The sequence below is a fragment of the Mycobacterium rhizamassiliense genome, assembly GCF_900157375.1.
Classification (GTDB): Bacteria; Actinomycetota; Actinomycetes; order Mycobacteriales; family Mycobacteriaceae; genus Mycobacterium; species Mycobacterium rhizamassiliense.
The window spans coordinates 4349374-4405735 of the sequence record NZ_LT721901.1 but is presented as its reverse complement, the minus strand read 5'-3'; the positions used below and the strand labels follow the sequence as shown (position 1 = coordinate 4405735).

Here is a 56362-nt window from a genome sequence, read left to right as displayed (position 1 = left end):
GCAGTAGAACTGGACCGAATCCTGGAGGAACAGAGCGGCATGCGCCCGGTCGAGGCCCGCGCGCTGATTGAGGTATGTGTAGGCCTGCTCTTGGTAGTCGAGCATGGCGCAGACTTCCTGTGCGTCCTCGATCAGAGCGGCATCCGGTCGGCCGATACCGATCCCCTGCCCGCGCGCCTGGGCGAGGAAGTCACCCGTCGGATCTGCATGCGCGGCCGGCGTCGGGCCACCGAAAGAAAGCACAATAGCCGCCAAAGCTCCCATGGCCATCGGCGTCTTCGCGGCCAGTGCAGCAACGTTCATTCGTTTACTTCCTTCCGAGTCACGCATTGAGGATCTGCTTTCACCGCCGGTCTTGCAACCGATCGCGTCACGACTGCTTTTAATCAGTTGCGCACAATTGGTAGCACGAATGTTCAGACGCGAAATCCCGAAGCCTCAGACCCTCCGGCAAACATTGCCTAAATGGCGCCCGAACGAGAGGTCAACGACCGAAGGTCGCAGCGATCCGGGCGGCGACGTCACCCGCCACCCGCAGCGGTAGGCCACCTGTTGCCGCCGAATAGCGATCCGCGACCGGGTCGTAATCGGCGCCGGCGATCGACCCGTGGTCGGCCGCCAGTTCCACCAATTCCGTCGGCCACCCGATCCCTTTGAGACGCGCAGCGAAGCCTCGGCTGGCCGTCACCGGAACGACGTCGTCGGCCAGGCCGTGCAGCAAGGTGAACGGTGCGCCGACTCGGCCACGGGTCAGTTCGTCGGCCAGGATGCGACCCGAGATCGGGTCCGGCGCCATGAAGGCGCCGGCCAGGCAAACCGTGTGTGCCAGTGGGACTTCGAGGCGGGCCGCGTCTACCGTCAGACCCGCCGCGGCGAGGCCGCCCATGGACCATCCGACAAGGACGATGTCGTCGGCGTGCTCGCGGGTGAAGTCGACCGAGCCCAACAGGTCCGCGCGACCGCCGTCGGCGGCGTGCGAGTTCCAGTCGGGCGCGACGACGGTGACGCCGTAGCCGGCGAGCAGCCCGGCCAACGGCCGCAGCACGGTCCGGGCGTCGGCCTGCATGCCGTGCCAGAGCAGGACGGCCAGGCCCCCCGGGTCGCCGTAGACATCGACCAACCGTCCCGGCGCATACTCCGTCGTCCGCACCGCTCAAGGGTGCCCCGCCGGCCCAAATCCAATCTGCCGCAGGCCGCGGGTCGTAACGTGGACGCGTGGCCCGAGCTCGCGACACCGACGCCTGTCCGGGTGCGCTGCAGGTGCACCAGGCCGCCGACGGCGCGCTGGTACGCGTCCGGCTGCCCGGCGGCATGATCGATGCCGCCCAGCTTTCGGCCCTGGCGAGCGTGTCGGAGCGCCTGGGCTCGGGAACGCTGGAGCTCACCGCGCGCGGCAATGTCCAATTGCGCGCGATCAGCGACGTGACGGCCGCCGCCGAGGCCATCGCCGACGCCGGACTGTTGCCGTCGGCGACCCACGAGCGGGTGCGCAACATCGTCGCGTCGCCGTTGTCCGGACGGATCGATGGGCGCGCCGACGTGAGGGTGTGGGTGCGCGAGTTGGACGGGGTGATTCGCGCCGACCCCGGGCTCGCGGAGCTCGGCGGCCGGTTCTGGTTCAGCCTCGACGACGGCCGCGCTGACGTCTCCGGCCTGGGTGCCGACGCCGGCGTGCACGTCTTCGAGGACGGCTGCGGGCTGCTGCTGGCCGGCCGGGACACCGGCGTCCGGGTGCCGCCCGAGGACGCGGTCGCCGCGCTGACCGCGATCGCCATGCGGTTCGTCGATTTGCGCGGAAAGGCTTGGCGCGTCAGCGAATTGGACGATGCCACCGCGCTGTGGCCCGGCGCGAAGCTCGGCGCCGGATTCCCGGTCGTCACCCGCCCGCAGCTGGGCTGGATAACGCAGAACGACGGACGCATCGCGCTGGGCGCCGCCGTGCCGTTGGGCGTGCTGCCCGCCCGCGTCGCGGAGTACCTCGCCGCGATCGAGGCGCCGCTGGTAGTCACGCCGTGGCGCTCGGTGCTGGTCTGTGACCTCGAAGTAGAGGTGGCGGACGTCGCGCTTAGGGTGCTGGCGCCGCTGGGATTGGTGTTCGACGAGCACTCGCCGTGGCTGAGCGTGAGCGCCTGCACCGGCAGCCCGGGCTGCGGGCAGTCGGCCGCCGACGTGCGGGCGGACGCGGCGGGCCTGCTCGACGCGGATTCGGCCGTCCATCGTCACTTCGTCGGCTGCGAACGCGCCTGCGGCAGCCCGGCGACTGGTGAGGTGCTGGTCGCCACCGGCGACGGATATCGCCCGCTCCGAAAATAGGGGGCCTTAAGGTGGGCAGGTGCTCGACTACATCCGCGATGCGGCGGAGATCTATCGCCAGTCGTTTGCGGCCATCCGCGCCGAAGCCGACCTGACGCGATTTCCCGCCGACGTGGCCCGGGTCGTGGTCCGGTTGATCCATACGTGCGGTCAGGTCGACGTGACCGAGCATGTCGCCTACACCGACGACGTCGTGACGCGGACCCGCGCCGCCCTGCTCGACGGCGCTCCCATCCTCTGCGACTCGTCGATGGTCGCCGCCGGCATCACCGCCGCGCGGCTGCCCGCCGGCAACGAGGTCGTGTCGCTGGTGGCCGACCCGCGGGCCCCGGAGCTGGCCGCGCGCCGGCAGACCACCCGCTCGGCGGCCGGCGTCGAGCTGTGGTCGGATCGGCTACCCGGCGCGGTGCTGGCGATCGGCAACGCGCCCACCGCCCTGTTCCGGTTGCTCGAACTGATCGACGAGGGCGTGTCGCCGCCGGCGGCGGTGCTCGGCGGGCCGGTCGGCTTCGTCGGGTCGGCGCAGTCCAAAGAGGAACTCGTCGAGCGGCCGCGCGGCATGTCCTATCTCGTAGTGCGGGGTCGCCGCGGCGGCAGCGCGATGGCGGCGGCCGCCGTCAATGCGATTGCGAGCGACGCCGAATGACCGCGCGCGGCACGCTGTGGGGCGTCGGGCTGGGGCCCGGCGACCCGGAGTTGGTGACGGTCAAGGCCGCCCGGGTGATCGGCGAGGCGGACGTGGTGGCCTACCACAGCGCGCGGCACGGCCGCAGCATCGCGCGCGGCATCGCCGAACCGTACCTGCGGCCCGGGCAGATCGAGGAGCATCTCGTCTACCCGGTGACCACCGAGACGACCGATCATCCCGGCGGCTACGCCGGTGCGATCGAGGACTTCTACGTCGAGGCGTCCGCGCGCATCGCCGCGCACCTGGACGCCGGGCGCACCGTGGCGCTGCTCGCCGAGGGCGACCCGCTGTTCTACAGCTCGTACATGCACTTGCACACCCGGCTGACGCAGCGGTTCGACGCCGTCATCGTGCCGGGCGTGACGTCGGTGAGCGCGGCCTCGGCCGCCGTCGCCACCCCGCTGGTGGCCGGCGACGAGGTGCTGTCGGTGCTGCCGGGGACCCTGCCCGTCGCCGAGCTGACGCGTCGGCTCGCCGACGCCGACGCCGCCGTGGTGCTCAAGCTGGGGCGCTCGTATCATGCTGTGCGCGAAGCGCTTTCGTCCTCCGGCCGGCTGGACGACGCGTTCTACGTGGAGCGGGCCAGCACTCCCGCGCAACGCATATTGCCCGCCGCGGAGGTCGACGAGACCAGCGTGCCGTACTTCTCGCTGGCCATGCTGCCGGGCGGGCGGCGCCTGCGGCAGCAGTCGACCGTCAAGGCCGGCGCCGTCGTGGTGGTGGGCCTGGGGCCCGGTGACACCGACTGGACGACGCCGCAGAGCCGGCGCGAGCTGGCCGCCGCCACCGACCTGATCGGCTACGCCGGCTATCTCGATCGAGTTCCGGATCGCGAGGGCCAGCGGCGTCATGCCAGTGACAACACTGACGAGGCCGCCCGCGCGCAGTTAGCCTGCTCGCTGGCCGAGCAGGGCCGCGCGGTGGCGGTGGTGTCGTCGGGCGATCCCGGGGTGTTCGCGATGGCGACCGCCGTGCTCGAAGAGGCCAAACAGTGGCCGGGAGTACAGGTTCGGGTGATTCCCGGCATGACGGCGGCCCAGGCCGTCGCCAGCAGAGTCGGCGCTCCCCTGGGCCACGACTACGCGGTGATCTCGCTGTCCGACCGGCTCAAGCCCTGGGACGTCATCGCTTCGCGCCTGGACGCCGCGGCCGCGGCCGACTTGGTGCTGGCCATCTACAACCCGGCCTCGAAGTCGCGGACCTGGCAGGTCGGTGCGATGCGCGACGTCCTGCTCGCCCACCGCGAACCCGGCACGCCCGTGGTGATCGGGCGTGACGTGGCCGGGCCCGCCGAAGACGTGCGCGTGGTGCGGCTGGACGAACTGGATCCCGCCGAGATCGACATGCGCTGCCTGCTGATCGTCGGGTCTTCCCAAACGCAGTGGCACTCAAGCGATTTCGGCGACCGGGTGTTCACCCCCCGGCGCTATCCCGCCTAGTCCCGATTCCAGCTGCTGGGCAGCATCGGCACCGCCGGTCGATCGCTCCAGCCGTCCCCGTCCAGCGTCGCCAGCCCCGCGGCCTGGGCCGCCTCGGATCTGGTTGCGGCACCGGCGAATCCGAGCGCCCCCGCGGCCCGGCCATCGGCCGTCGCAGCCGGCTCGTCCGACGGCGCGGGGTCGTCCTCGAGGTCCATGAACTCGTAGCGGTAGGCCTTGTCCTTGGCCGTCGCACCCCGGCGCCGGCGGGCCTTGAGCCGCCCCTTGGCCGAGGCCGCCGCGGCCGCCGCCGGGGCGTCGGCGTCGTCGTCCGCCGGCTCCTCCGACTTGCGGCGGGCACGGCTGCTCGCGCTGCCGCGCGCCGACAACCCCGACAGGCCAACGGCATACAACGCATCGGACAGGCCCGCACCGATTCCCGTCGTGCTGGTCGGCCCGAAGCCCACCCCGGGTCCGCCGCCGACCGGCCCGCCGCCGCTCGAAGCCGGAGCCGACGTTGCGGTGCTGGGCGCCGCCGCGCTGCTGCTCGCGCTGGTGGGAACGCTCGCCGACGCCGCCGGAGCCGGCGCGGGCACCGGGGCCGGCGCGACCGCAGGGGCGGGCACCGGCTGGATCGACAACGGGACGGCGGTGCCGACGGCGATCGCCGTCGCCCCGCCCGCAGCGGCGGCGCCGACCGCAGCCGCGGCAACCATCATGACCGGGACCGCGACAACGGCCAGCTGAATCAGCGGCGTGATGAACGGCCAGAAGATCATCAGCGTGTGGAAGATGGCCCAGCCGAGCGCCTGCGACAGGGCCGGCGACAAGCCAAGTTGGCCGAAGAACGAGGCGAGGCTGTTGACCCACGGCACCGGCGGGAAGGGCCACCCACCGGGGTTGAGCTCCTTGGACACCGGCCACGCGAACGTGCTGGTGTACTTCTGCAGCCATGCGGTGAGCTGGTCCATCCAGGACGGGTAGGTCTTGGTCGCCGTCGCGGCCTGCGCCTGCGTCGTCACGGTGTCGCTCGCGGTGGTCGCGGCGTCCCCGCCGGTGCTGACGATCTGCGGTGCGGGCGTCGTCTCCGGAACCGCCAGCAGCGCGGATTCGCTGACCGCCTGATACGTGGTCATCGTCGCGGCGGCCTGCACCCACATGCGCGCGTAGTCGGCCTCGTTCACCGCGATGGGGATGGTGTTGATGCCGAAGAAGTTGGTGGCCAGCAGCGTGGCGTGAATGGTGTGGTTGGCGGCCAGTTCCGGCATCGTCGGCATGACGGCCAGCGCGGTCGTGTAGGCCGCGGCCGCCGTCTCGTGCAGGGAGGCCGCGGTGGTGCTCTTGGCGGCACTGTCGAGCAGCCAGCTCAAGTAGGGGGCGTGCGCCGCGACGTACTGCGCCGCGCTGGGGCCCTGCCAGGCGCCCGCCTGCACGCCGCCCAGCAGCGCGGTGAGTTCGTCTGCCGCCTCGCCGTATTCGGTGCTCATCGACGACCACACGCCCGCGGCGGCCAGCAGCGGCCCAGGTCCCGGGCCGCTGCTGAGCAATGTCGAGTGGACCTCCGGCGGAAAGGCCATCCAGATCGGGGCGGTCATCGTCGGCGACCTTGCAAGACGAGCTCGGAGACGAGCGAGGACACGAATACCCCTTCGATTGGCTGCGGGCTGGCGGCGCTTGTCTTCAGTGGTCGGTTCGCGACCCGGTTTGGTTCCACGCGATTGTTTTTCGGGGCTCTTTGCGCGCAGCGCGGGCATGCGCAACGATGCAGGGATGCGGTGTGAGGTGGCTCGTGAGGCGCTGTCTGCGCGTTTGGATGGCGAGCGTCCCGAGGTGCTCCCCCAACAGGTCGACGCGCACCTGGACTCCTGCCGTGCCTGCCGCGGCTGGCTGATCAACGCCGCGGTGCAGACGCGGCGCCTGGCCTCGATGCCGGCCGGCGAGGGACCGGATCTGGTCGACCGGATCCTGGCGAGCCTCAACGAGGAGTCGACGACGAGGCAGCGCTGGATGCGGGCGCTGCGCTCGCACTACCGGCGCTGGGGACTCATCGCGGTCGGCCTGTTCCAGGTGGCGATCGCGGCCGCGCAAATCAGCGGGATCAGCTTCGGCATGGTGTCCGCACATCACATGCACGGGGCGATGTCCGGCGAACACCTGATGCACGAGTCCACCGCCTGGCTGCTGGCGCTGGGATCGGCCATGATCGCCGCCGGTGTCTGGCCCGCGATCGCGGTCGGCGTCTCGGCGATCGCCGGTGCCTATTCGCTGGCGTTGCTGGCCTACGTGGCCGCCGACGCCCTGGACGGTCAGGTGACGGCCACGCGGGTGGCCAGCCACGTTCCGATCCTGCTGGGCCTGGTGTTCGCGGTGCTGGTGTCCCGCGAACACGCGGGCGGACGTGGGCGGCGACGCGTCGACTTCGATGCCGGCGCTTCGGGCCGGCCCCCCGCGACTCCCGCCGCCCGGCGCCCCGGTCACCTGCGGCCGATCAACCGGAAAATGTCTTTGCCGGCCCCGGCCGCAAACTCTACGACGGGCAGTCGTAGACTGATCCGACCCGCGCAACTAAGGTGGTTGGCCATGACCGCGTCAAGCGACGACGAGGCCGTTACCGCACTCGCCCTGTCGGCCGCGCGCGGCAATGCCAGAGCGCTCGAGGCGTTCATCAAGGCCACCCAGCAAGATGTCTGGCGTTTCGTCACCTACCTCTCCGATGCGGGCAGCGCCGACGATCTGACCCAGGAAACCTTCCTGCGGGCCATCGGTGCGATCGAACGGTTCTCCGGCCGATCCTCCGCTCGCACTTGGCTATTGGCGATCGCGCGCCGGGTCGTCGCCGATCACGTCCGGCACATCCAGTCGCGGCCGCGGAGCGCGCCGGGCGCCAATCCCGAGCACGTGATCGTCGGCGACCGCAATGCCCGCGGCTTCGAAGACCTGGTCGAGGTGACCACGATGATCGCCGGCCTCAACCCCGAACAGCGCGAGGCGCTGCTGCTCACCCAACTGCTCGGGCTGCCCTACGCCGACGCCGCCGCGGTCTGCGGCTGCCCCGTGGGCACCATCCGGTCGCGTGTCGCGCGGGCCCGCGATGCGTTGCTGGCCGATGCCGACCGCGACGACCTGACCGGTTAGTCCAGCCCGGCAATCCAGTCGACGGCCTCCTCGACGGTGCCCACCGTCGTCACCCCCGTCGGCAGCGGCGGGCGCGCCACCATCACCACCGGGATATCCAGCGCGGCAGCGGCGTCCAGCTTGCCCCGGGTCATGTCGCCGCCGCTGTTCTTGGTGACGAGCGCGTCGATGCGATGCTCCTTGAGCAGGACGAGTTCGTCGTCGTAGTGATACGGTCCGCGGGACAACAGCAGCTGATAACTGGGCGGCAATGCTTCCGTGTCCGGTTCGGTGACCGCGCGGATCAGAAACCAGGCGTCGCTGTATTGGAAAGCGTTGAGGCCGGATCGACCGGTGGTGAGGAACACCCGCGAATAGCCCTGGCGCTGCACGGTTTCCGCGGCTTTTTTGTCCGATGCGACGACGGTGGCGGCACCGGGGTCCCAGGCCGGGCGGGCCAGCACCAGCAGCGGCAGCTTTGCCTCGCCGCATGCCTGCGCCGCGTGCGCGGTCATGGTTGCCGCGAAGGGATGGGTGGCGTCGACGACCGCGTCGATGCCGTTGTCTTGTAACCATTGCGTGAGCCCTTTGACGCCGCCGAATCCGCCGATGCGGGTTGGGCCCACGGGCAGCGCCGGGTCGGGCACCCGGCCGGCCAACGAGCTGATGATGTCGACCCGCGGGTGCAGGGCTTTCGCCAGGGCGCGGGCCTCGCCGGTGCCGCCCAGCAGCAACACCCGCATCAGTGCGGGCCCCGGGCGCGGCGCGCGGTCGAGTACAGGTAGCTGTCGGTGAATCCCTCGGCCGCCAGGACGTCACCGACGATGATGACCGCGGTTTTGGTGACGTTGGCGTCGTGCATCTGCGCGGCGATGGTGTCCAGCGTGCCGCGCAGGATGGTCTCCTGCGGCCAGCTCGCGAAAGCCACCGTCGCCGCCGGTGTTTCGGGTGCGTAGCCGTTGTCGAGCAGCTGCGGCACGATCGTGTCGATCTGGGCGGCGGCCAGGTGCAGCACCAGCGTGCCGCCGGACCGGGCCAGGGTCTGCAGGTCTTCGCCGGGCGGCATCGGCGTCGACAGCGTCGATACCCGGGTCAGCGTCAGGGTCTGCGCCACGCCGGGCACGGTGAGTTCGCGTTTGAGCGCGGCCGCGGCCGCGGCGAAAGCCGGTACGCCGGGCACGATTTCGTAGTCGATGTTCAGAGCGTCGAGCTGGCGGCACTGCTCGGCCAGCGCGCTGTACAGTGATGGGTCGCCGGAATGCAGCCGCGCCACGTCGTGGCCATTGGTGCTCGCGTCGACGAGCTCGGCCACGATCTGCTCGAGCGTCAGCGGCCCGGTGTCAACGACTTTCGCGTCCGGCGGGCACCAAGCCAGCAGGTCGTCGGGCATGATCGAACCCGCGTACAGGCATACGGTGCACCGCTGCAGCAGCCGTTGGCCGCGAACGGTGATCAGGTCGGTGGCCCCGGGGCCTGCGCCGATGAAGTAGACCGTCACGTGGCCACCGACCATTGGGTGATCGGATAGTGCGGCCGCCAGCCGGTGAACCCACCCAGCGGTTCGCCCTGATAGTGCTGGAAGCGTCGCAGCCGGCCGCCGAGGCGCGAATATGCCTGCATCAGAAGCGCTTCCGATTCGGTGGTGACGGCGTTGGCGACGAGGCGTCCCCCATTTGGCAGGTGCTCGAGGCAGGCGTCGAGCAGTCCCGGCTGGGTCAGGCCGCCGCCGACGAAGATCGCCGATGGTGACGGGGCGTCGTCGAATGCGTGGGGCGCTGCTTCGCGTACCTCGATGCTGACGCCGTGGGCAGCGGCGTTGAATGCGATGTTTCGGCGGCGCTGGTCGTCCTGCTCGAATGCGATTGCGGTGCAACCGTGCCAGCTGCGACACCATTCGACCGCGATGCTGCCCGAGCCCGCGCCGACGTCCCACAGCCGCTCCCCCGGCCGCGGCTGCAGGGCCGCGAGGGTGACCGCGCGGATGCCGTGTTTGGTGATCTGGCCGTCGTGGAGGAACGCGTCGTCGGGCAGCGGCGAGAGGCGCTCGTCGGGCAGGTAGCGGATGGCGATGACGTTGAGGTCGTCGACGTCTTTGTCGTTAATCCAGTCGCGTGCGATGCCGTCGCGGCGGCGCTCGGCCGGGCCGCCGAGCTGTTCGAGCACGCTGAACTCGGAATCGCCCCGGCCGGTGGTGGCGAGCAGCTGCGCAAGCGTGTGGGGGGTGGATCCGTTTTGCGACAACACGATTGCCCGCCCACCGCGGCGCACCGCCGTCGCGGGTTGGGCGGTCACCAGGCTGATCACCTCGGTGTCGTGCACGTTCCAGCCCATCCGCGCGCATGCCAGCGTCACCGAGGACACGTGCGGCAGCACTCTGACTCTGTCCGGGCCGTGGAGGCGGATCAGCGTGCCGCCGATGCCATGCAGCAGCGGGTCGCCGCTGGCGACGATGTGGATTTCGCCGTCGACCGGAAGCGCTTGCAGGGCAGGCAACATCGGCGACGGCCACTCGTTACGCTGGGCCGTCACCGTGTCGTCGAGCAGGGCGAGCTGACGCGGTGAGCCGTATATGACGGTGGCCCTGCGTAATTCGCCTCGGGATGCGTCCGAGAGGCCCGTCATGCCGTCGGCGCCGATGCCCACCACGATGATCATGGGCGCCGCTTCTCCTCATCGCTTCGCTCTGCATCGTCGCCGGCGCGGATCATCGCGGCATCCTCCGCCACACGAATTGCGGCAGCAACCGGAACACGAAGGCCACCGGTCCCAGCGCCCACGGGACCCACACGGTCCGCTTTTTCTTTGCGAGGGCCCGGGCGGTAGCGGTGGCCACCCGCTCGGGCGTGATCGACAGCGGTGCCGGCGCCATGCCCTGCGTCATGCGCCCGATGACGAAGCCGGGGCGGGCTAGCAACAGGTGCACCCCGGTGCCGTGCAGCGCGTCGGCCAGGCCGTTGGCGAAGCCGTCCAGCCCGGCCTTGGCGGAGCCGTAGACGTAGTTGGCGCGACGCACGCGTGCGCCGGCGATCGAGGAGAACACCACCAGTTGGCCGTGTCCGGCCGCGCGCATGGCGGTAGCCAGGTGGGTCAGCATGCTGACTTGGGCGACGAAGTCGGTGTGCACGATGGCGACCGCGTGTTCGGCGTCGACTTCGGCGCGGGCCTGATCGCCGAGAATGCCGAAGGCCAGCACCGCGGTGCCGATGGGGCCGTGGTCGGCGACGATCTGGGCGATCAGCGGGCCATGTGAGGCCAGGTCGTCGGCGTCGAACTCCGCGGTGTGCACCGCCGTCGCGCCGGCGGCTTTGACCGCGGCGACCTCGTCGTCGAGCTGGTCGGCCCTGCGTGCGGCCAGCACCACCGTCGCCCCGGGCGCCAGGAGTCGCGCGAGCTCGATGCCGATCTCACTGCGTCCGCCCAGGATTAGAACTGGACCCGCGCCCGTGTCGTCCACGGCTGCGATTATTACCTGCGCTAGCGTGGGCGGTGATGGCGAACACCACTACACGGCTCACTGATGACGCTTTGGCGTTCCTGTCCGAGCGTCACCTGGCGATGCTGACCACGCTTCGAGCGGACAATTCGCCGCATGTGGTGGCCGTCGGATTCACCTTCGACCCCAGGACGCACATCGCGCGGGTCATCACCAGCGGGGGCACCCAGAAGGCCGTCAACGCCGACCGCGCCGGGGTGGCCGTGCTGAGTCAGGTCGACGGAGCCCGCTGGATTTCACTCGAAGGCCGGTCCAAGGTCAACAACGACGCCGATGCCGTGCGCGACGCCGAGCTGCGCTACGCCCAGCGCTATCGGACCCCCCGCCCGAATCCGCGCCGGGTGGTCATCGAGGTGCAGATCGAGCGCGTGCTCGGCTCGTCGGATCTGCTCGACCGCAGCGAGTAAGTCAGCGGGCGGTTACTGTTCCCGCCGGGGATCAAACTCCGTCCCTGAAATGTCATCCCAGAATTTAGGTAGACTTCTTTAACTCGGTCCTCCGGGGGTACGGCATCTATCTGGCGCCTGAACTCATCAAGTATCTGGCGAGCACGCGCGCCAACTCCTGTTCTGTCGGTGGGGTGCGGCCCAGCTCTTCGGGTGTGGTGAAAGTCTTTCCACCAATTTTCTTACTCATTCGAATCACTGCAACCCAGCGATTCACGGTCGAAGATAACCCAGTCGTCAGAATCGTTTATGAGCTGTACTCCCTGGATTTGAGCCTCGTTATTTACCATTTCCTTCAAGGCTTCCCAGGTAATACCGCCATACGCGATTCCGGGTCGGCTCCGGGTGAGGTATGCGCGAATGACATTAGCCATGTGCTCGACCGAAATTGTCTTCATAACCGGTTGGCCCGCATCGCCAACCTTCTCCGCGTTCAACTCTAGGTAGAGCTCGCGCCCCTGAAGCAGAGACGGTATAGCGGGTGATAGTTGTTCCGGCTCACTGTGTACGGCGCGCGTGATGAGCGCCTCAAGACTCTGGTCTGCCGGGCGACTTTCAGACGAGCTGAAAGAACTGCTCGCCGCGTGCTCGCCCGACCGAAGATCGTCTAGAACGGCTGGGATCTGACTCTTTCCGACAGCAACCCACTGCGAAGCCCGGTTAGACACAATTACCCAATCGAGCACCGGCATTTTCAGTGCTGCTGCGAGCGCGTCGCGGAAACTTCCCCCACCGAACCGACCCGGCAGATCCGGATGAGACTTTGACGTGTACAGCATCATGGCACGCGTACCGTCGGGCAGGCGGAGCAACGGAGTAGCTTTTTTCCCTCCGCTTGCGTGCTGTCCGGTTTCCATGGGGAAGAATACTTCAACGCTACGAAGAGCTCGGAACAAGCGTTTGTTCGCAGCAGGATCCGCCTCTTCGGCTGCGATACGCACGAGTTCCTCGATTTCAGCGCTATTCGGCGTCAAAATAGCTACCTTTCATAGGCCTTAAAGATTCCCGTCCATTCGTCAAATATACCGTCAACATCATATACCTTACCCGTCGGGCAGGTCGGGTCGTACGTACATACGGCGAGATCAACGGGTCCCATATCCTCTGCTAAAAGATCACTCAAATGTGTTGGCGAAAGAACTGTTTGCGGTCCACCCATAATATTAAGACCATCTGGCGGATAGATCGTGTAGTTCGGCATCGATTCACCCGACGCGAACGTCTTCGAATACACCCCCGACGTATCGCCACCGGTTTCGATCAAATTGCCGAGTGCATCACTAATGCTCGATCCGTGCTCCGCATAGACCGTGATGGTTGTGCCCGGTGGCACGCTTATGTCGCCGCGGGCTGGGTCGTACGCGCCATGCCCACTTATGGCATGCCTCGACCTGTCAGGGCCGCCTAGATCATCGACAGCAGCTTCGTCCGCCTGCTCTCCTTCACGATGCGGAGGTTCATGTGGGCCCACGTCCGACGGATTGCGTCCGGGAGCCCCATTTAGATCGTCCGAACCGGACAATCCGGGTTCGTGTTGATAAGCGCTCGAAGGGCCACCGTCACCGGGTCCGTGCCAGCCATCACCACCTGGGTGCGAAAACTCTGGCGGAGACGCGCTGGGCGACGTGAAATGTGGAGTCGACGATTGGGGTGCCGAAGATGCGAGTGCGGGTGCCTGTGTGGGGGCCGGCACTACTTCAGCCGGAGAGTCGTTGGTCGACCCTGGGACGCGAGCGGGTGCTGGCTCCGCGAGCTGTGGAGTGTGGGATAGCAATTGCTCACTGGGGCTAGCGGGCACTGACATTGGCTCACGCGGACCACCACCCGCCCCGGGTGTAGGCGCATCGTGCGGAGCACCTGGCGCCCCAGGTCGTCCCGGGCCGGCTCCGCCCGGCGCGGTCGGCGAGTGAGGCGAAGGCGTCCCGGGCGGTGCGGACTCGACGGGTCGCGGCGCTGGCGCTCCCGGAACCTCGGTCGGCGGGGCGGGCATCGGTCGACCTGCGGCAGGAATGTCCGCCTTGGACGCATCCAGTTTGAGGTTGTCGAGGTCTTTGGTGAGGTTGGTGCCGACGTTGCTGATATCACCCAAGGCGCGGCTACTCGTCGCAATCTTTCCAACACGGCCCGCCGCGCCCGCGGCTTCGCCCGCTTCTTCAGCACCACGCGCGGCCGCCGACCCGGCCTCAGCGCCGGCTCCCACTTCACCGACGCCAGGAAGCATAAGCATCAGACCATCGGCGATGTTTTCTCCAAGCCCCAGCCCCGGCCGATCCCCGCTCCAATCATCCAGGTGCAAAAGCGATTTCCACATTTGCGCGTTGGCCTGCACACCCTCCTTGGGATGCAGAATTTGGTTAACCGCGCTCGCTTTGAACTGGCTCTCCAAAGTGGACTTCCAGGTGGTCTCAGCACCCTTGGGATCGAGAAAGATCCACCCCGGACCGAGGTCCACCATGCCCAGGGTCGCCTGGACGACTCCCTTGCCAAGTCCCTCGATCACGTTGGCCGCAAAGTCGAAATCGTTTGCGACCTTGTTGCCTACGACGTCGCCCAGAAAATTCTTGAACTGGCCGCGCATGAACTTCTCCAGGTCAACGACTAAGCCGTCGGCGACATGCATCAGCAGCTTGATGCCCTGCTCGAAAGCCCTTGCCTGCCGACCCAATTCGTGTAACACAGCATTGACGTCCTGCGCGATCTTCCTGATCTCGTCGAGAGCATCACCGTCCAAGATCAACTCCACGTCGTGCCAGAGGTCGGTCAGTGAGCCCAAGCGTTGCAACAGATCTCGGATGTCGTGTTGAGCCTGGCCCACCTCCTTGGCGAAACTGTCCAGGAGGGCGGCCATCTTGTCGCATTGCCCGCTCAATGTGGCTACGGCAACTTCCATCTGAGTCAAAACCTGGATTATCAGGAAGCGTTCGGGCATCTGCTGAGTGCCGATCAGCGTCCCCGGACCGCTCAGGGCGCCGCTCATCCCACCTACCGCCGACGCGAACGTCCGCCAACACCCCGCGGCCGCATGTAGTCCCGCTACGTCGCCGTCGGGCCAGAGGCTGTCCACCAAGGGCTGCACCACAGCCCAAAGCGGCGGCGGCGGCTCTCCCGGGCCGAGCGTGCCCGGAGGCCGGGGAGCCGCGACTTTTGTCGGCGCGGCCGGCGGCTGCAGCACGCCAGCACCGCCGCCCAGATTCGAGGCCGCTTCGGCGATCGAATAGTTCGAGGCGCCTTGTTGGATCAGGGCGCCGATCTGTTGGCATGCGTTGACCGCCGCCGTCGCCGACTTGAGTAAGGACTCCGCCGCGGATTGATAACCCAACCCGAACAGCTCGCCGGCGATGTCTGATCCCGTGTTGGCGCCGAATCCGGCCGTCAACACGGCCATCGCCGCGCCCAGCCCCTCGCCCACCGCAACCACGGCGCTGCCAGCGGCGTAAAGCGCCTCCGGGTCGACGGCGAGGACGGTCACGGGCGGAATTTTCGTCCACACCGCACGCTGGCGCTATTCACCCCCGGATCGCGGCACAACGCCAGGCGTAGTGGGCTCTCGCGACAACTCGCTGGTACAACTCCGCGGTGAATTGACCGGAATTCATACCGTGATTAGCCTCGCCATCAAGGCGCACGGGGGTGCATTGTGTGGTTCAGACCTGCAGCATTAGGGAATACGAGTCGCATTGGCGCCCGCGCTCATATCGGGGTCTCGATGGCACGGAAGGATGAGATGTTGGTCGGCACCTGCTTGCTGAGTTGGGAAGCCAACCAGGTCCAGGCACCGGTCCGCGGGAGAACGCCATGACCAGCCAGCTACAGATACTTCTCGACGAGCTCGCGCAACTCACCAAGCAGCCGCCGCCTCCCGGCATCACGCCCGATCAGCTGGCAACTGGTCAGTCCCTCATGAGCCAGCTGCTGAGGATCTTTGGGCTAGCCGCCAACACGGGCGATCCGGCCGATATGACGGCCGCCGAGGGCGGATACGCCCAACGTGACGCCAAGACTGGCGACGCCCTCACCAAATTCCCTGCCAACGAGGCGGAATCGGCGCAGAAGGCGGCTCAACCGGACCAGATGGCCCAAATGGTGCAGCAGATCCCGCAGATGCTGTCGGGAATGTTGGGCGGACTCTCAGGCGCCATGAGCGGTTTGATGCAACCGCTGAGCCAGCTTCCCCAGCAGGCAATGCAAGCGATGCAGGCAGGCATGGGCGCTATGCAGCACGGCGCGGGCGGAGCTGCGGCTGGCGCTATTCCGGCCGAATTAGCCGGGTCCACAAAGGGTGCGGGCGGGCTCGGAGGCGGCGGTGGCGGCCTCGGCGGTGGATTGGGCGCGACCACACCCACCGCGATGCTGGGTCCGCTTCCCGCCCCGTCGGCGGGTACCGAGCCCGCTGCCGCCCACGGCGCCGCGGGAGGAACGCCCAGTGCCGCAACGCCTTCCGCGGGCCCCAGGGGTGGGATGGGCGGAATGCCGATGATGCCGCCTGGCGGCATGCACGGTGGCGCTGGGTCCAACAAAGATGACAAGCCGGGAACCAAGCGGATTGTCGCCCCGACCGTCAAGAATGGCGCTCCGGTGCAGGGACGTATCACCAAACCGCCGCCCTCGCCTGAAGTTGTCAAACGTGTTGAGGGCAAACCGATTGCGAGTCGTCGCATCCTCTTGCCCGAGCAAAAGCGAGACGACGATGAGCCAGACTCAACGCGGTAAAAGGCAGGACTTCGTAGATGACCTTCTCAAGACCAGACTGCTTGCGCAAGAATGTCTTTCATCGTATTTGCATCAATAGGCGATAGGATCAGACAGTGTCGGAATTTCCTCCACCTTCAGCTGCTCCGCATATGCCGCCCCCGTGGCCCCCAGCGGGTCCGCCTCCCCGAAGGCGACAATGGCCTATGTTTGTCGTCTTGCTCATCGGCCTTCTGATCACGCTCGCCGTCGCGATCCCCAAACCCCCTACCGCACCTGCCTACTCCGCCCAGCAGATTGCGGACGCGAAGAAAAAGGTCTGTGCCGAATACCAGAAAGTGCATACCGCGATTAAGGCGAGCACAGGTCGGGACATGGGCGCTGACCCGACCGCCCAACAGGTATATGGACTCACCGGCCGACAAGCGCTCTTAGCGGGCAGCGAGCATCTCCGGACCGTGCTTTCCTCAGAGCCCGCTACTCCGGAAGAAATCGCAACAGCGATCCGTAAACTGACAGGCCTTTTTCAAGAGTTAACCATCGATTACCTGAATAGCATGCCCGATTCCGATATGGAACCAACCGTACATGCCGCCGATGAAACAACCCTGGCCATCGAAGGTTTGTGTAAATGATGGAGTCATGGGTATGTGTATATATTCGAATTCGGATTAAGCGCTGTACGACGGGCTGTGTAAATGGAATTCCCTGAAGGTAAGTGGTCATTCGTACTTGTTGGCGCGCTATGGCCGTCCGACGGGGATCTGGCAGCGCTATCGCAGGGCAAGCTGAATCGGGGCCAAATCAAGTCGGCGTACCAGCACTTTTCGGATATATTGCACAGTGCTCTGACCGGGCCGCTCGCCCCGCAACAAGGACACACGGCCGACGACTTGCGCAATGCCTTTCAGGACGGCGAGAAACAGGCAAGGGAAATATCCGACAAGAGCGGGACCAAAGAAACTGCATACGGCACCGCTTACGACAGCATGGTGAACCTCCAGCACTCGTTGGCGAATATAGCAAAGGAAGGCAATCAGCAGATCAAAGAAATCGAAGAATCTAAACAGCCGGTCGAAGCGAAAGTGCCGCAGATCGTAACTGCGATTCAACAGTTCAGAGCACAGGCGAATATTCTTGCCGCAAAGTATGCCGGAAACGTGTCCGATGCAATGCAGACGGTCCTCAATGCGGACAAACCCGGACAATCAGCGCGCCAATTTACTCAGACTCACGGTCTCGACATGGGGCACATGTTTAGACAGCCCGATGACCAGAAGAACCTAGAGGACCGAGTTCGAACCGACCTCGAGAAGAACAGTTCACCAGCAGGGCTCACCGGGGGCCTTAAGTCCTCGTTGGGCTCGCCAGAGGGAGGGTCTTTCTCGCCAGACGGCCAACTCTCTCCGACAGGAGCCGGCGGTCCCGCGGGCGTCACATCTGGCCTCGCGGCATCGACTCCTGCCCCAGGAACCCAGATCCACGCTGCTGGCTACCACTCACGTACGGGTGTCACACCAGGTCTTGGTCTCAACCCGCCCCCTCAGGCGCCGCCGGCACCGAAAGCACCAGCGCCGACCGCGAGCGCGCTGCCGTCGGCACCATCGCTGCCACACGCAGGCGGTGGCTCGATGGGGTCGCCAATGAGCGGCGGGCCCAGCTCGGGCCTATCCAGCACGTCTCCCGCGGGCCTAACGGGTGCGCCAGTCGCGCCGACGGGCGCGCCCCAGCCCGCAACCCCGGGCGAACTGATGCACAGCTTCGACAAGGGCCTGCAAGCCGGATCGGCGGGAGCCGGCGCTCTCCCGCCTGCACAGATGGCACCCACAGACCCACAAGTTCCGCCGTCGCCAGCGACGACACCAATGGCGGGCGCGGGTGTCCCCGCAGTCGCCCAGGCATACGAAGCGCCGGCGCCGGTCTCGCACGTGTCCGCTTCGGAGGCAGCGCCGGCCCCCCAAATGATGTCAGGACCGGCCACCTCAGGCGGCTCTGCGGCCGCACCGTCCGCTCCGTCGGGCGGGCTGCCCGCTTACGCTTCCGATATCCGACCCGCGGCGCCGACGCCCACGATCTCGGCCGCGCCTCCGAGTGTGCCGTCCTCGATGGCACCGGCTTCGGCCCCGGTCCATCCCTCAGCGGGGCAAGGCAGTTCGGGGACGCCGACGGTTGTGCGCCAAGTCCCGACGCCTCCGCCACCGTCGTCGCCCTCAAGCCTAGGAACCGAGTCGGTCATGGCCACCGCCACCGGTGCCGTAGCCGGAGCGGCATCGGCTGATGCCACTGCACGGAATAGATTGCAGCGCTTGGTATCCGCCGTCGCCCGCCAGCAACCCCGCCTGGCCTGGGCCGCCGGAGACCGCCCCGACAACACCACTGTGCTGGCAACCGATCTGGCCAGCGGCTGGATCCCTCCGGGAATCGAACTTCCCGCTGCGGTCACACTTTTGCCGCCGGAACGGCGACGCGGCGACCTGGAGACGCTGCTCGGCGAAGTCGGCGTGGCGGCCAGCTACACCCCGATCCACCATGTCCCCGAGCCGGATGACGAACCAATCCCGACGTCGCCTCGCCCTCGACACGTACCCGAGATCGACGAACTCGGTTGGGAGCTAAGCCAAGCCACTCAGTGGCGCGACGGTCTCCCCCGCCTCGCCCACACGCTGGCCAAGGCGGCTTCCGGCGGTACGGGCGTCCTGGACAAGGAAGTCGAACTGCTACGCCAACACCTCGACGCTATCAGCTCCCGCGTCCTGGATAGCTATCCGGATAACGTAGATGCCCATGACGTCGGCAACTGGCAGCTGCTGGCCGCCATCGACGCGCTGATTGCCGGTGATAAGTCAACTGCCACTTATCATCTCGCGTGGTTCGAAGCCTGCAACAGCACGGCTACACAGAACCCCTAACGCGACGGGTGAATCATGGTGCCGCAACTCGAGAACCTAGACATCGGTCAAGTTATCGCCGCGGCAGGCGGTGACCCGTGGGCGGTCGACACAAGCCTGCAACGCGGCCGTCCCAACCAGATTTCCGACTTGGCGCTGGCGTTTCACAATGCCGGCCGCTGTACCACAGAGTCCAGTAAGGCATTCGAAGAAGCGCGCAATCGCTTTGAGGCGTCATGGAATCGGGAAAACGGCAATCATCCGATCAACGACTCAGCCGAGGTACAGCGCGCCACGCAGTCACTCGGTGTGCAGGCCGACAAGCTGCCCAAGATCGGCACCGACCTAGAAAACATCGCCGCCAAATTAGCCGAAACGCAACGCATCTCGGCGACACAGATCTCGTCTTTGGACGCCCAACTCAAGGATATCGATGGAGCGCTGGGCCACCTTCTGCATGACCCGCACAATCCTGAGGACACAGCCGCGATTCAGCAGCGCATCAATGACCTGATAAACCTCGCAGACGCCGACACCAAATCGACTTTGGGCACGCTGGAGTCACTGCGCGACGGCTACACCGATAACCTCGAGAAGGCGGTGACCAGCCTGCGGGTCGACGACGGGTACGACCCGTCGCCCATCCAGGGAATTGATGACGACGGCAAATCCAGCCACGACGAGCACGACCAAAATGCGGTTAAGAATTACGACGCGAAGCAGCGCCAACTTGATCAGGCGCTAGTCGATAGCCCGGGTGGTATGACACCTGAAAAGGCTGATGCTGCAGCACGTTTACGCGACTATGCGATCGCTACCAACCCGGCTGCCAGCCTAGATGCCCGTCGACTAGCCAGCGAACGCCTCGATGATTTCGCCCTGGCACACTTCACCGGCCCACTGCCGACCGATCGAGTACTCGGCGGCGATGCGCGCACCCGGGCACAGATGCGGCTCGAATTGCAGAAAAAACTCGAGCAAGGGATCTTGGGAGGGCCGCAGATGAGTCCCGATCAGGCGACGCAACTGCTCGACGACAGCGAACAACACGCTCGCGCCTTCGTCATGCAGCAGGCAGTCAAAGGACTAGAGTGGCAAGGGATGTCACCCAGCGCTGCAAAGGCAGTCGCTCGCGGCGTTGAGCAGGGGATCCCATGGGCTGAGATGGTTAAGCAAGACGGCCAGATTGTTACTCTCACGGGCGCGGGCGTCGATGGTGCGGTAGCTGCACGTGGTGGCCGACACGCCGTTGACGCGTTTACCCCACAAGATGTAAAGGTCTTCGAACGGATCGGCAAGTCGTTAGACGCAGGCGGCACAGTCATCGAAGTCGGCTTAGCCACTAACGATTTGATGAATGGGGCGCCTGTAGGCCAAACTCTGGGCAAACTCGGCGGAAGCATCGGAGGCGGCTGGGCGGGCTCGGCGGCCGGCGGAGCTCTAGCCGGAACCTTCATCGGGCCAGAAGGCGCCATCTTCGGCGCGATAATTGGGGCTGCGTTCGGCGCGTGGACCGGCGAGAATTTAGGTGGGACTCTTGGTGGGCAGTTGGATAAATGATGGCGTGAACCTGTTAGCCAGGTCAGGCGAGGGACACTTAGTCCGGTCCGCCTGGACCAACGCGCTGTTCATTGCGGGTGTCTGTGCTGGGCTGATTGGTGCGGTTGCCAGCGCATTCGTAGATGACCGCAAACGCGCCCGCGGGCTTTACTGGCTGAGCTGGCTAATCTCCACGTCCTGCCTCTCTCTGGCCGTTTTGCAACGAGGCTGGCGGGTAACTTTGGCATTCGGACTGCTGTGCGTGTTCGTCGCGGTTTTCTACGCCTACATGCGCACGCCATACTTGAAAATCGGCGGGCGAATCTACGCCTTATCGCTCAACAACATCCAGCCGGATCCGTCTGCAGGCAAAACGATCGGTCCGCCGCCATCGGCACCGCCCGATAGCTACTCGTCGCATATCGGGCAAGTGTCCGCGCCCAAGATATGGTGGATCTTGGTTGCGTTTACCTGCATTGTGGCCGGCAACGTGTACGCCTTCGGATGGCCCACGCAAGCAATTTTCGGGACGGCGTTTTTGACACTCCTCTGCGCGGGTGCTGGCATCGACGATGCCACGCGCAAACTCCCGATCGCGCGCGGCCAGTATGTCCAGGCCGGCATCGCAACAGTTGTGTCCCTACTGCTGTGGCTCGCCCCCAGCATCGCCTACCTGCTCGGCTATGCAATCGGGCAGCGGTGGCCGATGGGACGGGGCAAGCAGGCGGCGCCCCCGGACTCGTGAGGTGAATTGCCAAGCGGCCAAGCGTGAGTAGCCTTGGGGCAGGTCAGAAGGGGGTTGAGATGTTCGTTGATCCTAAATTGCTGCATTCGGGGGGCAACCAGACCTACCGCGCGGGTGACCATGCGCAAGACGCGGCCAATCACCTAACACGGGCGGCGTTGCCGTCAGGGATGTTCGGCGACTTCCCCGCAGCCGACGATTTTCACGGCGTTGTCAGCGCGGCCCACGCACACCACGCGAAAACCCTGCAGGCCCATCAGGAAACGCTGACCGGCATTGGTCGCAAGGCGCACCGGGCCGCCACCGAGTTCGTCGACATGGACGAGCGCAGCGCCGAGAAACTACGGGCAGTGCAGCCGCGCTCGTCAACCTAGCCGGCGCGATAACGGGTCGGAAACCGAGAGCTTATTTGGCTGTCAGCATGAGGTACTGCGCGGCCACTTTCTCGCGAACAGCGGGATCGTCATCAGTCGCCTCAACCACATACTTGTCGGCCTGTGCGATGCAGTAGAAGGTTTGAGATGCTACGTCATTGGGCTTGAAGCACTTTGCGGCAGCGAGCCCCCGCACCCCGGCAGCCGCAATGCCGTTGGCACCCGCGTCCGCTACGAGATCCTGAATAAGGCGCGACGCCGCCGCGGCGTCGCGCGTCTGGTAGACAGTGTCTTTGCTGATCGAAACATATTGCAAGCCTGCGGAATCATACATTTTCTTCGAGCGGGCCCCATTGGACTTGAAGTGTAAGATCGCCCGTGAATCGTAGACGCCTTCGTCGACGGAAGGCGTATCCTCGGCCGGCAAGGTGCGCGCCCAGAGCCCAGTGGGATCGATGGGCAAGTCGGGAATCTGTTCGGCCGGCGTCGGCGTGAATTGGTCAATCAGCGGCACTTGCAGATCAATCGTCGTAGCCACCATGTTGGTGAACACATCGACTCCTTCACCGCCATCCGCGTACTGACAGAGCACGTACGGGCCATGCGGGGTGTACGCGAATACGTTTACGCGACCATTGTCCTCATACATAGCTGCAGCGGTTTGCGGATGACGCGGGATCGGAATGGGGTGGGTCGGCTTCGGCCCGTTGTACCTCGTTTGGACACTCGCGCTCTTCGTGGCCATGTCCGCAGCGGCTGCAACTGCGTCTTCTGGTGCTGCGAAGCGCAGCACAATATTTGTGAGTTCTCTGTTCATCTTCATGCGCTCGGCAGAAAACCCTATAATGAAATTGTGTTTCGACACACCGTCCGGAATCGGTTCGGGTAGAGCAAAACTCAGCGCTTCAGCACTCTGCAGTGGTGTTGCTCTGGTCATCTCCGAGTCAGAAAGGCTCGCATCCACCTCGAAAGGCGGCACTACGTTGCTGGCCAGCCGGCGCGCTTCAAGTAAGGAGCCGTCATGAACGTTACCGGCATGGCCGAACGGCGGCTGCACAACCGTCGGGAAGTTACCGGTATCGAGCGCCCCTGAGTCGACACCACCGACGACTTGGTGTGTCTTTCCCGCCGCACCGGCAACGGTGTTGGTGCAGCCGCACATTGTCAGACAAACGGCGGCCGCGCAAAACAGGATGTGTGCTCGCATCAAGTGGCCGTCACCAATCGCCGGGCGGTCAACGTCGCTTCGAGCATCACCGCGCCGTATCGATCTTGGCCGCAATAGGTTTGATCAAAGCCGGTGACACAGAGTCGGGCACGCTATACCCGCATACAGAAATGTCGATCGCAATGTTGTTATGCGCTGATACACCGCGCTGACAGTTCCTGCCATCGCCGCCCTCCCATAGCAGCGAGGCGGAAACGATTCCATCTTTCTCCGAGACTGGGCCGACCATCTCGAACGCTTGCCCCTGATCCGTCACGTTGACGTCGCGGACGTTAAGGGTCCGATTTGCGCACTTATGGAAGATGTCAGACGCCCGCTGGTAAAACTTGGCAGCGGTGCCGGCATCCTGAAATGCCACCACCGCTTCGATCACGGAGTACTTTATTGCGGCAGCGTCCTGTGCATCCGCCAACTCTTGCTTTCGCATCGACACCCAGCCGGTGCCCTCGTAGAACGATTGCTCCGCCGCGAATACCACGCCGGCACAGTTATTGTCGACGATCGAGCCGGTGTAGAAAGCGTGGGATTCCGCAGGTTTAGTCAAAGAAAGCAACGGTGGTGCCGAAACCGCAGAAGCTACGTCACCCGGGCTCGGCAATATGCCGTCAAGCGCAGACATGGGGACTGACGGCATGGACGACGTCGCCGGAGCGCTGGTACTGGTGGTCGCCTGTCGCCCATCAGAGTTGCCTGCAGATCTAACGAAAAGCAAGCCAGCTACCACGGCCACGACAACGAATAACCCTAGCCCGCCGAGCAACCACCATCGGCGGGTGCGACGAGGCTGGCCAGCCGGCACCTCACCCCCGTAGCCCGGCGGCACCCCCATGCCCATTGCGGGCGGCACCTGATACGGGCCACCTCCGCGCAGACCCTCATCCGTCGGCGGTAGATACGCTCCGGGCGGAGGCGGCCGACCGAAATACGACGGCGGTGGCCCGTAGGCCCTCGGTGGCACTTCGTGGTTGCGCGGTCGCCCGCCACCCGCTGCATCTTCGTTCACAACCGCCCCATCTCGAACTGCAAAATGCGTTAATGCTTGTTTACACCGCAAATGCGGATCGCGGTAGCCACTCTGAAATTGATCGGCGCTTCCAAGTGCGGGCGGTCCGGCCCCATTAGGGGCATCTACGCCACGGGCACCACAATCAATTCGCGCGGGCGGTTGTTGACGGCAAGCGCGCCATCGTCGGTCACCACGACGATGTCCTCGATTCGGGCGCCCCAGTTGCCCGGGAAGTAGATGCCCGGCTCGATCGAAAAGGCCATGCCCGCAGTCAAAGGCACGTCATTGCCGGCGACGATGTACGGCTCCTCGTGTACCGACAGGCCGATGCCATGGCCGGTGCGATGCACGAAATACTCCGCCAGCCCGGCCTCGGCCAGCACGTCGCGCGCGGCGGCATCGACCTCCGATGCTGTCACACCCGGCCGCACGAAGTCTAACGCCGCACGCTGGGCCCGCTGCAGTATCGAATACTGTTCAGCCACTTCAGCTTCCGGCTCGCCGATGCTGTACGTGCGCGTCGAGTCGGAATTGTATCCGGGCTCATACGAACCCCCGATATCCACGACGACGATGTCGCCGACCTGCAACTCGCGATCGGAATACCGGTGATGCGGATCGGCGCCATGCGGGCCCGACCCGACGATGATGAACGCCACCTCCGAATGCCCTTCGGCGACAATCGCTTCGGCGATGTCGGCAGCAACATCAGCCTCGGTGCGGCCCGGAACCAGAAACTCCGGCACCCGCGCATGCACTCGATCGATGGCCGAACCCGCCTTGCGCAGCGCGTCGATCTCGCACTCCTCCTTGACCATCCGCAGCTCGCGCAGCACGTCGGTGGCCAGCACCGGCAGCACGCCGAGCACCCCGGCCAACGGCAACACGTGCAGCGCCGGCATCGAATCCGTGACCGCCACAGCGGCAGGCCCCCCGCCGAGAGCATCGCGAACCAACGCATACGGGTCGTCGCCGTCCACCCAATCGCACACCGCTACGCCCAGTTCGGAAAGAAACGATCCCCGAAACGAGGCGAGCTCTAGGCGCGGCACCACCACCGTCGGATTCCCGACCGCCGGCAGCACCAGCGCGGTGAGCCGCTCGAAGGTGTCGGCACGCGACCCGATGAGATAACGCAGGTCATAACCCGGGCTGATCACCAGGCCGTCGAGCCCAGCGTCCAAAGTCGCGGCGGCGGCGGCCGCCAGGCGCCGGGCGTACACGGCGGAGTCGAATCGATGAGATTCCATGGCAGCCAGGCTAACCGCACGGGCGGCGCGGCGAGCCTCGAGTTATTGCGCGGATTCGACCAAAAAGTCGACAACAACTCGACGTTCGGCGCCGAAAGAAGACGACGTGAGACCATAGCCCGCATGCCCGCGCCCGTGTTACTGCTCGACGGGGCCAGCATGTGGTTCCGCTCGTACTTCGGCGTGCCGTCGTCGATCACCACGCCCGACGGGCGGCCCGTCAACGCCGTCCGCGGATTCGTCGACTCGATGGCCGTCGTCATCGCCCAGCAGCGGCCGAAAAGGCTGGCCGTCTGCCTCGACCTGGATTGGCGGCCGCAGTTCCGGGTCGACCTGATCCCGTCGTATAAGGCGCATCGCGTCGCCGAACCCGAACCGCAGGGCACTCCCGACATCGAGGAAGTCCCCGACGAGCTGTCGCCGCAGGTCGACATGATCATGGAGCTGCTCGACGCGTTCGGCATCGCGACGGCGGGCGCGGAGGGGTTCGAGGCCGACGACGTGCTGGGCACGCTGGCCGCGCAGGAACGCGACGACCCGGTCGTGGTGGTCAGCGGGGACCGCGACCTGCTGCAGGTGGTCACCGACGACCCCGTCGCCGTCCGGGTGCTCTACCTGGGCCGCGGGCTGGCCAAAGCCACGCTGTTCGGCCCCAAGGAAGTGGCCGAGCAATACGGCGTGCCGATCAAAAGGGCCGGGGCCGCCTACGCCGAACTCGCGCTGCTGCGTGGTGACCCGTCCGACGGCCTACCGGGTGTGCCCGGCGTCGGGGAAAAAACCGCGGCCACCCTGCTGGCCCAGCACGGGTCGCTGGAGCAGATCATGGCCGCCGCGCAGGACCCAAAGTCCAAGTTGGCCAAGGGTGTGCGGGGCAAACTGCTGGGCGCGACCGACTACATCGAGGCCGCCGGTCAGGTGGTGCGGGTCGCCACCGACGCGCCGGTCACGCTGTCGACGCGGACCGACGAGCTACCGCTGGTGGCCAAGGACGCGAAACGCACCGCCGAACTCGCGACCCAACTGGGGGTCGGATCCTCGATCGCCCGATTGCAGAAGGCGCTCGACTCGCTGCCAGCGTGACCGGGTGACGGCTACCCCAATGGCTACTGGGGCCGGCCGACCTCGTAGGTGCCCTTGTCGTCCTGGAAGGTCACCGTCACCTTCTTCTGCGCGCCGTCGATGCTGACGCTGCAGTCGAAGCTGCCGCCCTTCTTCACGACGGGGTCGGTTCCGTTGTTGCACTTGACGTTCTGCACGTTCTTGGCACCGTAGCCGTTGGTCTCGTCGGACAGGATCTGCTGCACCCCGGCCTGCGCCTTGGTGATGTCCAGCTTGGTCGTGACGAAGAACCCGGGCTCCCAGAAGCCGAGCACCAGCACGGCCGCGATGATTAGGAACGCCACCACGCCGCCGATGCCGCCGATCAGCGCCATCGAGCGCTTTTTCCCCGGCTGCTCGTAGGGCGGATATTGCTGCGGGTACCCAGGCTGGCCGTATTGCCCCGGCTGACCGTACTGGCCGTATTGGTCGGGCTGGCCGTACTGGCCCGGCTGCGCATATTGCCCCGGCTGCGCGTATTGCCCCGGCTGGCTGTACTGCCCGGGCGCGGCGTACTGCGTCGGCTGCTGGGAAGCGCCGTACTGCTGCTCAGGCTGCTGCGGGTAGCCGGGCTGCTGCTGGCCGTACTGCTGCTGCGGGTATGCCTGCTCACCCGGCTGTTGGTAGGGCGGGTAGCCCGACTGCGGCGTGTAGGCCGGGGCCTGCCAGGTCTGCTCCCCTCCGGACGGCCCTTGCTGCCAGGGCGAGGCCGCGGCCTGAGTGGGTTCCGAGGACCGATCGCCACCCTCGCCGGGCGGTTGCCATTGCTGGCCCGGGTCCGATCCGTGCGGTCCGCTCATCGTTTCTCCTCAGCTCCCTCGTGTTTCGGCACCGACCTAACGGTAGCCGCGGCCCAGCCTACCCGGCGTCAACAGCGACGACGCCGCGCCGAACCTCATTGATAGCGCGTTTGGCCGTGGCCCGCAGTTCAGCGTCGGGGGCGGCATTGCGCACCTGGTCGAGCAGATCCAGCACCTGGCGGCACCACCGCACGAAATCCCCCGCCAGCAACGGGGAGCCGCTGCCGGTGGCATCCGCGGCGGCCAGCGCCGCGGTCAGATCACCGCTGCGGGCCCACCGGTACATCACGACGACGAAGCCGTCGTCGGGTTCGCGGCCGGGGGTGATCCGGTGCGTCTGCTCGTCGGCGCGCAGCGCCATGGACAGCCGCGACGTCTGGTGCAGCGCCTGGCGCAATGCCGGCGTGGGCGCGTCCGCGGCGAACGGTCCGCCGGGCCCATCGCCGCCGCGAGTCTCGTAGATCACCGACGACACCACCGCCGCCAACTCCGCCGACTTCAACCCCGCCCACGCACCGCTGCGCAGGCATTCGGCGACCAGCAGGTCGCTTTCGCTATAGATACGCGCCAACAAGCGCCCGTCGCTGGTGACGCGCGGATCGTCGGCGGGCCCCTGGATGAACTCGCGCTCCGTGAGCAGCCCGACGATCCGGTCGAACGTGCGGGCCAGCGAGTTGGTGGCGGCGGCCACCTTCTTTTCCAGCTGCGCGTTGTCGCGTTCGATGCGCAGATAGCGCTCCGCCTCGCGGACCCGCTCCTCGATGCCCGGGCTGTTGTGCGCGGGATGCTGGCGCAGCTGGTTGCGCAGCGACGCCAGCTCCGGGTCGTGAAACCCTTCGTCGTCGCCGCCCCCGCCACGCCGGCGCGTCGACTGGATCGCCAACCCCTCGGTGGCGGATCGCAGCGCCGACGCCAGGTCGCGGCGCACCCGCGGCTGCCGGTGCTCGACCCGCTTGGGCAGCGGCATCGACCCGACGGGCGATGTCGCGCCCGAGTAGTCGGCTGACGAGATCCGGCCCGCCCACCGATGCTCGGTCAGCACCAACGGCCGCGGATCGTCGCCGTCGCGGGCCGTCTCCAGCACCACCGCCAGCCCGCTGTGCCGCCCCTGCGTGATGGTGATGATGTCGCCGCGGCGCAGCCCGGCCAGCGCCTCGCCGGCCGCCTGCCGCCGATGCAGCCGCGACGCCCGCGACTGCGCCTTTTCCATCTCGGAGATCCGCGCGCGCATCCGGGCGTATTCGAGGATCGGCGCCTCGGGGCCGCCCAACTCGGCCGCGATCTCGCCGAGCATCTGGGTGCCCCGGTCGATGCCTTTCACCAGCCCGACGACGGACCGGTCGGACTGATACTGAGCGAACGACTGCTCGAGCAGCTGATGGGCCTGCTCCGGGCCCATGTGCTGCACCAGGTTGATCGTCATGTTGTAGGACGGCGCGAACGAGCTGCGCAGCGGGAAGGTCCGGGTGGACGCCAGCCCCGCCACCGCCGACGGCTCGCTGGTCTCCTCGCCGGGATGCCACAGCACCACCGCGTGGCCCTCGACGTCGATGCCGCGCCGCCCGGCGCGCCCGGTGAGCTGCGTGTACTCCCCCGGCGTCAGCGGCACGTGCTGCTCGCCGTTGAACTTCACCAGCCGCTCGAGCACCACGGTGCGGGCGGGCATGTTGATGCCCAGCGCCAAGGTCTCCGTCGCGAACACCGCCCTGACCAGCCCGGCGGTGAACAGCTCCTCGACCGTATGCCGGAACGCCGGCAACATCCCGGCGTGATGCGCCGCCAGCCCGCGCAGCAGCCCCTCGCGCCACTCGTAGTAGCCCAGCACCCCCAGATCGGCCTCGTCCAGATCGCCGCAGCGGTGCTCGATCACCTCGGCGATCTGCGCGCGCTCCTCGTCGTTGGTCAGTCGCAGCGGCGAGCGCAGGCACTGCTGGACCGCGGCGTCACAGCCGGCCCGGGAGAAGACGAACGTGATCGCCGGCAGCAGCCCGGCGGAATCCAGCGTCGCGATGACGTCCGGTCGCGGCGGCGGGCGATAGAACCGCGGCCGGCTCGGGCGCCCGCGCCCGCCACCCCGCCGGGGCTGCCAGTCCGACATGCGGTCGGCCTCGCGGCGATGGGCGATGTGGCGCAACAGGTCTGGGTCCACGCGCGGCTTATGCTTGTCGCCGGATTCGTCGTTGCGATAGTCGAACAGGTCGAACAGCCGCTTGCCCGCCAGGACGTGTTGCCACAGCGGCACCGGCCGGTGCTCGTCGACCACCACCGTCGTGTCGCCGCGCACGGTCTGGATCCAGCCGCCGAACTCCTCGGCGTTGCTCACCGTCGCCGACAGGCTCACCAGCCGCACCTCGTCGGGCAGATGCAGGATGACCTCTTCCCACACCGGGCCCCGCATCCGGTCGGCGAGGAAATGCACCTCGTCCATCACTACGTGCGAAAGGCCTTGCAGCGCAGGCGAATCCGCGTAGAGCATGTTGCGCAGCACTTCGGTGGTCATCACCACCACCGGCGCGTCCGAGTTCACCGACATGTCGCCGGTCAGCAGGCCGATGCGGTCGCGGCCGTAGCGCGCGATCAGGTCGTTGTGTTTCTGATTGCTCAGCGCCTTGAGCGGCGTGGTGTAGAAGCACTTGCCGCCGGCCGCCAGCGCCAGGTGCACGGCGAACTCGCCGACGACTGTCTTGCCGGCACCCGTTGGGGCGCAAACCAACACGCCGTGGCCGCGTTCGAGGGCCTCGCATGCCCGCCGCTGGAAGCCGTCGAGCGCGAACGGCATCTCCGCGGCGAACCGGTCGAGTTCGAGCAGCCCGGTCACGCCGCCGCCGGGTGACGCGCGCGTCTAGGTGACGTCGTCATGTTGCCCGGCGGACAGCGACGGCTCGGGTATCGACTCGGACAGCGGCGACGGCGCCTCGATCTCCGACGCCTCGTCGTCGGAAAGGGCAACCCGGGCTTCACGTTTGGCCTTGCGCCTGTCGTGCAGCCGCGAAATCTGAATGGCGAACTCGAGCAGCACTGACAGCGCGACGCCGAGCGCCGTCATCGAAAACGGGTCGGAGCCCGGCGTGAACACCGCCGCGAACACGAACATCGCGAAGATCAGCCCGCGCCGCCACGACTTCAGCTTCTCGTAGGTCAGCATGCCGGCCATGTTCAGCATCACGATCAGCAGCGGGAATTCGAAGCTGACGCCGAACACCACCAGCAGGTTGATCAGGAAGCCGAAGTAGCGGTCGCCGGACAGCGCCGTCACCTGCACGTCGCTGCCGACGGTCAGCAAGAAACCCAGCGCCTTGGCCAGCACGAAGTACGCGAGGATGGCGCCGCCGACGAACAGTGCGGCGGCCGGGATGACGAACCCGATCGCGAAGCGGCGCTCCTTCTTGTAGAGCCCGGGGGTGATGAACGCCCACAGCTCGTAGAACCACACCGGGCAGGCCAGGACGATGCCGGCCGTCATGCCGACCTTGAGCCGCAACATGAATTGGTCGAACGGCGCCGTGGCCAGCAGCCGGCATTGGCCGTCGGGCGTCAGCGACGCGCGCGCCGACTGTGGCAGGGCGCAGTAAGGATGGCGCAGCCACTCGCCCAGGCTTTCCAGGCCGAACATCGGATGCGAGTACCACAGGAAGCCGAAGATCGTCGTGACCAGGATCGCGGCCAGCGAGATCAGCAGCCGGGTGCGCAGCTCGGTCAGGTGATCCACCAGCGACATGGTCGCGTCGGGATTGCTGCGGCTACGCCGGTTGCGGGGGTTGAGGCGCTTCAGCAGGGCGCCGGTGCGCGCTGACGTTTTGAATATGTTCACGACGCTCGGTCAGGGGCGCTCGGGCACCGCGACAGCGATGCCCGACTAAGCCGGGCGCGCCTCGGTGTGACCGTGCTCGGTGGCCGCGGGCGGGTCGACCCGCTCGGACTGCACGGGCTGCGGTGTGGCCGCAGGCGTTGCGATGGAAGGCGCTTCCGGCTTGCCCTCGGTCTGCATCTCACGCATCTCGGACTTGAAGATGCGCATCGACTTGCCCAGCGAACGCGCCGCATCGGGGAGCTTCTTGGCACCGAAGAGCAAAATCACTACGACAGCGAGAATCGCCCAGTGCCACGGACTAAGACTGCCCACTTTGATTACCTCCAGACGTCCACCCGATGCTACCGCAGCGCAGCCTTCGGCCGGTGGCTCCGCGCCGGGGCTCAGGCGTTAACAGCCTGGTAGGACTCCAGCGCGGCCGTCGCCGCATCGCGTACCCGCTGCGCAAGCGACTGCGGCTCGAGCACCTGCACCGCCGAGCCGAAGCCCAGCACCAGGCGCGTCATCCAATCCTCCGAGGCGTAGGTCATGACCGCCTCGCACGAGCCGTCGGGCAGCTCGAGCACGTCGCGCATCGGGTAGTACTCGAACATCCACGACGCGGACGGCCCCACCCGCAGCTTGGCCGACGGCAGCGCGGGATCACCGTCGAACAGCGAGGTGTCCGGCGGTGCCTGCAGCGCGGGCGCGGGCGGAGCGGCGGGCTCGCCCAGCTCGGTCGCGTCCACGATCCGGTCGAAACGGAACAGCCGCACCCCCTCGGCCTCGCGCGACCAGGCCTCCAGGTAGCTCTGGCCGCCGATCAGCAGGACCCGGATGGGGTCGACGATTCGGCTGGTCAGCGTGTCGTGCGACGCGGAGTAGTAGTCGATGGACAGCGCGTGTTTGTACTGCACGGCCGTGCGCACCGCGGCCGCGGCCCGGTTCTCGATGGGCGCGGGTTCGTCGACCGCCGTGGCGTCATGTCCTACGGTCCCGGCCGCCGCAGCGATCTTGGCGATCGCGCTGCGCGCCGCCTCCGGATCGACGACGCCGGGGATGTCGGCCAGCGCCCGCAGCGCCACCAGCAGCCCGGTCGCCTCGGGCGAGGTGAGCTTGAGCGGCCGGTCGATGCCGGCCGAGAACGTCACCTCGATGGTGTCGCCGGAGAACTCGAAGTCGATCAGGTCGCCCGGGAAGTAGCCGGGCAGCCCGCACATCCACAGCTGGTTGAGGTCCTCTTCCAGCTGCTTGGGCGACACGCCGAGCTCGGCGGCGGCCTCAGTGCGGGTGATCCGCGGGTTGGCCTGGAAATACGGCACCATGTTGAGCAGCCGGACCAGCCGGGTGGAAACCGGAGTCATGACACTCCCGCCTGCGCGCGCAGCCGGTCCAGGACGTCGTCGCGCAGCGACTGCGGTTCCAGCACGACGGCGTCGGGCCCGTAGCCGGCGATGTCGCGTGCCAGCCGATCGGTGGAGCCGATCTCGATCTCGATCACTTCCCCGCCGCGGTCGGCCAGCTGCTGGGCTCCCGCCGACGTTCCGGCGCGGCGCAGGGCCGTGGCGCGCCCGTCGGCGACCCACACCCGGGCGTGGACGCCGGTCGGTGCCTCGGCGACCGTCTGGGCGACGATCTTGCGCAGGTCGATGCCGTCGGGGACGGTGACGGCGCCGGCCGGGCCGATCGCGGTGACCTCGTCGCCGATGCGCGAGAGCCGGAAGGTGCGGGTGTCGTCGCGGTCGCGGTCGTGGCCGACCAGATACCAGCGGCCCTTCTCGGTGACCACGCCCCACGGCTCGACCGTGCGCGTGGTGTACGGCTCGGCGCGCGACGGCCGGTGCGGGAACTGCACCGCTCGGCGAGAGTCGATGGCCGACAACAGGATTCCCAGCACGTCCTCGGACCCCCGCAGGCCCGGCACCCCGGCCGGCGACGCGATGGCGACCTGGGCCCCTTCATCCAAGGGATCGACGTCCACCCCGGCCGCGCGCAGCTTGAGTAGCGCGCCTTGGGTGGCGGTGATCAGTTCGGGCGATTCCCACAGCTGGGTGGCGACGGCAACCGCGGCGGCCTCGTCCGGGGTCAGCTCGACCGGCGGCAGGGAGTACGCGTCGCGGTTGATCCGGTAGCCCTCGGTGGGGTCCAGGGCCGACACCCGCCCGACCTCCAGCGGGACGCCGAGGTCGCGCAGTTCGTTCTTGTCCCGCTCGAACATCCGGGAGAAGGCTTCGACGCTGGGGCTTTCGGAATACCCGGCCACGCTGGTCCTGATCTTCTCCGCGGTGATGTAGCCGCGGGTCGACAGCAATGCGATGACCAGGTTTACCAGTCGTTCGACTTTCGAGGTCGCCACGCATAGCAGCTTAGGGGTGCAGGCGGGCTTCATTGACTCGAGCGCAGGAAACCCACCTGTCATTCCATGGCGCAGACCGTGCTGTGGTCCAGCACTAAGCCGGCCCTATGAGCATCTAAGGAGTGGCGCGTTGGCTGAATACGACGGCAGCGTGGTCGCGTTCCCCCACATGCGTCCGAACCCACGCAGGCGCAACACGACGCCGACGAGGACGATTTGCAGGCTGGATTGAGCCGATTGGCCGCGATGCGCTGACGGTGGACGAGTCACTGACCCACGTGGCTGAATTCGCCGCCCATGCGATCCCGGGCGCTGACGAGGTCGGTGTTAGCCTGGCCCACCCATCCGCGGTGACATTGCACGTTCAGAGGCGGGCAGTGACTGCCGAGCTTGTCCGGGAGATCGACGGGCTTCAGTACGAGGTGCACAAGGAGGGGCCGTCCATTACTTCTATGCGCACCGGCCGCAGCTCCAAGCTGTAGCTCATCGAAATAACAGGCTTATCCGGCGTCGAGAACGGCCACCACGTATGCCGCGCAGGCGCGAAGGTGATTGACTGACTGGCTGGCGTGTCAACCGAATACAAAGGTGTACCCGGTTTTACAGGTCCCAATCGGTGAAGCCGTATCCAATTGCCGGAGTGGCCAAATGGCCTCGCGACGCGTAGCGTTGCTCTTGTTGGTTCTCTCTCAGTCCGGGGCGGTTAAATCTCAGCCGCTAGTATCTGCTCAAAGCCGGATTTAACAAAACCAGTCAATTCCAGAGGCGCCACTTGCGTGCCTCCGACGTGACTGCGCGCCTTCATCGCAGCGCTTCCGAACTAACAGCGTTATTTGATCGCAGCACGAAACAGTGCTGTTACCAATGACTTTCACGAAACTCTGTCGAGGTTTGGGTCCGACACTCGGTCGGACGTTTCGACAGGCTTACACAAATTTAGGAATGAAAATGGCTATCGCCAACCCCGCAGACGCACAGCACCGCACCGCCGCGCCGACCGCCTACAGCGCCGAGGGCGCCGAGGGCGCCGATGTCAGTCGAGTCCGCTCACGGGCCGGAAACGAGACAAAGGCATCGTTCAAGACGTCGGAGTTCGCCGTGTTCGTTGCCGCTGTTGTCGGTGTGCTGCTCGCGTCGTACTTGGTCAAGGCCACCGACGGGCATGCCGACTACTTCATGGCGGATCGAGCTTGGTTCTACGTCGTGCTGCTGAGCATCGGCTACATGGTCAGCCGCGGGCTGGCGAAGTCGGGCATCCGTCACCGCAACGACGTCTAACCCTTGCAGCGCAGGGAATTACATAATCTCTCGCGTCCGGGCTGACCCCGGGTAGCGAGTCCAGAATGGCCTCGTTCGGGGTCGTTACGGTTGGCCGCTTCGCGGCTGATCGCCACAGAAGGGAAACACCCATGGGAATGACCGACAAAATCAAGAACGCGGCCGAGGACGTTGCGGGTAAGGCCAAGGAACAGGCCGGCAAGGTCACTGGCGACAAGGACACCGAGGGCGAAGGCAAGAAGGACCAAACCAAGTCCAGCTTCAAGAAGGCCGGCGAGAACGTCAAGGACGCATTCAAGTAAGCGATCTTGGTGTGGCCTGCCGCCGAATACGGCGGCAGGCCACACCGCTTCCGTCACCGCGAATTCCCTTAATACTACGGCGCAACAGCATGATTCGCGCTAGCCACATCCGACCTCTTCAGGAGAAAGCATGACTGACACCAAGACCACCAAGCTCGTCGGCCAACTTCGCATACTGCATCAGCTGACCAACACCGAGATTCAGATCGCCCAAACTCGGTTGGCGCAGGCCCGCAACGACGCTGTGCGCCAACAATTCACAACGAACGCGGCGAATGCGCAAGAGCGCGCGGGACTGATCGCTGCGACGCTGCGTGAACTCGGCGGCGTTCCTGACGTCGTCACCCCCGCGCTGGGCCGCGTTACCGCACTGGTCAAAGCCGTGGTCGAACAGGGGCAACCACTCACGGCGGCACTATTCGGCGACCTGGCCCTGGAACATCAATTGCTCGACCGAGCAACCTACCTCGAGGCTCTCGCCGACACTGCCGAAGAAATCGATACCCAAATGCTTGCACGACGCCTACAGGCCGCGCATCAAGAAACCATTGAGTGGATCAACTCGGTGCTTGCCCAAGAGGCCGCGGGGCAGAGCACCGCAGTGCGACCCACCCCGGTGCAGAAGGCACTGGGCCGACTCACCAGGGCCGCCAATTACCCGAGCCGCTGGACAGCTGCGCGGATCAACGCAACCGCCGAGGCCGTTGCCCGCACGCGCTCACGCGTGGCCACCGTCACCGACGCCGCCATGGATTCCTTGACCACGGGCCGGGACGCCGGACTGCAGCAAGCAGAGCAAATTGCCACCCGGCGGGGCGCACGCAGCATCGCGTCCACCCTGCACCGAGCCCGCGTGCTCGCCGGCGGGCTCAGCGAAGACGAGCTGCCCGTCGACAACTATGACGACCTCACGGTCGGCGAGGTCGAGTCCGAGGTTCAAGGACTCACCGACTCCGGCGCGTTGGCCAGCCTGCTGCGCTACGAGCAGAACCACAAGGACCGTGCCGGCGCGTCGGGCGCGATCAAGAACCAGCTGGCCACAGTTCAGGCGCAGCAGAGCACCAGTAACTGACTCCGCTACATACTGGCGATCAGCCGTTTGACCCGCTCGTCGACCGCGCGGAACGGGTCCTTGCACAACACGGTGCGCTGGGCCTGGTCGTTGAGCTTTAGGTGCACCCAGTCGACGGTGAAGTCGCGGCCCGCCGCCTGAGCAGCGCTGATGAATTCACCGCGCAGCCGGGCGCGAGTGGTCTGCGGCGGGTTCTCGACCGCCTCGGCGATGTCCTCGTCGGTGGTGACGCGGGTGGCCAGACCCTTGCGCTGCAACAGATCGAATACGCCACGGCCGCGCTTGATGTCGTGGTAGGCCAGGTCCAGCTGGGCGATCTTCGGGTCGGACAGCTCCATGTTGTACCGGTCCTGGTAGCGCTGGAACAGCTTGCGCTTGATCACCCAGTCGATCTCGGTGTCGACCTTCGCGAAGTCCTGGCTCTCGACGGCGTCGAGCTGGCGGCCCCACAGGTCGACGATCTGCTCGATCTGCGGGTCGGGCTCGCGGGTCTGCAGGTGCTCGACCGCGCGGGTGTAGTACTCGCGCTGGATGTCCAGGGCGCTGGCCTGACGCCCGCCCGCCAGCCGCACCGGCCGGCGGCCGGTGACATCGTGGCTGACCTCGCGGATCGCGCGGATCGGGTTGTCCAGCGAGAAGTCGCGGAACGGCACGCCAGCCTCGATCATCTCGAGCACCAGCGCCGCGGTCCCCACCTTGAGCATCGTGGTGGTCTCGCACATGTTCGAGTCGCCGACGATGACGTGCAGCCGGCGGTACTTCTCGGCGTCGGCGTGCGGCTCGTCGCGGGTGTTGATGATCGGCCGGCTCCGGGTGGTCGCCGAGGAGACGCCCTCCCAGATGTGCTCGGCGCGCTGCGACAGGCAGAACGTCGCGGCCTTGGGCGTCTGCAGCACCTTGCCGGCCCCGCAGATCAGCTGGCGGGTGACCAGGAACGGCAGCAGCACATCGGAGATCCGGGAGAACTCGCCGGCCCGCACGATCAAGTAGTTCTCGTGGCAGCCGTAGGAGTTGCCCGCCGAGTCGGTGTTGTTCTTGAACAGGTAGATGTCGCCGCCGATGCCCTCGTCGGCAAGGCGTTGTTCGGCGTCCACCAGGAGGTCTTCCAGCACCCATTCCCCGGCCCGGTCGTGAGTGACCAGCTGCACCAGGCTGTCGCATTCGGCGGTGGCGTACTCGGGGTGGCTGCCCACGTCCAGGTACAGGCGGGCGCCGTTCCGCAAGAAAACATTGGAGCTGCGGCCCCAGGACACCACGCGGCGGAAAAGGTAGCGCGCCACCTCGTCCGGGCTCAGTCGGCGATGACCGTGGAACGTGCAGGTGACACCGAACTCAGTCTCGATGCCCATAATTCGTCGCTGCACACATTTGAGGGTACTGGTTGTCTCAGCGCGGAGGTCAGCAGCCGCGCCCAGGGATGCAATTGGCGACGATCGGGCGCCCTTCCGCGGTGTGGCGGGCGGGGCCAGTGGTGCTGCAGGAGACTCAGTCGGACGATTCGCCGTCGGGGCTCGGCGCCTCGCCGTTGGACTGCGATCCGTTCGAATCCACTTCCCGCAGGAGCGTTTCCAGCGCCGCGCCGCTGATTCGGCGGAACGCGCGCCGCGGCCGGCCGGCGTCGAGGATGGCCACCTCCAGGCTGGCCACGTCGAGCGTGGGCTGGTCGCCGCTCGAGCTTTCGGCAGTCCCCGCGCGCAGCGCCGCCACCGCGACGCCCAGCGCGTCGTGCAGGTTGGCGTTCTCGGCGTAGGAGTCCTTGAGCGCGGTCGTGATCGGCTCGGTGGTACCGCCCATCACGACGAAGTGCGGCTCGTCGGCGATCGACCCGTCGTAGGTGATCCGGTACATCTCAGGGGCTTTCGTCTCGCCGTAGTGCGCCACCTCGGCGACACACAGCTCGACCTCGTACGGCTTGGCCTGCTCGGTGAAAATCGTGCCCAGCGTCTGCGCGTAGACGTTGGCCAGCTGGCGGCCGGTGACGTCGCGGCGGTCGTAGGCGTAGCCGCGGGTGTCGGCGAACTGGATGCCGCCGCGCCGCAGGTTGTCGAACTCGTTGAACCGGCCGACGGCGGCGAAGCCCACCCGGTCGTAGAGCTCGCTGATCTTCTGCAGCGATCGCGACGGGTTCTCCGCGACGAACAGCACGCCGGCCGAGTAGGCCAGCGCCACGACACTGCGGCCCCGCGCGATGCCCTTGCGCGCGAGCTCGCTGCGCTCGCGCATCGCCTGCTCGGGCGAGATGAAATACGGGAAGCTCACTTCTCACCGCCATCCGGGCCGAAAGTGTCGGCGCGTGAACGGCTTTCGATGACGCCTCGGGCCAGCTCGGCGATGCGGCCCTCGGACACGTCAGCGGCCCCCTCGGCGCCGATCGTGACGGCCGTCGGGTAGATGCCGCGGACCAGATCCGGTCCGCCGGTGGCCGAGTCGTCGTCGGCGGCGTCGTAGAGCGCCTCGACGGCCACCCGCAGCGCCGAATCGGCGTCGGTGACCTGTGGGTACAGCTTCTTGATCGAGGACTTGGCGAAGATCGATCCTGACCCCACCGACTGGTAGCCCTCTTCCTCGATGTTCCATCCGCCGGCGGCGTCGAACGAGACGATGCGCCCGGCGCCCTGCGGGTCGGCAGCCTGGATGTCGTAGCCCGCCAGCAGCGGTATGGCCACCAGGCCCTGCATCGCGGCGGCTAGGTTGCCGCGCACCATGATCGCGAGCCGGTTGACCTTGCCCGCGAACGTCAGCGGCACGCCTTCCAGCTTCTCGTAGTGCTCAAGTTCCACGGCGTAGAGCCGGGCGAATTCAACGGCGATGGCGGCGGTACCGGCGATGCCGGTCGCGGTGTAGTCGTCGGTGATGTAAACCTTGCGCACGTCGCGCCCGGCGATCATGTTGCCCTGCGTCGAGCGCCGGTCGCCCGCGATCAGGACGCCGCCCGGGTATTTCAGCGCCACGATGGTCGTCCCGTGCGGCAGCTGGTTTCCGGGAGTCACTGGCGGCGTGTTGCCGCTGAGGATCGCTGGTAGCAATTCCGGGTTCTGGCGGCGCAGGTGGTCAGCGAACGAAGTCGGGTTTACAGCGGGGATTCCGGAAAGTGCGGAGTTGTAGGGCAGGCGATCAGACGACGGCCAGGTCACTGTCCGCCCTTCTGGACGTACGCGCGGACGAAGTCCTCGGCGTTCTCCTCAAGGACATCGTCGATCTCGTCGAGTAGGTCGTCGGTCTCTTCGGTCAGCTTCTCGCGACGCTCCTGACCCGCGGCCGTAGTGCCGACGACTTCGTCGTCGTCACCGCCACCACCGCCACGCTTGGTCTGCTCCTGCGCCATCGCCGCCTCCTGCTTCGTCTGGGCTCGTTAAAAGCCACGCAACGCGCCCGCTGGTATTTCTCTACCCTACCGGTCCACCCCGACGTTTCCCGGCCTAACAACACTTAGCTCGTCAGTTGTTCCACCAGCTCGACGGCGCTATCCACCGAGTCCAGCAGCGCCCCTACGTGCGCCTTGCTGCCCCGCAACGGCTCCAGCGTCGGGATGCGCACCAGCGAGTCACCACCGAGATCGAAAATCACCGAGTCCCAGCTGGCAGCGGCGATATCGGCGCCGAACCGGCGCAGGCACTCGCCGCGGAAGTAGGCCCGGGTGTCGGTAGGCGGGTTGTCCACGGCCTCGAGCACCTGATGCTCGCTCACCAGCCGCTTCATCGAGCCGCGTGCGACCAGCCGGTTGTACAGGCCCTTGTCCAGCCGGACGTCGGAATACTGCAGGTCAACGAGGTGCAGCCGGGGTGCCGACCAGCTCAGGTTCTCGCGCTGCCGGAAGCCCTCGAGCAGCCGCAGCTTGGCCGGCCAGTCCAACAACTCGGCGCAATCCATCGGATCGCGTTCCAGCTGGTCAAGCACGTTCGCCCAGGTCTCGACGACGTGGGACGCGCGCGGATCCGGATCGCGGCCGTCGACCAGCTTCGCCACCCGGTCCAGGTAGATCCGTTGCAGCGCAAGGGCGGTCAGTTCGCGCCCGTCGACCAGGGCCACGGCGGTCCGCAGCGACGGGTCGCGGCTGATCGCGTGGACGGCGTGCACCGGCCGGGCCAGCGCCAGATCGCTCAGATCGATGCCGTGCTGCGGGCCCTCCTCGATCACGTCGAGCACCAGCGCCGTGGTGCCCAGCTTCAGATACGTCGAGGTCTCGGCCAGGTTGGCATCGCCGATGATGACGTGCAGCCGCCGGTAGCGGTCGGCGTCGGCGTGCGGCTCGTCGCGGGTGTTGATGATGCCGCGCTTGAGCGTGGTTTCCAGCCCGACCTCGACCTCGATGTAGTCAGAACGCTGGGACAGCTGGAAGCCCGGTTCGTCGCCCGAGGGGCCAATGCCGACCCGCCCGGAGCCGGTCACGACCTGCCTGGACACAAAAAATGGGGTCAGACCAGCGATAATGGACGAAAAAGGGGTCTGCCGGCTCATCAGGTAGTTCTCGTGCGATCCGTACGAGGCGCCCTTGCCGTCGACGTTGTTCTTGTAGAGCTGCAGCTTGGCCGCTCCTGGCACGCTGGCGACGTGGCGCGCGGCGGCCTCCATCACCCGTTCGCCGGCCTTGTCCCAGATCACCGCGTCCAGCGGGTCGGTGCACTCGGGCGCGGAGTATTCGGGGTGGGCGTGGTCGACGTAGAGCCGCGCCCCGTTGGTCAGGATCATGTTGGCCGCGCCGACCTCGTCGGCGTCGACCACCGGCGGCGGCCCGGCCGAGCGGCTCAGGTCGAAACCGCGGGCGTCGCGCAACGGCGACTCCACCTCATAGTCCCAGCGGGTGCGCTTGGCGCGTTGAATACCGGCGGCGGCCGCATAGGCCAACACCGCCTGGGTCGAGGTGAGGATCGGGTTGGCGGTCGGGTCGGACGGCGACGAAATGCCGTATTCGACCTCCGTCCCGATAATCCGTTGCATCCGTTCAGCCTAGGCCGGGCGACTCCAAGCTTCCGGGCGGCCCGCGCTTGGGAACCGCCGCGGAGAGAAGCGGCGCCGGGAACGGCGCGCAGTCCACATCGGCAATCAGCCGTCAGCGCACGCGGATTCGTGGCGTGCGGCACCCGGGCGGTCGAAATGGGTTCTGCATCAACGACTGCGGGGGCGATGTCCGAACGGCCAGCGTAGGACGGGTTGCCGCATTAGGGTGACCCGTTGTGGAGCTGTCTGTTCGCCGCACGGCGGGCCGCCCGAAATCGGCGACCGTCGCGGCCGAAAGCTGGTTCTTGGAGCGCGGCTTGCCCTCGGTGCTGACCCCGCGGGGCCGGTGGCGACGGCTGTGGCCGCGGTCGTCGCCCATGCTGGCCGCGTGGGCGGCCGTCGAGGCCTGCCTGCTGGGCGTCTTCTTCGTCAGCGACGGCAACGAGGTCTTCATCGACGGGACGCCCACGACGCGCCAGTGGGTGCTCCTGGCGTTGCTCGCGGCCGCCCTGCCGCTGGCCGTCCTGTTCGGCTGGCTGGTTTCACGCGTCTCCAGCGGGCGCACCCGCGCGGCGATCGCCTCGGCGGCGCTGGCCTTCGCGGTCGCGTGTGGGGTCATCGAGAGCGGCCCGATCCAACTGACGCGCGACGCCGTGATCTTGGGCCTGGTGCTGCTGCTGACCGGTTCCGGTGTCGGCGCGGTGCTGGCGTGGGCGGTGCGCATGACGTTCGAGCACCTGGCGACGGTCGGCACACTCGCGATCCGGGCGCTGCCGATCGTGTTGCTGACCGCGTTGGTGTTCTTCAACACCTACGTGTGGCTGATGGCCGCCACCATCAACGGGCAGCGGCTCTCGCTGGCGATCGTTTTCCTGGCGGGTATCGCCGCGGCGTTCGTCGTGTCCAAGACCGCGGAACGGGTTCGGCCGCTGCTGCGCTCGACGGCGTCGCTGCCCGAAGGCGGCGAGGGCCTGGCCGGGACCCCCTTCGCCACGATGGCCGACCCGTCGCCCGGCTCGGTGCTGAAGAAGGCCGAACGCCTGAACGTGATCTTCCTGCTGGCCGCCTCGCAGCTGGTCGAGATCCTGGTGGTGGCCCTCGTCGGCGCCACGATGTATCTCGTTCTGGGCCTGATCATCCTGACGCCGTCGCTACTCAAAGAATGGACACACACGTCGGTCAGCACCGCGACGGTGCTGGGATGGACGCTGCCCGTACCGGATTCGCTGATCCACATATGCCTCTTCCTGGGCGCGCTGACGTTCATGTACATCAGCGCCCGGGCGGTCGACGACGCCGAGTACCGGGGCATGTTCCTCGACCCGCTGATCGCCGACCTGCACGTCGCCCTGGCTGCGCGCAACCGCTACCGCGGCGCCATCACACCAACGGAAAGCGAGTGACCCAGTGGCCGACCTGTCCGGAATGCGTTACGGCGAAGTCCTTCTCGTGGAGATCACCGAATCCGGCCCGCGGGCCACGGTTTACAACAGCTTTCCGCTCAACGACTGTCCCGCCGAGCTGTGGTCGGCGCTGGACGCGCAGGCCATCGCCGCCGAAAACGGCGCCGCCGCAGCGTTACTCAACGGCCCGCGGTACTGGCTGATGAACACCATCGAGAAGGAAGCCCCCCTGCAGCAGGAGACCAGGACGTTCGGCGGGATCGAGATGCTCAAGCAGGCCACCGTCGAGCTGACGTCGATGAACCCTGCGCCTTATCTTGCCAACGAGGTCAGCCGCAACACGGTGTTCGTCTTCAACGCCGGCGAGGAGATCTACGAACTCGTCGACCCGCAAGGGCGGCGCTGGGTCATGCAGACCTTCAGCCAGGTCGCCGACCCCACGCTGTCGCGATCGGAGCTGCCCGGCCTCGCCGGTCGCCTCGAGCTACCCGAGGGCTGGACGTATGCGCCGCGGGTGCTCACCGAGACCCTGCGTCTGGACACGACGACCCGGCCCGCGCAAGTGCTACAGGACAACCTGACCAACAGCTACTCACTCGAATTCGACTGAGCGCCAAGGGCATTCAGCCCTACAGGTACTGGCCCAGGTTCGATTCGGTGTCGATGGCCCGCGACGCGCTCGACGACTTGCCGGTGACCAGGGTGCGGATGTAGACGATCCGCTCGCCCTTCTTGCCCGAGATCCGCGCCCAGTCATCGGGGTTGGTGGTGTTGGGCAGGTCCTCGTTCTCAGCGAACTCGTCGACGATCGAGTCGAGCAGATGCTGGATACGCAGCCCGGGTTGACCGGTCTCCAGCACCGACTTGATCGCGTTCTTCTTCGCCCGGTCGACGACGTTCTGGATCATCGCCCCGGAGTTGAAGTCCTTGAAGTACATGACTTCCTTGTCACCGTTGGCGTAGGTGACCTCCAGGAACCGGTTGTCGTCGATCTCGGCGTACATCCGCTCGACAACCTTTTCGATCATCGCCGCGATGCAGGCACCTCGGTCGCCGTCGAACTCGGCCAGGTCGTCGGTGTGTATCGGCAGCGTCGTGACGAGGTACTTCGAGAAGATGTCTTGTGCCGCTTCGGCATCCGGACGCTCGATCTTGATCTTCACGTCCAGGCGGCCGGGCCGCAGGATCGCGGGATCGATCATGTCCTCGCGGTTGGAGGCGCCGATCACGATGACGTTCTCCAGCCCCTCCACACCGTCGATCTCACTCAGCAACTGTGGGACCACCGTGGTCTCGACGTCCGAGGAGACGCCGGTGCCGCGGGTGCGGAAGATCGAGTCCATCTCGTCGAAGAACACGATCACCGGTGTTCCTTCCGACGCCTTCTCGCGGGCGCGCTGGAAGATCAGCCGGATGTGCCGCTCGGTCTCGCCGACGAACTTGTTGAGCAGCTCGGGGCCCTTGATGTTCAGGAAGTACGACTTGGCCTCGCGGGCGTCGTCGCCGCGCACCTCGGCCATCTTCTTGGCCAGCGAGTTGGCGACGGCCTTGGCGATCAACGTCTTACCGCAACCGGGCGGGCCGTAAAGCAGCACGCCTTTCGGCGGGCGCAGCGCGTACTCGCGGTAGAGCTCCTTGTGCAGGAACGGCAGCTCGACGGCGTCGCGGATCTGCTCGATCTGGCGGGTCAGACCACCGATGTCGAGGTAGCTGACGTCCGGGACCTCTTCCAGCACCAGGTCTTCGACCTCGGCCTTGGGGATGCGCTCGAAGGCGTAGCCCGCCTTGGTGTCGACCAGCAGAGAATCGCCAGGCCGCAGTTTCCGCGGCCTGGTGTCATCGTTGAGCGCGTCGGGGTGGCCCTCCGGCAGATCCTCGGACACCAGGGGGTCGGCCAGCCAGACGATGCGCTCCTCGTCGGCATGGCCGACGACGAGTGCGCGGTGACCGTCGTTGAGGACCTCCCGCAAAGTCGAAATCTCGCCGACGGATTCGAACGTGCCGGCCTCGACGACGGTGAGCGCCTCGTTGAGGCGGACGGTCTGGCCCTTCCGTAACGAGGGCACCTCGATGTTGGGCGAGCACGTCAATCGCATCTTGCGACCCGAGGTGAACACGTCGACCGTTTCGTCCTCGTGAGTGGCGAGCAGCACACCGTAACCGCTCGGCGGTTGACCCAGCCGGTCGACTTCTTCGCGAAGGGCCAAAAGTTGTTGGCGCGCCTCTTTAAGAGTTTCCATTAATTTGGAGTTGCGGGACGCCAGCGAGTCGATGCGGGCCTCGAGCTGATGGACATCGCGCGCGGTGCGCGTGCCGGCGTGCGCCCCGCCCGCATGCTCGAGTTGCTCGCGCAACGCAGCGGCCTCTCGGCGCAGCTGTTCCAGTTCCGCGGCATCGCCGCTGGACAGGCCCGTTTCAGAATTGATGCCGAATGCTTCAGAACGCTCTGACTCACTCATGTTGCGCTCCTTTCCCGCCCCGAAGGAATGCGGTAGATAACTCAACGCTACCGGCGATTGGCCGTTCTTGCGTGAACTCAAAAGCCATCGAAAGTCGCGTCTTTGCTCCCGCTGGTAACCTCGGCGTCGATTTGAGACCACCGGAAGGACACCCCGTGACCGCAAAAAGCCTCGCCACAGGCGTAGCAGCAGTTGCGGTCATCAACACCATGTTTCCGGATGTGACTTCCATTGCACCCGTTGGCCCCCCGGCCGCTAGAAATCACTGCGAGGCGGAAGCACAGATCGCCGGGCCGGCCGGCTGACCGAGCGGATGCGCCGACACCTGTCCGCAGCACTGACCGCCGCCACCGCCGTGACGGCCGTCGGCCTCGCGGGATGCTCGCACAGCCAACCCCGCGTGCCGGCGTCAGCTACTTCGTCCGCGGTCCCACCGGCGTCGAGCCCGATCGTCGTCACGGCTCCCCCGACGGCTCCGCTCCCGGTTCCCCAGGCGCTGACCGACATCCTTACCCGCCTTGCCGATCCGAACATTCCCGGCACCAACAAGGTGAGCCTGGTCGAGGGCGCCACCCCGGAGAGCGCGGCAACCCTGGACAAGTTCACGAGCGCGCTGCGCGACAACGGCTACCTGCCCATGACCTTCGCGGCGGACAACATCGCGTGGTCGGACAAGAACCCGTCCAACGTGATGGCCACCATCCGCGTCGGCACCGCCGAACCGAACAATCGCGCGTTCACGTTCCCCATGGAGTTCACGCCGTACCAAGGGGGTTGGCAGCTCTCCCGCCGGACCGCGGAAATGCTGCTGGCGCTGGGTAACTCGACGGCGCCGACGACGCCGCCGGCTCCGCCACCACCCTCCCGAGCCCCCACCGACGGAAGCACCGCCGCCCTAGATGTGGATCGGCTGGCTGGAATGCGACGTCCTGCTGGGTGACGTGCGATCGCTGAAAGAGAAGCGCTCGGTGATCCGCCCCGTCGTCGCCGAACTACGGCGCAAGTTCAGCGTGTCGGCCGCCGAGACCGGCGCGCAGGATCTGTATCGGCGCGCGGGCATCGGCGTGGCCGTCGTGTCCGGCGATCGCGGCCACGCCGTCGAAGTGCTCGACGCCGCCGAGCGCTTGGTCGCGGCGCATCCGGAATTCGAACTGCTGTCGGTGCGGCGCTCGCTGATTCGCAGCGACGACTAGCCGGCCGCTACCCGTCCCGGCCCGGGCGCTTGCGGCCCAGCGGCATCGGGGCGACCACACCGTGCGCCAGCCGTCGCGTCGCCACCAGGAACGCGGTGTGCCCGCGCATCGAGTGCTGCGGTCGGACCGCCAGACCGACGACGTTCCAACCGCGCTGCATGGTCTCCCACGACCGCGGCTCGGTCCAGCACTGCTGCGCCCGCAGGGCCTCCACCGCCTTCGACAGCTGGGTGACGGTGGCGACGTAGATCATCAGCACGCCGCCCGGCGTGATCAACCGCCCGACCGCCTCCAACACCTCCCACGGGGCGAGCATGTCCAGCACGACGCGGTCGAAGGAGCCGTCCGGCAGATCGGAATCCGCCACGTCGCCGACGATCAGCTCCCAGTTGTCGGGCGCCTCGCCGAAAAAGACCGACACGTTGCGCCGGGCGTGCACGGCGTGATCGTCGCGCTGCTCGTAGGACACGACCTTGCCCTGCGGCCCCACGGCACGCAGCAGCGAGCACGTCAGCGCGCCGGATCCCGCGCCCGCCTCGAGCACCCGCGCGCCCGGGAAGATGTCACCCTCGTGCACGATCTGCGCGGCGTCCTTGGGGTAGATCACCTGCGGCCCGCGCGGCATCGACATGATGTAGTCGACCAGCAGCGGGCGCAGCACCAGGAACGGCGAGCCGCTGCTGGACTTGATCACGCTGCCCTCGTCGATGCCGATCACGTCGTCGTGGGAGACCGCGCCGCGATGCGTGTGGAACTCGGCGCCGGGGGTCAGCTCGAACGTGTAATGGCGGCCCTTGGCGTCGGTGAACTGGACACGTTCGCCAACGGTGAAGGGGCCGGTGAGAGACACGCCGTCTAGCGTGCCAGCCGACTCGCCGTGGCGGGTGTTAGGGGTTGTCGGCACCCGGTCCTAGGCTGCGAGAATGACCGATCAGCCACGGGAACGCGCACGGCCTGCGCTGTCTCCATCGCGGGCTGCGGACTTCAAGCAGTGCCCGTTGCTCTACCGCTTCCGGGCCATCGATCGGCTGCCCGAGCCACCGTCGACCGCGCAGCTGCGCGGATCGGTCGTGCACGCCGCGCTGGAGCGGCTTTACGGCCTGCCCGCCGCGTCGCGCGGGCCCGAGATGGCCACCTCGCTGGTGGAGCCGGCGTGGGAACAGGTGATCGCCGCGGAGCCCGACCTGGCCGCGGAGTTCGACACCGAGGTGCGGGCCCAACTGCTCGACGAGGCCCGCGCGCTGCTCGCCGGCTACTACCGACTGGAAGACCCCACCCGGTTCGACCCGGAGTGCTGCGAACAACGCGTGGAAGTCGAGCTGGCCGACGGCACCCTATTGCGCGGATTCATCGACCGCATCGACGTCGCCGCGACCGGCGAGCTGCGGGTGGTCGACTACAAGACCGGCAAGGCCCCGCCGGCCGCCCGCGCGCAGGCCGAGTTCAAGGCGATGTTCCAGATGAAGTTCTACGCGGTGGCGCTACTGCGGTCCCGCGGCGTGCTGCCCACCCGGCTACGGCTCATCTATCTGGCCGACGGCCAGGTACTGGACTACTCGCCCGACGAGGAGGAGCTGCTGCGCTTCGAGCGGACGCTGATGGCAATCTGGCGCGCCATCCAATCCGCCGGTGCGACAGGCGATTTCCGGCCTCACGTGTCGCGGCTCTGCGACTGGTGCCCGCACCAGAGCCTGTGCCCCAGCTTCGGCGGGACACCCCCGCCCTACCCCGGATGGCCGGATCATCCACGGGCAGAGGCTGTTTCGCATCCGACCGAACCGGCCGCGTGATCGGCTGCTTCTATCGCCGCCTCCCCGCCGAAGGTGAGCTTCAGGCCTTCGAGCCGACGGACGACACGCGCAGCAACTGGAGCCCCGAGCTTCAGCACGGCTCACCGCCGCTGGCGCTGCTGACGAAGCTGATCGAGGAGCAGTCGGCCGGGTCCGAACTGCGGATCGGCCGGCTCAGCCTGGACATCCTGGGCGCGATTCCGGTGCGGCCCATGCGCACCCGCACCTGGATCGAGCGGCCGGGATCGCGGGTCTGCATGCAGGTCGCCGAGCTGATCGCCGATCGCAAGGGCGGCTCACCCCGGCCGGTCGCCCGGGTGACGGCCTGGCTCATGGGCGCCAGCGACACCACCGACGTGGCCTCGGACCGATATCCCCCACTCGCGGAGGGTCAGCGGGTACCGCTGGGGCCGCCATTCTCGGATGCCAGCGGATATTTCGACGCGATCGACTGGCGCCAGCAGCACACGGAGCCCGGAGCCGCCGCGGTGTCCTGGTTCAGCCCGCTCGCCCACGTCGTCGATGCCGAACCCGCCACGCCGCTGCAGCGCCTCGCCAGTATCGTCGACTGCGCCAATGGCGTTGGCAGAGCGCTTGATCCGGACCGGTTCATCTTCATGAACACCGACACGGTCGTGCACCTGCATCGGCTCCCGGAGGGCAACGATTTCGCACTGCGGGCTCGCGCGTCGATCGGGCCCGACGGTGTCGGAGTAACGAACGCGGAGGTCTTCGACCGCACCGGGTTCATCGGGACGTCGGCGCAGACGATCCTGGTCCAGCGACGCTGACAGGGTCGCCTAGTCGAGCGGCGACATCTCCTGCAGCATGGTGGGAATCAATTCGCTGACGGTGGGATGAATGTGCATCGTGCGCGACAGCGTGGTGTACGGCGCCTTGGCCGACATGACGTCCAGGATGCAATGGATCGCCTCGTCACCGCCGACCCCAAGGATCGCGGCCCCCAGGATCTCGTGGGTGTCGGCATCGACCACGACTTGCATGAAGCCCTGGGTCTCACCCTTTTCCACCGCCCGGCCCACCTTGGTCATCGGCCGCTTGCCGACCAGCGCCTTGCGGCCGGCCTTGCGGACCTCGCCGACGGTCATGCCGGCCCGCCCCAGCGGCGGATCGATGTAGAGGGCATAGGTGGGAATGCGGTCGCTGACCCGGCGCGGATCGTCATCGAGCAGGTTGGCGGCGACGATCTCGAAGTCGTTGTAGGAGGTGTGGGTGAACGCGCCCTTGCCGTTGCAGTCGCCCATCGCCCAGATGTGGTCCACGTTGGTCTTGAGCTGGTCGTCGACCACGATGTAGCCGCGCCCGTCGGTCTGCACACCGGCCGCGTCGAGACCCAGGTCGTCGGTGTTGGGCTGCCGCCCCACCGCCAGCAGCAGCCGGTCGCCCCGGATCGGTTCGGCGCCGGCGGCTGGCGTCAGGTCGAATCCTTTGTCGCTCTTGCTGATTCGGACATCGTCGGCGCCAACGACGATGGCGATCCCCTCGGCCTCCAGGATCTCCCTGATCGCCGCGGAGACATCCTCGTCTTCGCGGGGCGCAAGCCGCGGGCCCCTTTCCACCACGGTCACCTCGGCACCGAAGCGGCGGAACATCTGGGCGAACTCCAGCGCGATGTAGCTGCCGCCGACGATGACCAGATGGTGTGGCAGGGTGTCGATTTCGAGGACGGACACGTTGGTGAGGTAATCGACGTCGGACAGCCCCGGGATGTCGGGCACGACGGCACGGCCGCCGACGTTGAGGAAGATCCGATCGGCCTGCAGCACATCGTCACCGACCCGCAGGGTGTGCGGATCGGTGAAACTGGCGTGGCCGCGAAAGACGGTGCAACCGTCCATGCCGTCGAGCCAGTCCTCGACGCCCTTGCGGTCGGCGAGCATGATGCCGTCTTTGCGCGCCTTGATCTTGGCCATGTCCACGGTGATCGAGCCGGTGGCGACGCCGTATTCGCTGCCGCGACGGGCCACGTGCGCGGCGTGCGCGCTGGCCACCAGCGTCTTGGTCGGGATGCAGCCGTTGTTGACGCAGGTGCCGCCGATCAGTTTGCGCTCGACTACCGCGACGCGTTGCCCCGCCGCCGTCAACCGCCCGGCAAGCGGCGGCCCGGCCTGACCGGCACCCACGATGATCGCATCGAAATGCGTTGTCACTTAACGGCCGACGCCACAAAATCAGCCAGCACGTTGTGGGTGACCGCCAGGATGGCGAAAGCACCCAGAATCGCGACCGCGTCCTCCAGCAGCGCGATCGGCAGGTCCTGCCCACCGCGGGCGGCCACCAGCCGCTTGCGGATCTGATACCCGCCCAGCGTGCCGAGCACCGCGCCGACCACCCCGGCGCCAAGCGCGCTAAAGGTCCAGTGCGGCCCGGCGCCGATCACCGCGCCGGCGAAGCCGCCCATCACCAGCCGCGCGCCGAACGACGGCGGCGCCGTGCGCGGCGGCGTCTTGGGCAGTTTGTCGGTGACGAGTTCGGCGATCGCGAGAACCGTCAGGATTATTACCGTGGCTACGTTCGCCACCCACGACGCCCAGGTTTGGCTGACGCCAAGCGGTCCGAAGTCGAGCCAGCCCAGGAAGGCCGCCCAGGCAACCACGGCGGGGGCCGTCAGCGATCGCAGACCGGCGACCACACCAATGAGTAAAGCCAACAGCACAATTAGCGCGTGTGTCATGAAACCCTCCTGGGGACCATCGGCCCGGTTAGCGAAAGAGGGACAGCCCTCCCATCACACGAGCAGTCACCCTAGGGCGGACGCTAACACAGCCGTGCCATCAACACACGATCAGAATCGACAAAATCTGATGTCAGAAGCCAGGATTGCCTTCGCCCCGACGGCGGCGAGTTCGTCCATCACCTCGTTGACCCCGCGGCGCGGCACCAGGGCGCGGATCGCGACCCAGTCCGGGTCGGCCAAGGGGGCGATGGTCGGTGACTCCAGCCCCGGCGTGATGGCCGTGGCCTTGTCCAGCACCGTGCGCGGGCAGTCGTAGTCGAGCATCAGGTACTGCTGCCCGAACACCACGCCCTGGATCCGCGCCACCAACTGATCGCGTGCCGCCTGCGCCGCGCCGTCGCTGCCCGGATCCGAACGCTCGATCAGCACCGCTTCGGAATCACACAGCGGATCGTCAAACGCCTCGAGGTCGTGCAGGCTCAGCGTGCGTCCCGAACCGACCACGTCGGCGATGGCGTCGGCCACCCCCAGCTGAATCGAGATCTCCACCGCACCGTCAAGCCTGATGACGGTGGCCTCAATTCCCCTGCCCGCCAAATCTTTTCGAACCAGATTCGGGTAGGCCGTGGCGATCCGCTTGCCCGCGAGGTCGCTGATTTTCCAGCCATTCCCGACGGGGCCGGCATACCGGAAGCTGGACGAGCCGAAGCCCAGCGCCAGGCGTTCGCGCACCGGCGCATCCGAGTCGAGCACCAAATCGCGCCCGGTGATGCCGAAATCGAGCTGGCCCGAACCGACATAGATGGCAATGTCCTTGGGGCGCAAGAAGAAGAACTCGACCTGGTTGGCGCGGTCGATGACGGTGAGGTCCTTGGAATCGGTGCGTCGCCGATAACCGGCCTCGGAAAGAATCTCGGTGGCCGGCTCGCTCAGCGTGCCCTTGTTGGGAACCGCAACCCGCAACATGCTCACAGCTTTCGGTAGACGTCGTCGAGGGACAGCCCGCGCGCGATCATCAGCACCTGCGTCCAGTACAGCAACTGGCTGATCTCCTCGGCCAGCGCCTCGTCGGGTTCGTGCTCGGCGGCCAGCCATACCTCGCCGGCCTCCTCGAGGATCTTCTTGCCCAGCCCGTGGACCCCGCCGTCGAGTGCGGCGACGGTGGCACTGCCCGCCGGTCGGGTGCGGGCGCGTTCGCCGAGTTCGGCGAACAGATCCTCAAAGGTCTTCACGGCCAGCGATTGTTTCATGCTGTGGCGGCCGAAGTCACGGCGGTTTCCGCCGGTCGCGGCGCTTACCGGCAAAGGCTGTCGGGCGCGGCCGGGCGGGCCGGCCGGTCGGCACGGTGGAACACCTTGCCCCACAGTGGGTTTCGCGTGTCAGCGGAAGCCGGCGAGCGTCGTGCACAGCGCCTCTTCCAGTTGGACATGGAATGGCCGGTCCGCATCCTCATCCGAGGTCAGCCAGCAGTCGATGACGAATTTCGCCGTGGCGAGGCTGGTGTGCACCAATAGCGCGGGCCGGATGTCCGCCGCGGCATCGACGCCCATGCGGGAAGCCACCTGCTCGATGAATTCGCGATGTTCGGTTTCGCTGACCAGGACCGATTGACTCAACAGGTGGGGCGCGGTGGCCACGGCCTGACGCCAGGTATCCAGCGTCTGGACCTCGGTGACCTCCTGGGCGCGGGCGACGAACAGCTGGATCAAGGCCTCGACTGGCGACTCGTCCGGCGGTCTCGCGCTGTAGGACTCGACGATTTCGGCGCTGGCCTGCCGAACCGGACCGATCAGCAGCCCCTCTTTCGTGGGCGCGTATCGGAAATAAGTACTGATGGATATCCCGGCGGCAGCGGCGATGTCCTCGGTCGTTACCGCCTCGAAGCCGCGTTCGGCGAAAAGCCGCTGGGCGGTTTCCTGGATCTGCGAAACTAGCTCAGCACGACGTCGGTCCCGCAACGAACCGGTGTTTGCTGAGGGCATGCCTTCACCTTCGTCAATTCGACATTTCAGCTCAGCAGGTGCTGTACAGCGACCAACTCAGGTGAGTGACTCTACACTATTGAAAGTCCCTATCAAACAGGCTAATGTGACCTAGCACACGCCAATGAGCTGCGAGGTCACGGAAGCTGAAGATACTATCTTTAGGAAAATAAGCCGAATCGAGATCTCGACCCCTCCTGCTCGGCGATCTGGATGTAGTGGCGGGGGACGCGTCGATGAGGACGGTAGCTGGCTCGTGATGACTGGTGGCGTGGGTTTGCTAGACAGACGACTAATAGCCGCGCGATGACGACTCAAGAAGACGGCATCGCCGCGATTCAGGACTGGTCCGCCGGGTACGTCAGGCGCCACCCGATCGCGTCGCTGACCACGGTCGGCGAGCAATTCGTTCTCGGCGTTCGCACCATTCAATATTTCTTCATCGACCTGTTCACCGGCCGATTCCAATGGCAGGAGTTCGTCCGCCAGGGCGCGTTCATGGCGGGCACCGCGGTGCTGCCGACAATCCTGGTGTCGCTGCCGATCAGCGTCACCCTGTCCATTCAGTTCGCGCTGCTCGCCGGCCAGGTGGGCGCCACCTCACTGGCCGGCGCGGCCAGCGGGCTCGCGGTCATTCGGCAGGGCGCTTCTTTGGTGGCGGCCGTCCTGATGGCGTCGGCCGTCGGGTCGGCGATCACCGCGGACCTGGGTTCGCGAACCATGCGCGAAGAGACCGACGCGATGGAGGTGATGGGGGTCTCGGTGATTCGTCGCCTGGTCGTCCCCCGCCTGGCCGCGGCGGTGATGATCGGCGTGGCCCTCACCGGAGTCGTGTGCTTTGTCGGCTTTTTCGCCAGCTACATGTTCAACGTGTACTTCCAGAACGGCGCGCCGGGCAGCTTCGTGTCGACGTTCGCGTCGTTCGCCACGACCGGGGACATGATCCTGGCCCTGCTGAAGGCGATCGTGTTCGGCGCCATCGTGGCCATCGTCGCGAGCCAGAAGGGCCTGTCCACCAAGGGCGGCCCGACGGGGGTCGCGAACTCGGTGAACGCTGCGGTCGTCGAGGCGATCCTGCTGCTAATGATCGTCAACGTCGTCATCAGCCAGCTCTACATCATGCTGTCGCCCAGAACGGGCCTATGACATGGCGGCGTCGACCTATCTCCCGCTCGCGCCGCTGTCGAATCGCGTGGTGTTGCTCTACCGCAGGGGCACCGTGCCGGTCATCCGGCTCGGCCACCTGCTGGTGTTCTTCATCCGGGCGCTGGCCGCGGTGCCGCTCGCGCTGCGCCAGTACCGCGGCGAGTTTCTGCGGCTGCTGTCGAACATCACCTGGGGCAACGGCTCGATCGTCGTCGGCGGCGGCACCGCCGGTGTGGCCGTCGTCCTCGGCATGACCGTCGGCGCGCTGGTGGGCATCGAGGGCTACAACTTCCTGGAGCTGCTCGGCCTGGGCCCCGCGACCGGTTTCGTCTCGTCGTTGGTCAACACCCGCGAGCTGGCGCCGCTGATGGCGTCGCTGTCGTTCGCCATGCAGGCCGGCTGCCGCTTCACCGCCCAGCTGGGCTCGATGCGCATCGCCGAGGAGATCGACGCCCTGGAATCCATTGCGATCCGGCCGATCCCGTACCTGGTGACCACCCGGCTGATCGCCTCGGTGGCGGCGATCGTGCCGCTGTACGCCGCATGCCTGGCGATCGGCTACCTGACCACGCAGCTGGTGGTCGGGATCAGCAGCGGCGGCTCGACCGGCTCGTATCTGCACTACTTCACATTGATGCTGGCCGGCCAGGACATCCTCTACTCGTTGATCAAGGCGGTGATCTTCGTGTGGATCGCGTCGACGATCCAGTGCTACTACGGGTACTACGCGACCGGCGGCCCCGAGGGCGTCGGCGTGGCCGCCGGGCACGGCATGCGGGCCAGCATCACCGTGGTGATCATCGTGAACATGTTGCTCACCATGGCGTTGTGGGGCGTCGACGCCGGAGCAAGGTTCGGTGGCTAGGTGGTGACACATGCCGAATTCCCTTGAGCTGGACGGGCGTGGCCCATCGGACCGGCAGTTGCTCGCCACCGGAGTGGCGGTCATCGCCGTCGCGGCCCTGCTCACCGTCGCGATGTTGGCCAAGTCCACCGGCAGGCTCAACGACTACGTCCGGGTGGTCGCCGATCTGATCAACGTCGGCGACGGGCTGCCGCAGAAGTCGGACGTCAAGTACCACGGCGTGCTGGTCGGGATGGTCGATGACGTGATTCCGGCGGCCAACGGAAACCCCAACTATGTGCACATCGACCTTAAACCCGAATTCGCCCAGTCGATTCCGACCGCGGTGACCGCCCGGGTGGTGCCCAGCAACGTCTTCGCCGTGTCGTCGGTTCAGCTGGTCGGCAACGGCCCCGGTGCGGCGATCCGGCAGGGCGCCCACATTCCCGAAGACACCCGGCTGCCGACCGTGCTGTTCCAGACCACCGTCAGCAAGCTGCGCGACCTGCTGGCCGCCGCCGGCCGCGGCCGCGACGACAGATCGGTGGGAATTCTGGCCGCGCTGGGCGCCGCCACCGATCACCGCCGCGTCCCACTGCTGAATGCCGGGGCACAATTGAATCGCCTTCTCGACCAACTCAATTCGATTGTGAGCACCGACACCGGACCGTCGACGGTGTCCGCGCTCGTCGATGCCGCACGCGGACTGCAGCAGAGCGCACCCGATCTTCTCGACGCCCTGCATCAGGCGGTCGAACCGATGCAGACGTTCGCCGAGACGCGTGGGCAATTGGTTTCGCTGCTGTCCGGGGCCGACTACACGCTCGGCACGACGCGCCAGTCGTTCGACAACCACATCGACCAGCTGATCAGGATCACCTCCGACTTCACACCGGTGCTGGGCATCTTGGCGATGAAGTCCAACAACTTCGTGCCCGCGGTCACCAAGCTGGACAACCTGGCCAACAAGTTCATGGAGCAGGTCTGGGTGCCCGGACGCGACGTCGGCAACATGCGCGCGATGCTCACCTTCACGCCCTCGTCGACCTACACCCGCGCGGACTGTCCGCATTACGGAGAGCTGAAGGGGCCCAGCTGCTTTACCGCCCCGCTCATCCCGGTCCGACCGGACCTGCCGGAGGTGCTGCTGCCGCAGAACTATCATCCGCCCAAGGATCTGGCGCCGCCGCCGGGAACCGTCATCGGGCCCGACGGAAACCTCGTCGCGGTCGGGCCACCGCTGATCAACGGCCCGCCCAATCTGACCGATCCCAATCCCCCACTGGCACCCGGGATCATGCCGTCGCCGCCGGTGCCGGGTAGCGCCAACCCCGACAACCCGACTCCCGGTGCGCCCGCGACTCCCGAGCCGAACGCGCCGTGGGTCGCGCCGGTGGCGCCCAAGGCCCCGTGGATACCGCAGTCGTCGTACCGGGGCACCTTCGGCGGAAACGTGGGGCCCGTCGGCAGCCAGTACGAACGAAACATGTTGAGCGTGATCACCGGTGAGCCCGCCACGCCCGCGACCGAGCTGCTGCTGGGGCCGGTGGCCCGCGGCACCACGGTCTCGTTGGCCGGAGCAGCGAAACCCCCACCCGGAGGGCACAACTGACATGCAGATGAAATTTCGTGCCCCTCTGATCGGCCTCACCCTGTTCATGGTCGTCGCGTTGACGCTCACCTGGCTGGTGTACGTGAGCCTGCGCCGCGACGTCGAGGGCACCACGGCCGGCTATTCGGCGGTGTTCACCGACGTCTATGGGCTCCGCGAGGGCGACGACGTCCGGATGGCCGGCGTGCGGGTGGGCCGGGTCGAAAAGGTGGACCTCGACGGGAAACTCGCGAAGGCCTCCTTCGTGCTGCAGACCGATCAGCACCTCTACGGAAACACCGTCGCGTCGGTGACCTACCAGAACATCGTCGGGCAGCGTTACCTCGGACTGTCCCTGGGCAAGGAGGGCAGCCAAACCCTGCTGCCGCCCGGCAGCGTCATCCCGCTGGAACGCACCGAACCGTCCTTCG

General features: G+C 66.7%; 56 protein-coding genes and 1 pseudogene (2 of these 57 running past the window's edge). 26 read left to right on the top strand and 31 right to left on the bottom strand.

Annotated features, from left to right (window positions below; genetic code table 11):
• Positions 1-303 carry the 5' portion of a DUF732 domain-containing protein gene (locus MRAB57_RS21270; RefSeq protein WP_157900648.1) on the bottom strand. The gene continues 33 nt to the left of window position 1, outside the view, so the window shows 303 of its 336 coding nt (coding positions 1-303); the start codon lies at positions 301-303; its stop codon lies beyond the left edge, outside the window.
• A 181-nt stretch (positions 304-484) separates the two neighbouring features.
• Positions 485-1150, bottom strand: a complete 666-nt coding sequence (locus MRAB57_RS21265; RefSeq protein ID WP_077089098.1) for an alpha/beta hydrolase — start codon at positions 1148-1150, stop codon at positions 485-487.
• A 65-nt stretch (positions 1151-1215) separates the two neighbouring features.
• Between MRAB57_RS21265 and cobG the strand changes: the two genes are divergently transcribed.
• The 3 genes from cobG to MRAB57_RS21250 are packed head-to-tail and all read left to right on the top strand — an operon-like array spanning position 1216 to position 4440.
• Complete coding sequence (gene cobG / locus MRAB57_RS21260; RefSeq protein WP_077089097.1) at positions 1216-2313, top strand: precorrin-3B synthase; 1098 nt, start codon at positions 1216-1218, stop codon at positions 2311-2313.
• A gap of 19 nt (positions 2314-2332) precedes the next feature.
• The gene (locus tag MRAB57_RS21255) at positions 2333-2959 is read left to right on the top strand and encodes a precorrin-8X methylmutase (protein WP_077089096.1); all 627 of its coding nucleotides are present in this window, start codon (positions 2333-2335) and stop codon (positions 2957-2959) included.
• Positions 2956-4440, top strand: a complete 1485-nt coding sequence (locus MRAB57_RS21250) for a precorrin-2 C(20)-methyltransferase (RefSeq protein ID WP_077089095.1) — start codon at positions 2956-2958, stop codon at positions 4438-4440. The genes MRAB57_RS21255 and MRAB57_RS21250 overlap by 4 nt, the downstream gene beginning before the upstream one ends.
• Here MRAB57_RS21250 and MRAB57_RS21245 read toward each other — a convergent pair.
• Positions 4437-6014, bottom strand: a complete 1578-nt coding sequence (locus MRAB57_RS21245; RefSeq protein ID WP_077089094.1) for a PPE domain-containing protein — start codon at positions 6012-6014, stop codon at positions 4437-4439. The genes MRAB57_RS21250 and MRAB57_RS21245 overlap by 4 nt on opposite strands.
• Before the next feature lie 157 nt (positions 6015-6171).
• On the opposite strand from MRAB57_RS21245, the pseudogene MRAB57_RS29275 reads away from it, so the two are divergent.
• Both MRAB57_RS29275 and sigC read left to right on the top strand, forming a co-directional pair.
• A pseudogene (locus MRAB57_RS29275) lies at positions 6172-6762 on the top strand (DUF2275 domain-containing protein); the annotation flags it as partial.
• 237 nt (positions 6763-6999) lie between these two features.
• On the top strand, positions 7000-7554 hold the full coding sequence (gene sigC / locus MRAB57_RS29270) for an RNA polymerase sigma factor SigC (RefSeq protein ID WP_245836113.1): 555 nt from the start codon (positions 7000-7002) through the stop codon (positions 7552-7554).
• Here sigC and MRAB57_RS21235 read toward each other — a convergent pair.
• Genes MRAB57_RS21235 through dprE2 form a run of 4 tightly spaced genes read right to left on the bottom strand, consistent with a single transcriptional unit; the run spans position 7551 to position 10987 of the window.
• Positions 7551-8276 (bottom strand): cobalt-precorrin-6A reductase, encoded by a 726-nt coding sequence (locus MRAB57_RS21235; RefSeq protein WP_077089093.1) that lies wholly within the window; start codon positions 8274-8276, stop codon positions 7551-7553. The two genes, sigC and MRAB57_RS21235, sit on opposite strands and share 4 nt — an antisense overlap.
• Positions 8276-9031 (bottom strand): precorrin-4 C(11)-methyltransferase, encoded by a 756-nt coding sequence (cobM, locus tag MRAB57_RS21230; RefSeq protein ID WP_077090744.1) that lies wholly within the window; start codon positions 9029-9031, stop codon positions 8276-8278. The genes MRAB57_RS21235 and cobM overlap by 1 nt, the downstream gene beginning before the upstream one ends.
• A complete protein-coding gene (gene cbiE / locus MRAB57_RS21225; RefSeq protein ID WP_077089092.1) occupies positions 9028-10188 on the bottom strand; it encodes a precorrin-6y C5,15-methyltransferase (decarboxylating) subunit CbiE in 1161 nt (386 codons plus the stop codon). Before cbiE ends, cobM begins: the two co-directional genes overlap by 4 nt.
• Before the next feature lie 49 nt (positions 10189-10237).
• The gene (dprE2, locus tag MRAB57_RS21220) at positions 10238-10987 is read right to left on the bottom strand and encodes a decaprenylphospho-beta-D-erythro-pentofuranosid-2-ulose 2-reductase (RefSeq protein WP_077089091.1); all 750 of its coding nucleotides are present in this window, start codon (positions 10985-10987) and stop codon (positions 10238-10240) included.
• A gap of 35 nt (positions 10988-11022) precedes the next feature.
• Between dprE2 and MRAB57_RS21215 the strand changes: the two genes are divergently transcribed.
• A complete protein-coding gene (locus tag MRAB57_RS21215; protein ID WP_077089090.1) occupies positions 11023-11433 on the top strand; it encodes a F420-dependent biliverdin reductase in 411 nt (136 codons plus the stop codon).
• 221 nt (positions 11434-11654) lie between these two features.
• Here MRAB57_RS21215 and MRAB57_RS21205 read toward each other — a convergent pair whose 3' ends face one another.
• Positions 11655-12446, bottom strand: a complete 792-nt coding sequence (locus MRAB57_RS21205; RefSeq protein ID WP_083743486.1) for an SseB family protein — start codon at positions 12444-12446, stop codon at positions 11655-11657.
• Between the two features lie 5 nt (positions 12447-12451).
• Positions 12452-14941, bottom strand: a complete 2490-nt coding sequence (locus tag MRAB57_RS21200) for a putative adhesin (RefSeq protein ID WP_077089088.1) — start codon at positions 14939-14941, stop codon at positions 12452-12454.
• A gap of 326 nt (positions 14942-15267) precedes the next feature.
• On the opposite strand from MRAB57_RS21200, the gene MRAB57_RS21195 reads away from it, so the two are divergent.
• Together MRAB57_RS21195 and MRAB57_RS21190 are read left to right on the top strand one after the other, a co-directional pair.
• Positions 15268-16182, top strand: coding sequence for a hypothetical protein (locus tag MRAB57_RS21195; RefSeq protein WP_108637977.1), 915 nt, complete (start codon positions 15268-15270; stop codon positions 16180-16182).
• A 185-nt stretch (positions 16183-16367) separates the two neighbouring features.
• Positions 16368-16796, top strand: a complete 429-nt coding sequence (locus MRAB57_RS21190; RefSeq protein ID WP_077089087.1) for a hypothetical protein — start codon at positions 16368-16370, stop codon at positions 16794-16796.
• 138 nt (positions 16797-16934) lie between these two features.
• On the opposite strand, the gene MRAB57_RS28835 is transcribed toward MRAB57_RS21190, so the two are convergent.
• Positions 16935-17369 (bottom strand): hypothetical protein, encoded by a 435-nt coding sequence (locus tag MRAB57_RS28835; protein ID WP_173813956.1) that lies wholly within the window; start codon positions 17367-17369, stop codon positions 16935-16937.
• A gap of 1026 nt (positions 17370-18395) precedes the next feature.
• Between MRAB57_RS28835 and MRAB57_RS28830 the strand changes: the two genes are divergently transcribed.
• The 4 genes from MRAB57_RS28830 to MRAB57_RS21165 are packed head-to-tail and all read left to right on the top strand — an operon-like array spanning position 18396 to position 21707.
• Positions 18396-19070 (top strand): DUF5631 domain-containing protein, encoded by a 675-nt coding sequence (locus tag MRAB57_RS28830; RefSeq protein ID WP_173813955.1) that lies wholly within the window; start codon positions 18396-18398, stop codon positions 19068-19070.
• 15 nt (positions 19071-19085) lie between these two features.
• Positions 19086-20609: a putative alpha/beta hydrolase gene (locus MRAB57_RS21175; RefSeq protein ID WP_077089084.1), complete on the top strand. Its 1524-nt coding sequence runs from the start codon at positions 19086-19088 to the stop codon at positions 20607-20609.
• Between the two features lie 4 nt (positions 20610-20613).
• The gene (locus MRAB57_RS21170; protein ID WP_157900646.1) at positions 20614-21333 is read left to right on the top strand and encodes a hypothetical protein; all 720 of its coding nucleotides are present in this window, start codon (positions 20614-20616) and stop codon (positions 21331-21333) included.
• 59 nt (positions 21334-21392) lie between these two features.
• Positions 21393-21707, top strand: coding sequence for a DUF2563 family protein (locus MRAB57_RS21165; RefSeq protein ID WP_077089082.1), 315 nt, complete (start codon positions 21393-21395; stop codon positions 21705-21707).
• Positions 21708-21738: 31 nt separating this feature from the next.
• On the opposite strand, the gene MRAB57_RS28645 is transcribed toward MRAB57_RS21165, so the two are convergent.
• The 3 genes from MRAB57_RS28645 to MRAB57_RS21150 all read right to left on the bottom strand — a co-directional run bounded on the left by MRAB57_RS28645 (position 21739) and on the right by MRAB57_RS21150 (position 25191).
• A complete protein-coding gene (locus tag MRAB57_RS28645; RefSeq protein WP_157900645.1) occupies positions 21739-22914 on the bottom strand; it encodes a DUF7373 family lipoprotein in 1176 nt (391 codons plus the stop codon).
• A gap of 46 nt (positions 22915-22960) precedes the next feature.
• Positions 22961-23554, bottom strand: coding sequence for a sensor domain-containing protein (locus MRAB57_RS21155; protein WP_077089080.1), 594 nt, complete (start codon positions 23552-23554; stop codon positions 22961-22963).
• A gap of 509 nt (positions 23555-24063) precedes the next feature.
• The gene (locus tag MRAB57_RS21150) at positions 24064-25191 is read right to left on the bottom strand and encodes a M24 family metallopeptidase (RefSeq protein ID WP_077089079.1); all 1128 of its coding nucleotides are present in this window, start codon (positions 25189-25191) and stop codon (positions 24064-24066) included.
• Positions 25192-25314: 123 nt separating this feature from the next.
• On the opposite strand from MRAB57_RS21150, the gene MRAB57_RS21145 reads away from it, so the two are divergent.
• Positions 25315-26271, top strand: coding sequence for a 5'-3' exonuclease (locus MRAB57_RS21145; RefSeq protein ID WP_077089078.1), 957 nt, complete (start codon positions 25315-25317; stop codon positions 26269-26271).
• A gap of 23 nt (positions 26272-26294) precedes the next feature.
• Here the strand turns inward: MRAB57_RS21145 and MRAB57_RS21140 are convergent, their stop codons facing one another.
• From MRAB57_RS21140 to MRAB57_RS21115, 6 genes are all read right to left on the bottom strand, one after another.
• A complete protein-coding gene (locus MRAB57_RS21140) occupies positions 26295-27089 on the bottom strand; it encodes a DUF4333 domain-containing protein (RefSeq protein ID WP_077089077.1) in 795 nt (264 codons plus the stop codon).
• Between the two features lie 58 nt (positions 27090-27147).
• Positions 27148-29907, bottom strand: a complete 2760-nt coding sequence (locus MRAB57_RS21135; protein WP_077089076.1) for a DEAD/DEAH box helicase — start codon at positions 29905-29907, stop codon at positions 27148-27150.
• Positions 29908-29931: 24 nt separating this feature from the next.
• Complete coding sequence (gene tatC / locus MRAB57_RS21130; RefSeq protein WP_425436772.1) at positions 29932-30900, bottom strand: twin-arginine translocase subunit TatC; 969 nt, start codon at positions 30898-30900, stop codon at positions 29932-29934.
• Between the two features lie 45 nt (positions 30901-30945).
• Positions 30946-31212, bottom strand: coding sequence for a Sec-independent protein translocase subunit TatA (gene tatA / locus MRAB57_RS21125; protein ID WP_077089075.1), 267 nt, complete (start codon positions 31210-31212; stop codon positions 30946-30948).
• A 71-nt stretch (positions 31213-31283) separates the two neighbouring features.
• Entirely contained in the window at positions 31284-32243 is a 960-nt protein-coding gene (locus MRAB57_RS21120) for a helix-turn-helix transcriptional regulator (protein ID WP_077089074.1), read from the bottom strand.
• Positions 32240-33235: a helix-turn-helix transcriptional regulator gene (locus MRAB57_RS21115; RefSeq protein ID WP_077089073.1), complete on the bottom strand. Its 996-nt coding sequence runs from the start codon at positions 33233-33235 to the stop codon at positions 32240-32242. The genes MRAB57_RS21120 and MRAB57_RS21115 overlap by 4 nt, the downstream gene beginning before the upstream one ends.
• Positions 33236-34183: 948 nt before the next feature.
• Between MRAB57_RS21115 and MRAB57_RS21105 the strand changes: the two genes are divergently transcribed.
• The 3 genes from MRAB57_RS21105 to MRAB57_RS21095 all read left to right on the top strand — a co-directional run bounded on the left by MRAB57_RS21105 (position 34184) and on the right by MRAB57_RS21095 (position 35887).
• Positions 34184-34513: a hypothetical protein gene (locus tag MRAB57_RS21105; protein ID WP_077090741.1), complete on the top strand. Its 330-nt coding sequence runs from the start codon at positions 34184-34186 to the stop codon at positions 34511-34513.
• A 137-nt stretch (positions 34514-34650) separates the two neighbouring features.
• On the top strand, positions 34651-34815 hold the full coding sequence (locus MRAB57_RS21100; RefSeq protein WP_425436771.1) for a CsbD family protein: 165 nt from the start codon (positions 34651-34653) through the stop codon (positions 34813-34815).
• Positions 34816-34945: 130 nt separating this feature from the next.
• Positions 34946-35887 (top strand): hypothetical protein, encoded by a 942-nt coding sequence (locus tag MRAB57_RS21095; protein WP_077089070.1) that lies wholly within the window; start codon positions 34946-34948, stop codon positions 35885-35887.
• 5 nt (positions 35888-35892) lie between these two features.
• On the opposite strand, the gene pafA is transcribed toward MRAB57_RS21095, so the two are convergent.
• The 5 genes from pafA to dop form a co-directional block, all read right to left on the bottom strand.
• Positions 35893-37251 (bottom strand): Pup--protein ligase, encoded by a 1359-nt coding sequence (gene pafA / locus MRAB57_RS21090; protein ID WP_108637976.1) that lies wholly within the window; start codon positions 37249-37251, stop codon positions 35893-35895.
• A gap of 121 nt (positions 37252-37372) precedes the next feature.
• Positions 37373-38146 carry a proteasome subunit alpha gene (gene prcA / locus MRAB57_RS21085; RefSeq protein WP_077089068.1) on the bottom strand — a complete coding sequence of 258 codons (774 nt, stop codon included), beginning with the start codon at positions 38144-38146 and terminating at the stop codon, positions 37373-37375.
• Positions 38143-39021 carry a proteasome subunit beta gene (gene prcB / locus MRAB57_RS21080; protein WP_077089067.1) on the bottom strand — a complete coding sequence of 293 codons (879 nt, stop codon included), beginning with the start codon at positions 39019-39021 and terminating at the stop codon, positions 38143-38145. Before prcB ends, prcA begins: the two co-directional genes overlap by 4 nt.
• Positions 39018-39212, bottom strand: coding sequence for a ubiquitin-like protein Pup (locus MRAB57_RS21075; protein WP_077089066.1), 195 nt, complete (start codon positions 39210-39212; stop codon positions 39018-39020). Before MRAB57_RS21075 ends, prcB begins: the two co-directional genes overlap by 4 nt.
• 104 nt (positions 39213-39316) lie before the next feature.
• A complete protein-coding gene (gene dop, locus MRAB57_RS21070) occupies positions 39317-40825 on the bottom strand; it encodes a pup deamidase/depupylase (protein WP_077089065.1) in 1509 nt (502 codons plus the stop codon).
• Positions 40826-41061: 236 nt separating this feature from the next.
• Between dop and MRAB57_RS21065 the strand changes: the two genes are divergently transcribed.
• Positions 41062-42228 (top strand): hypothetical protein, encoded by a 1167-nt coding sequence (locus MRAB57_RS21065; protein WP_077089064.1) that lies wholly within the window; start codon positions 41062-41064, stop codon positions 42226-42228.
• 22 nt (positions 42229-42250) lie between these two features.
• Positions 42251-42838 (top strand): hypothetical protein, encoded by a 588-nt coding sequence (locus MRAB57_RS21060; RefSeq protein WP_245836112.1) that lies wholly within the window; start codon positions 42251-42253, stop codon positions 42836-42838.
• Positions 42839-42857: 19 nt separating this feature from the next.
• Here the strand turns inward: MRAB57_RS21060 and arc are convergent, their stop codons facing one another.
• Positions 42858-44687, bottom strand: coding sequence for a proteasome ATPase (gene arc, locus MRAB57_RS21055; RefSeq protein ID WP_077089062.1), 1830 nt, complete (start codon positions 44685-44687; stop codon positions 42858-42860).
• A gap of 313 nt (positions 44688-45000) precedes the next feature.
• Here arc and lppK point away from each other — a divergent pair, with 313 nt between their 5' ends.
• Both lppK and MRAB57_RS21045 read left to right on the top strand, forming a co-directional pair.
• A complete protein-coding gene (gene lppK, locus MRAB57_RS21050) occupies positions 45001-45627 on the top strand; it encodes a lipoprotein LppK (RefSeq protein WP_245835970.1) in 627 nt (208 codons plus the stop codon).
• Positions 45587-45880: a DUF503 domain-containing protein gene (locus tag MRAB57_RS21045; RefSeq protein WP_077089061.1), complete on the top strand. Its 294-nt coding sequence runs from the start codon at positions 45587-45589 to the stop codon at positions 45878-45880. Before lppK ends, MRAB57_RS21045 begins: the two co-directional genes overlap by 41 nt.
• Positions 45881-45887: 7 nt before the next feature.
• On the opposite strand, the gene trmI is transcribed toward MRAB57_RS21045, so the two are convergent.
• Positions 45888-46730 (bottom strand): tRNA (adenine(58)-N(1))-methyltransferase TrmI, encoded by an 843-nt coding sequence (gene trmI / locus MRAB57_RS21040; RefSeq protein WP_077089060.1) that lies wholly within the window; start codon positions 46728-46730, stop codon positions 45888-45890.
• A 73-nt stretch (positions 46731-46803) separates the two neighbouring features.
• Here trmI and MRAB57_RS21035 point away from each other — a divergent pair, with 73 nt between their 5' ends.
• Complete coding sequence (locus MRAB57_RS21035) at positions 46804-47670, top strand: RecB family exonuclease (protein WP_077089059.1); 867 nt, start codon at positions 46804-46806, stop codon at positions 47668-47670.
• On the top strand, positions 47667-48461 hold the full coding sequence (locus MRAB57_RS21030) for a thioesterase family protein (protein WP_077089058.1): 795 nt from the start codon (positions 47667-47669) through the stop codon (positions 48459-48461). The genes MRAB57_RS21035 and MRAB57_RS21030 overlap by 4 nt, the downstream gene beginning before the upstream one ends.
• A 9-nt stretch (positions 48462-48470) precedes the next feature.
• Here MRAB57_RS21030 and MRAB57_RS21025 read toward each other — a convergent pair whose 3' ends face one another.
• The 5 genes from MRAB57_RS21025 to MRAB57_RS21005 all read right to left on the bottom strand — a co-directional run bounded on the left by MRAB57_RS21025 (position 48471) and on the right by MRAB57_RS21005 (position 52350).
• On the bottom strand, positions 48471-49841 hold the full coding sequence (locus MRAB57_RS21025) for an FAD-containing oxidoreductase (RefSeq protein ID WP_077089057.1): 1371 nt from the start codon (positions 49839-49841) through the stop codon (positions 48471-48473).
• A complete protein-coding gene (locus tag MRAB57_RS21020; RefSeq protein WP_077089056.1) occupies positions 49838-50365 on the bottom strand; it encodes a DUF4126 domain-containing protein in 528 nt (175 codons plus the stop codon). The genes MRAB57_RS21025 and MRAB57_RS21020 overlap by 4 nt, the downstream gene beginning before the upstream one ends.
• A gap of 111 nt (positions 50366-50476) precedes the next feature.
• Positions 50477-51334: an ATP phosphoribosyltransferase gene (gene hisG, locus MRAB57_RS21015; protein WP_077089055.1), complete on the bottom strand. Its 858-nt coding sequence runs from the start codon at positions 51332-51334 to the stop codon at positions 50477-50479.
• 2 nt (positions 51335-51336) lie between these two features.
• A complete protein-coding gene (locus MRAB57_RS21010) occupies positions 51337-51618 on the bottom strand; it encodes a phosphoribosyl-ATP diphosphatase (protein ID WP_046183102.1) in 282 nt (93 codons plus the stop codon).
• 129 nt (positions 51619-51747) lie between these two features.
• Positions 51748-52350 carry a TetR family transcriptional regulator gene (locus MRAB57_RS21005; RefSeq protein WP_077089054.1) on the bottom strand — a complete coding sequence of 201 codons (603 nt, stop codon included), beginning with the start codon at positions 52348-52350 and terminating at the stop codon, positions 51748-51750.
• A gap of 306 nt (positions 52351-52656) precedes the next feature.
• Between MRAB57_RS21005 and MRAB57_RS21000 the strand changes: the two genes are divergently transcribed.
• The 4 genes in view from MRAB57_RS21000 to MRAB57_RS20985 are tightly spaced (at most 10 nt apart) and all read left to right on the top strand, a layout consistent with a single transcriptional unit that may run on beyond the window.
• Positions 52657-53496 carry an MlaE family ABC transporter permease gene (locus MRAB57_RS21000; protein ID WP_077089053.1) on the top strand — a complete coding sequence of 280 codons (840 nt, stop codon included), beginning with the start codon at positions 52657-52659 and terminating at the stop codon, positions 53494-53496.
• Position 53497: 1 nt separating this feature from the next.
• Complete coding sequence (locus tag MRAB57_RS20995; protein WP_077089052.1) at positions 53498-54361, top strand: ABC transporter permease; 864 nt, start codon at positions 53498-53500, stop codon at positions 54359-54361.
• A 10-nt stretch (positions 54362-54371) separates the two neighbouring features.
• Positions 54372-55952: an MlaD family protein gene (locus MRAB57_RS20990; protein WP_077089051.1), complete on the top strand. Its 1581-nt coding sequence runs from the start codon at positions 54372-54374 to the stop codon at positions 55950-55952.
• A 7-nt stretch (positions 55953-55959) separates the two neighbouring features.
• Positions 55960-56362, top strand: the 5' portion of a protein-coding gene (locus MRAB57_RS20985) for an MCE family protein (protein WP_077090740.1). It continues 653 nt past the right edge of the window; 403 of the gene's 1056 nt are visible here — the first part of the coding sequence; it begins with the start codon at positions 55960-55962; its stop codon lies off the right edge, out of view.

Coding starts and splice junctions, on each gene's coding strand:
- MRAB57_RS21175 (WP_077089084.1), top strand. CDS start 19,086: ATGGTGCCGCAACTCGAGAACCTAGACATCGGTCAAGTTATCGCCGCG.
- MRAB57_RS21010 (WP_046183102.1), bottom strand. CDS start 51,618: ATGAAACAATCGCTGGCCGTGAAGACCTTTGAGGATCTGTTCGCCGAA.
- MRAB57_RS21035 (WP_077089059.1), top strand. CDS start 46,804: ATGACCGATCAGCCACGGGAACGCGCACGGCCTGCGCTGTCTCCATCG.
- MRAB57_RS28830 (WP_173813955.1), top strand. CDS start 18,396: ATGGCCACCGCCACCGGTGCCGTAGCCGGAGCGGCATCGGCTGATGCC.
- MRAB57_RS21140 (WP_077089077.1), bottom strand. CDS start 27,089: ATGAGCGGACCGCACGGATCGGACCCGGGCCAGCAATGGCAACCGCCC.
- MRAB57_RS21105 (WP_077090741.1), top strand. CDS start 34,184: ATGGCTATCGCCAACCCCGCAGACGCACAGCACCGCACCGCCGCGCCG.
- MRAB57_RS20990 (WP_077089051.1), top strand. CDS start 54,372: ATGCCGAATTCCCTTGAGCTGGACGGGCGTGGCCCATCGGACCGGCAG.
- arc (WP_077089062.1), bottom strand. CDS start 44,687: ATGAGTGAGTCAGAGCGTTCTGAAGCATTCGGCATCAATTCTGAAACG.
- MRAB57_RS21215 (WP_077089090.1), top strand. CDS start 11,023: ATGGCGAACACCACTACACGGCTCACTGATGACGCTTTGGCGTTCCTG.
- MRAB57_RS21100 (WP_425436771.1), top strand. CDS start 34,651: ATGACCGACAAAATCAAGAACGCGGCCGAGGACGTTGCGGGTAAGGCC.
- MRAB57_RS28645 (WP_157900645.1), bottom strand. CDS start 22,914: ATGCGAGCACACATCCTGTTTTGCGCGGCCGCCGTTTGTCTGACAATG.
- MRAB57_RS21150 (WP_077089079.1), bottom strand. CDS start 25,191: ATGGAATCTCATCGATTCGACTCCGCCGTGTACGCCCGGCGCCTGGCG.
- cbiE (WP_077089092.1), bottom strand. CDS start 10,188: ATGATCATCGTGGTGGGCATCGGCGCCGACGGCATGACGGGCCTCTCG.
- MRAB57_RS21145 (WP_077089078.1), top strand. CDS start 25,315: ATGCCCGCGCCCGTGTTACTGCTCGACGGGGCCAGCATGTGGTTCCGC.
- dop (WP_077089065.1), bottom strand. CDS start 40,825: ATGCAACGGATTATCGGGACGGAGGTCGAATACGGCATTTCGTCGCCG.
- MRAB57_RS21250 (WP_077089095.1), top strand. CDS start 2,956: ATGACCGCGCGCGGCACGCTGTGGGGCGTCGGGCTGGGGCCCGGCGAC.
- MRAB57_RS21245 (WP_077089094.1), bottom strand. CDS start 6,014: ATGACCGCCCCGATCTGGATGGCCTTTCCGCCGGAGGTCCACTCGACA.
- MRAB57_RS21120 (WP_077089074.1), bottom strand. CDS start 32,243: ATGACTCCGGTTTCCACCCGGCTGGTCCGGCTGCTCAACATGGTGCCG.
- MRAB57_RS21005 (WP_077089054.1), bottom strand. CDS start 52,350: ATGCCCTCAGCAAACACCGGTTCGTTGCGGGACCGACGTCGTGCTGAG.
- MRAB57_RS21195 (WP_108637977.1), top strand. CDS start 15,268: ATGACCAGCCAGCTACAGATACTTCTCGACGAGCTCGCGCAACTCACC.
- MRAB57_RS21190 (WP_077089087.1), top strand. CDS start 16,368: ATGTTTGTCGTCTTGCTCATCGGCCTTCTGATCACGCTCGCCGTCGCG.
- MRAB57_RS21060 (WP_245836112.1), top strand. CDS start 42,251: ATGCGTTACGGCGAAGTCCTTCTCGTGGAGATCACCGAATCCGGCCCG.
- MRAB57_RS21045 (WP_077089061.1), top strand. CDS start 45,587: ATGTGGATCGGCTGGCTGGAATGCGACGTCCTGCTGGGTGACGTGCGA.
- MRAB57_RS21020 (WP_077089056.1), bottom strand. CDS start 50,365: ATGACACACGCGCTAATTGTGCTGTTGGCTTTACTCATTGGTGTGGTC.
- MRAB57_RS21155 (WP_077089080.1), bottom strand. CDS start 23,554: ATGTCTGCGCTTGACGGCATATTGCCGAGCCCGGGTGACGTAGCTTCT.
- hisG (WP_077089055.1), bottom strand. CDS start 51,334: ATGTTGCGGGTTGCGGTTCCCAACAAGGGCACGCTGAGCGAGCCGGCC.
- MRAB57_RS21095 (WP_077089070.1), top strand. CDS start 34,946: ATGACTGACACCAAGACCACCAAGCTCGTCGGCCAACTTCGCATACTG.
- MRAB57_RS21235 (WP_077089093.1), bottom strand. CDS start 8,276: ATGCGGGTGTTGCTGCTGGGCGGCACCGGCGAGGCCCGCGCCCTGGCG.
- MRAB57_RS21075 (WP_077089066.1), bottom strand. CDS start 39,212: ATGGCGCAGGAGCAGACCAAGCGTGGCGGTGGTGGCGGTGACGACGAC.
- MRAB57_RS20995 (WP_077089052.1), top strand. CDS start 53,498: ATGGCGGCGTCGACCTATCTCCCGCTCGCGCCGCTGTCGAATCGCGTG.
- lppK (WP_245835970.1), top strand. CDS start 45,001: ATGCGCCGACACCTGTCCGCAGCACTGACCGCCGCCACCGCCGTGACG.
- MRAB57_RS21165 (WP_077089082.1), top strand. CDS start 21,393: ATGTTCGTTGATCCTAAATTGCTGCATTCGGGGGGCAACCAGACCTAC.
- sigC (WP_245836113.1), top strand. CDS start 7,000: ATGACCGCGTCAAGCGACGACGAGGCCGTTACCGCACTCGCCCTGTCG.
- MRAB57_RS21000 (WP_077089053.1), top strand. CDS start 52,657: ATGACGACTCAAGAAGACGGCATCGCCGCGATTCAGGACTGGTCCGCC.